Annotated in this window: 41 protein-coding genes, 2 tRNA genes and 1 pseudogene; 23 read left to right on the plus strand and 21 right to left on the minus strand. The window is 40.5% G+C overall.

Features of this window, described 5'->3' with window-relative positions:
- Window positions 1–988 precede the first annotated feature (988 nt).
- Window positions 989–1,561: a nuclear transport factor 2 family protein gene (locus tag AM629_RS13670; protein WP_054479846.1), complete on the plus strand. Its 573-nt coding sequence runs from the start codon at window positions 989–991 to the stop codon at window positions 1,559–1,561.
- Between the two features lie 297 nt (window positions 1,562–1,858).
- On the opposite strand, the gene ttcA is transcribed toward AM629_RS13670, so the two are convergent.
- The 3 genes from ttcA to AM629_RS13685 all read right to left on the minus strand — a co-directional run bounded on the left by ttcA (window position 1,859) and on the right by AM629_RS13685 (window position 6,198).
- Window positions 1,859–2,755 (minus strand): tRNA 2-thiocytidine(32) synthetase TtcA, encoded by an 897-nt coding sequence (ttcA, locus tag AM629_RS13675; RefSeq protein WP_054479847.1) that lies wholly within the window; start codon window positions 2,753–2,755, stop codon window positions 1,859–1,861.
- Window positions 2,756–3,576: 821 nt separating this feature from the next.
- The gene (gene zntB / locus AM629_RS13680; protein ID WP_054479848.1) at window positions 3,577–4,560 is read right to left on the minus strand and encodes a zinc transporter ZntB; all 984 of its coding nucleotides are present in this window, start codon (window positions 4,558–4,560) and stop codon (window positions 3,577–3,579) included.
- A gap of 15 nt (window positions 4,561–4,575) precedes the next feature.
- Window positions 4,576–6,198 (minus strand): peptide ABC transporter substrate-binding protein, encoded by a 1,623-nt coding sequence (locus AM629_RS13685; protein WP_054479849.1) that lies wholly within the window; start codon window positions 6,196–6,198, stop codon window positions 4,576–4,578.
- Between the two features lie 176 nt (window positions 6,199–6,374).
- Between AM629_RS13685 and tpx the strand changes: the two genes are divergently transcribed.
- Window positions 6,375–6,878, plus strand: a complete 504-nt coding sequence (tpx, locus tag AM629_RS13690; protein WP_054479850.1) for a thiol peroxidase — start codon at window positions 6,375–6,377, stop codon at window positions 6,876–6,878.
- Between the two features lie 41 nt (window positions 6,879–6,919).
- Here the strand turns inward: tpx and tyrR are convergent, their stop codons facing one another.
- The 6 genes from tyrR to pspA all read right to left on the minus strand — a co-directional run bounded on the left by tyrR (window position 6,920) and on the right by pspA (window position 12,711).
- Window positions 6,920–8,503, minus strand: a complete 1,584-nt coding sequence (gene tyrR / locus AM629_RS13695) for a transcriptional regulator TyrR (protein ID WP_054479851.1) — start codon at window positions 8,501–8,503, stop codon at window positions 6,920–6,922.
- Window positions 8,504–8,873: 370 nt separating this feature from the next.
- On the minus strand, window positions 8,874–9,938 hold the full coding sequence (locus AM629_RS13700) for a YcjF family protein (RefSeq protein WP_054479852.1): 1,065 nt from the start codon (window positions 9,936–9,938) through the stop codon (window positions 8,874–8,876).
- On the minus strand, window positions 9,935–11,332 hold the full coding sequence (locus AM629_RS13705; RefSeq protein ID WP_054479853.1) for a YcjX family GTP-binding protein: 1,398 nt from the start codon (window positions 11,330–11,332) through the stop codon (window positions 9,935–9,937). Before AM629_RS13705 ends, AM629_RS13700 begins: the two co-directional genes overlap by 4 nt.
- Window positions 11,333–11,436: 104 nt before the next feature.
- The gene (pspC, locus tag AM629_RS13710; RefSeq protein ID WP_054479854.1) at window positions 11,437–11,790 is read right to left on the minus strand and encodes an envelope stress response membrane protein PspC; all 354 of its coding nucleotides are present in this window, start codon (window positions 11,788–11,790) and stop codon (window positions 11,437–11,439) included.
- Window positions 11,777–12,004 (minus strand): envelope stress response membrane protein PspB, encoded by a 228-nt coding sequence (gene pspB / locus AM629_RS13715; RefSeq protein WP_054479855.1) that lies wholly within the window; start codon window positions 12,002–12,004, stop codon window positions 11,777–11,779. Before pspB ends, pspC begins: the two co-directional genes overlap by 14 nt.
- A gap of 35 nt (window positions 12,005–12,039) precedes the next feature.
- Entirely contained in the window at window positions 12,040–12,711 is a 672-nt protein-coding gene (gene pspA, locus AM629_RS13720) for a phage shock protein PspA (protein WP_054479856.1), read from the minus strand.
- A 184-nt stretch (window positions 12,712–12,895) separates the two neighbouring features.
- On the opposite strand from pspA, the gene pspF reads away from it, so the two are divergent.
- The 9 genes from pspF to gstA all read left to right on the plus strand — a co-directional run bounded on the left by pspF (window position 12,896) and on the right by gstA (window position 22,742).
- The gene (gene pspF / locus AM629_RS13725) at window positions 12,896–13,900 is read left to right on the plus strand and encodes a phage shock protein operon transcriptional activator (protein WP_054479857.1); all 1,005 of its coding nucleotides are present in this window, start codon (window positions 12,896–12,898) and stop codon (window positions 13,898–13,900) included.
- Between the two features lie 258 nt (window positions 13,901–14,158).
- Window positions 14,159–15,823 carry an ABC transporter substrate-binding protein SapA gene (gene sapA / locus AM629_RS13730; protein ID WP_054479858.1) on the plus strand — a complete coding sequence of 555 codons (1,665 nt, stop codon included), beginning with the start codon at window positions 14,159–14,161 and terminating at the stop codon, window positions 15,821–15,823.
- The gene (gene sapB / locus AM629_RS13735) at window positions 15,820–16,785 is read left to right on the plus strand and encodes a putrescine export ABC transporter permease SapB (RefSeq protein WP_054479859.1); all 966 of its coding nucleotides are present in this window, start codon (window positions 15,820–15,822) and stop codon (window positions 16,783–16,785) included. Before sapA ends, sapB begins: the two co-directional genes overlap by 4 nt.
- Window positions 16,772–17,662, plus strand: a complete 891-nt coding sequence (sapC, locus tag AM629_RS13740) for a putrescine export ABC transporter permease SapC (protein WP_054479860.1) — start codon at window positions 16,772–16,774, stop codon at window positions 17,660–17,662. The genes sapB and sapC overlap by 14 nt, the downstream gene beginning before the upstream one ends.
- On the plus strand, window positions 17,663–18,655 hold the full coding sequence (gene sapD, locus AM629_RS13745; protein ID WP_054479861.1) for a putrescine export ABC transporter ATP-binding protein SapD: 993 nt from the start codon (window positions 17,663–17,665) through the stop codon (window positions 18,653–18,655).
- A complete protein-coding gene (gene sapF, locus AM629_RS13750) occupies window positions 18,655–19,464 on the plus strand; it encodes a putrescine export ABC transporter ATP-binding protein SapF (RefSeq protein ID WP_054479862.1) in 810 nt (269 codons plus the stop codon). The genes sapD and sapF overlap by 1 nt, the downstream gene beginning before the upstream one ends.
- A gap of 188 nt (window positions 19,465–19,652) precedes the next feature.
- Entirely contained in the window at window positions 19,653–20,450 is a 798-nt protein-coding gene (gene fabI, locus AM629_RS13755) for an enoyl-ACP reductase FabI (RefSeq protein WP_054479863.1), read from the plus strand.
- 414 nt (window positions 20,451–20,864) lie between these two features.
- Window positions 20,865–21,623, plus strand: coding sequence for a hypothetical protein (locus AM629_RS13760; RefSeq protein WP_054479864.1), 759 nt, complete (start codon window positions 20,865–20,867; stop codon window positions 21,621–21,623).
- Between the two features lie 513 nt (window positions 21,624–22,136).
- Window positions 22,137–22,742, plus strand: a complete 606-nt coding sequence (gene gstA, locus AM629_RS13765) for a glutathione transferase GstA (protein WP_054479865.1) — start codon at window positions 22,137–22,139, stop codon at window positions 22,740–22,742.
- A gap of 55 nt (window positions 22,743–22,797) precedes the next feature.
- Here gstA and pdxY read toward each other — a convergent pair whose 3' ends face one another.
- The 4 genes from pdxY to anmK all read right to left on the minus strand — a co-directional run bounded on the left by pdxY (window position 22,798) and on the right by anmK (window position 27,222).
- Window positions 22,798–23,661, minus strand: coding sequence for a pyridoxal kinase PdxY (gene pdxY, locus AM629_RS13770; RefSeq protein ID WP_054479866.1), 864 nt, complete (start codon window positions 23,659–23,661; stop codon window positions 22,798–22,800).
- 105 nt (window positions 23,662–23,766) lie between these two features.
- The gene (gene tyrS, locus AM629_RS13775; protein ID WP_054479867.1) at window positions 23,767–25,041 is read right to left on the minus strand and encodes a tyrosine--tRNA ligase; all 1,275 of its coding nucleotides are present in this window, start codon (window positions 25,039–25,041) and stop codon (window positions 23,767–23,769) included.
- Between the two features lie 366 nt (window positions 25,042–25,407).
- Window positions 25,408–26,061: a pyridoxamine 5'-phosphate oxidase gene (gene pdxH / locus AM629_RS13780; protein ID WP_054479868.1), complete on the minus strand. Its 654-nt coding sequence runs from the start codon at window positions 26,059–26,061 to the stop codon at window positions 25,408–25,410.
- A gap of 48 nt (window positions 26,062–26,109) precedes the next feature.
- Window positions 26,110–27,222, minus strand: a complete 1,113-nt coding sequence (gene anmK, locus AM629_RS13785; protein WP_054479884.1) for an anhydro-N-acetylmuramic acid kinase — start codon at window positions 27,220–27,222, stop codon at window positions 26,110–26,112.
- A gap of 349 nt (window positions 27,223–27,571) precedes the next feature.
- Between anmK and AM629_RS13790 the strand changes: the two genes are divergently transcribed.
- Window positions 27,572–28,042, plus strand: a complete 471-nt coding sequence (locus tag AM629_RS13790) for an outer membrane lipoprotein (RefSeq protein WP_054479869.1) — start codon at window positions 27,572–27,574, stop codon at window positions 28,040–28,042.
- An 80-nt stretch (window positions 28,043–28,122) separates the two neighbouring features.
- Here AM629_RS13790 and slyA read toward each other — a convergent pair whose 3' ends face one another.
- Together slyA and AM629_RS13800 are read right to left on the minus strand one after the other, a co-directional pair.
- Window positions 28,123–28,554, minus strand: a complete 432-nt coding sequence (slyA, locus tag AM629_RS13795) for a transcriptional regulator SlyA (protein WP_054479870.1) — start codon at window positions 28,552–28,554, stop codon at window positions 28,123–28,125.
- Between the two features lie 558 nt (window positions 28,555–29,112).
- A complete protein-coding gene (locus AM629_RS13800) occupies window positions 29,113–29,352 on the minus strand; it encodes a DUF1289 domain-containing protein (RefSeq protein WP_054479871.1) in 240 nt (79 codons plus the stop codon).
- Between the two features lie 172 nt (window positions 29,353–29,524).
- Between AM629_RS13800 and gloA the strand changes: the two genes are divergently transcribed.
- Window positions 29,525–29,938 (plus strand): lactoylglutathione lyase, encoded by a 414-nt coding sequence (gene gloA, locus AM629_RS13805; RefSeq protein WP_054479872.1) that lies wholly within the window; start codon window positions 29,525–29,527, stop codon window positions 29,936–29,938.
- Entirely contained in the window at window positions 29,938–30,591 is a 654-nt protein-coding gene (rnt, locus tag AM629_RS13810; RefSeq protein WP_054479873.1) for a ribonuclease T, read from the plus strand. Before gloA ends, rnt begins: the two co-directional genes overlap by 1 nt.
- Window positions 30,592–30,799: 208 nt before the next feature.
- Here rnt and AM629_RS13815 read toward each other — a convergent pair whose 3' ends face one another.
- Window positions 30,800–31,147, minus strand: a complete 348-nt coding sequence (locus tag AM629_RS13815; protein WP_054479874.1) for a Grx4 family monothiol glutaredoxin — start codon at window positions 31,145–31,147, stop codon at window positions 30,800–30,802.
- 262 nt (window positions 31,148–31,409) lie between these two features.
- Here AM629_RS13815 and AM629_RS13820 point away from each other — a divergent pair.
- A pseudogene (locus AM629_RS13820) lies at window positions 31,410–31,847 on the plus strand (Fe-Mn family superoxide dismutase); the annotation flags it as partial.
- A 252-nt stretch (window positions 31,848–32,099) separates the two neighbouring features.
- Here the strand turns inward: AM629_RS13820 and cydH are convergent.
- A complete protein-coding gene (gene cydH / locus AM629_RS23485) occupies window positions 32,100–32,192 on the minus strand; it encodes a cytochrome bd-I oxidase subunit CydH (RefSeq protein WP_149616933.1) in 93 nt (30 codons plus the stop codon).
- A 263-nt stretch (window positions 32,193–32,455) separates the two neighbouring features.
- Here cydH and purR point away from each other — a divergent pair, with 263 nt between their 5' ends.
- Entirely contained in the window at window positions 32,456–33,481 is a 1,026-nt protein-coding gene (gene purR / locus AM629_RS13825) for an HTH-type transcriptional repressor PurR (RefSeq protein WP_054479875.1), read from the plus strand.
- A 6-nt stretch (window positions 33,482–33,487) separates the two neighbouring features.
- On the opposite strand, the gene punR is transcribed toward purR, so the two are convergent.
- Complete coding sequence (gene punR / locus AM629_RS13830; RefSeq protein ID WP_054479876.1) at window positions 33,488–34,396, minus strand: DNA-binding transcriptional activator PunR; 909 nt, start codon at window positions 34,394–34,396, stop codon at window positions 33,488–33,490.
- 147 nt (window positions 34,397–34,543) lie between these two features.
- Here punR and punC point away from each other — a divergent pair, with 147 nt between their 5' ends.
- Both punC and cfa read left to right on the plus strand, forming a co-directional pair.
- On the plus strand, window positions 34,544–35,755 hold the full coding sequence (gene punC, locus AM629_RS13835; protein ID WP_149616931.1) for a purine nucleoside transporter PunC: 1,212 nt from the start codon (window positions 34,544–34,546) through the stop codon (window positions 35,753–35,755).
- 295 nt (window positions 35,756–36,050) lie between these two features.
- Window positions 36,051–37,202, plus strand: coding sequence for a cyclopropane fatty acyl phospholipid synthase (cfa, locus tag AM629_RS13840; protein WP_054479878.1), 1,152 nt, complete (start codon window positions 36,051–36,053; stop codon window positions 37,200–37,202).
- 173 nt (window positions 37,203–37,375) lie between these two features.
- Here the strand turns inward: cfa and AM629_RS13845 are convergent, their stop codons facing one another.
- Together AM629_RS13845 and AM629_RS13855 are read right to left on the minus strand one after the other, a co-directional pair.
- Window positions 37,376–38,353, minus strand: coding sequence for a CgnE/CgnB domain-containing protein (locus AM629_RS13845; RefSeq protein WP_054479879.1), 978 nt, complete (start codon window positions 38,351–38,353; stop codon window positions 37,376–37,378).
- Window positions 38,354–38,893: 540 nt separating this feature from the next.
- Window positions 38,894–39,550 (minus strand): riboflavin synthase, encoded by a 657-nt coding sequence (locus AM629_RS13855; RefSeq protein ID WP_054479880.1) that lies wholly within the window; start codon window positions 39,548–39,550, stop codon window positions 38,894–38,896.
- A gap of 269 nt (window positions 39,551–39,819) precedes the next feature.
- Between AM629_RS13855 and AM629_RS13860 the strand changes: the two genes are divergently transcribed.
- The 5 genes from AM629_RS13860 to AM629_RS13880 all read left to right on the plus strand — a co-directional run bounded on the left by AM629_RS13860 (window position 39,820) and on the right by AM629_RS13880 (window position 45,492).
- Entirely contained in the window at window positions 39,820–41,193 is a 1,374-nt protein-coding gene (locus AM629_RS13860; RefSeq protein WP_054479881.1) for an MATE family efflux transporter, read from the plus strand.
- Window positions 41,194–41,372: 179 nt separating this feature from the next.
- A tRNA-Val gene (locus tag AM629_RS13865) sits at window positions 41,373–41,449 on the plus strand.
- Window positions 41,450–41,480: 31 nt separating this feature from the next.
- A tRNA-Val gene (locus AM629_RS13870) sits at window positions 41,481–41,557 on the plus strand.
- A 431-nt stretch (window positions 41,558–41,988) separates the two neighbouring features.
- Complete coding sequence (pykF, locus tag AM629_RS13875; protein ID WP_054479882.1) at window positions 41,989–43,398, plus strand: pyruvate kinase PykF; 1,410 nt, start codon at window positions 41,989–41,991, stop codon at window positions 43,396–43,398.
- Between the two features lie 252 nt (window positions 43,399–43,650).
- Entirely contained in the window at window positions 43,651–45,492 is a 1,842-nt protein-coding gene (locus AM629_RS13880) for a type III secretion system effector inositol phosphate phosphatase (protein ID WP_072161891.1), read from the plus strand.
- A 200-nt stretch (window positions 45,493–45,692) separates the two neighbouring features.
- Here AM629_RS13880 and AM629_RS13885 read toward each other — a convergent pair.
- Window positions 45,693–45,892 (minus strand): hypothetical protein (locus AM629_RS13885; protein WP_152912006.1); only part of this gene is annotated, 200 nt, incomplete at its 5' end.

Raw genomic sequence — 45,892 nt, forward strand, 5'->3', positions numbered from 1 at the left:
TTAAAATAAATTCGCAAATAAAAATAATATTAAAAAAATGATTTTTTGTGTTGTCATATTTTTCTTCTCACGCGATATGAGTTGACGTCCAGAGTGGCAAGGCAAAGTTCATTCCATACTCAGAATATTATGGATTTTATGAATATTGTCATTTTAAAAAATCATCATAAGCAAACCAAATATAATTTTTTTCTACATGTTGAAAAAAAATCTTTAGTAAATACCATAATTTTAATATTCGGATAACTTCAAAGGTATCACCAGAAACAATTCAAGTTCATATTTGTCAATTATTCTTTTTTGGTTTTCTTCAGTAATTTGCAAGAAAAAATTTTGATAAAATTCATCTCACCATTTACCTTCATCCTTTTTATTTTCTCTCCAAGTAAGATTATTAAAATGATCCTTCAGAATGTGGCAAACTTCTGACGATGCATGATTTAGTTTAGAAATGTAATTATCAAGTTTATTATTTAAGAGGCTCTTTTTAGAAAGCAAGTCAAAAAGTAAATCAAACGCGAACTCATCACCAAACAGATTACCAAAGTAAACACCCTTCATTGAATCAATTGTTTTACCTAGCTTTAGCAACATTCGTCACTATTTATCAATCACTAATCTCTTCTATCACAATAGATTCTAAACACTCCTTTTGGAACGAAAAAAATTTGATGTGAAAACGGCCAATCCGAGCGGTTGATTTTTTATGGTTATAATTACATTGAGTGACTATTTACAGGCTTTTCTATTAGGCGTAGTATCGGGGCCACCTGATAACTTTCTATACGATAGTTATCAGGTATGTGAGTCAGTTTAGTCACTTACTCTTTATTAAATTGTGTTGTTTTTGGTGGTTCTTCTCTATCTAGTCAAAGTCAAGTAAGCCGATGAACAATCATTTTTAATTTATCTCATGAAGGAGCCCAGCAATAAATACTTAAATCTTTACAAAACAATCCTTTAGTTCCTTTAACAAAGGGGAAAGACCATGAAAAGTCACAAGAGGTTATCGTTATTCACGCTTTTACTGTTTACTACCAGTCCAGTAGCATTTGCGGTACAGAACAATTGGCCCGGCACGAAAGTCGATCAACCAACACCTAAAATCCAAGGGATGCCCAAAGCTCTGGCAAGAAATTTGGCTAACTTTGACGATCTTGATTTCCGTGTCTATACACACCAAAGATGGTGGGATCTACATAAGAGCCATGCCATGGACATTATTGTTCACTACCCTGATGGTCATACTAGTCAGGGTATTCGAAAGCATATTGACGATCTGAAGTATATGTGGACATTTGCTCCTGATAACCGAATCACAGAACATCCGGTACGGTTTGGTACTGCTGATGCGGAATGGACCGCTGTAACAGGATTTACTGATGGAACATTTACGAAACCCATGGTTCTCCCGGATGGTAAGGTTATTCAACCTACAGGTAAGGCGTATCACCTCCCCATGGCGACACTCGGACACTGGAACAAAAAAGGGGTTATGGATGAAGAGTATCTGTTCTGGGACGATTCTGTGCTTATGAAGCAGATAGGTGTGAGTGAGTGATTCAACAATTTTGTACGGACTTGCTTAAGAGCAAGTCCGTATCCGTAAATGTTATATGTTTAGGTCTTTCCCAATGGCAGCTAAGAGCATGATAACTTGTATACTTGTTGTCTTTCAAATTGTCTCTTTGTTGGCTGCGCTCACTCACCCCGGTCACAGAGTTCGCTATGCTCCCGGGGATTCGCTCCCTTGCCGTCACGATGCATCTTGAAATCCATAGGGTATATACACAATTCCTTACAAAACCGGTTAGTCAGAAAAAAGAGGTGATCTGACAATCAGTAGATACATAAAAATTCACATATCAATACTAATATCAATAAACATTGATTCATCAATGTTAGTCGACGATATTACTGCTTCGTTAAATGCGTATTCTTCTCTTTCACCTTCACGATACAGCGGCAAATTGACAAAGTCGAAAAGCGCTTTATCTGCTAATTGACTTGGGCTAACATTTTGAATAGATTTGAAAATACTCTCCACCCTGCCTGGTGTTTTCTTATCCCAATCTACCAACATAGCTTTAATCGCCTGCCGCTGTAGGTTTTCTTGAGAACCACATAGATTACAAGGAATAATTGGAAACTCTTTATATTCCGCATAATTAACAAGGTCTTTCTCTCGACAATATGTTAGTGGCCTTATGACTACGTTACGTCCATCATCAGATCGTAACTTTGGCGGCATAGCTTTCATACGTGAGCCGTGGAACATATTAAGAAATAGAGTTTCAACAATGTCGTCTAAATGATGTCCAAGTGCAACTTTTGTTGCCCCAATTTTTTCAGCAAAAGAATAAAGTGTTCCACGGCGAAGCCTTGAACATAACCCACAGGTGGTTTTACCTTCCGGTATCTTCTCTTTAACAACTGAATATGTGTCTTTGTCTACGATATAATATGGAATATCCAGACTCTCAAAATATTGAGGTAAAATGTGTTCAGGAAAACCAGGTTGCTTCTGATCAAGGTTCACTGCAACTACTTTAAATTCTATTGGTGCAGCCTTTTGCAGATTCAATAGGATATCTAACATTGCAAATGAATCTTTACCACCACTGATACATGCCATCACAATATCATTTTCTTCAATCATATTGTAATCAATAATAGCATTGCCAACATTCCGCCTTAAGCGTTTCTGAAGCTTATTGAATTCCAGTGTCTCTTTTCTCGTATCTTTCTGATTCATCGCGACTTCTCACATTGTCGATTGTATCGACTATGGATTTCCTATATAGATTTTTGCAGGGAGTGGATTATACGGATTTTTCCTTTTGTTTGAAACATATCTGTAGGTGACGACTCCCCGCCCAATCGAGTACTTACGACTATTTTCACTAAAGGCGAACGACTACAGCCAGCTATTTATATGGCAAGTTAATCGTCACAAAAAAGTAACAGGTTATTTAACACGGAATAATTGGATTCACAGTTATCGTCTCTGATTGGGTACAGAGGAAATCTCTCGTAGCGAAACCCACGTGTCGTATGAGCGTACCAACAAGATCCGCCAACAGGGATTAGCTGATACGCCAGGGCATAGCAGTTATCAACGGTGCTTACTATCGACCTCCTCTTAATTGGTCCGACAAACTCGGTCTGTCATCGTTTCCGTACTAACTCTGCCTCAATCCGAATGAACAATGATTTTTTCCGTATAAGTACCACTTTAGACATATTTAAGAGCAGTAATTTATTTTTCACCTTAATTTTCATTTATTAGTTTCTTATTCTAATTAAGATAATAATGAAAAATAAAAAAAGCCGATATTAGAAAATAATATCGGCACAGGAATGGGCAATTATTCTATACCCGTTATCTTTCAAGTTGCCTCTTTGTTGGCTGCACTCACTCACCCCGGTCACAGAGTTATCTATACTCCCGGGGATTCGCTCCCTTGCCGTCGCGATGCATCTTGAAATCTATTGGGTATATATCTCAAATTAAAGGCCAGTTTTAGCAAAGCTTTAGTAATTATGTTTTATTTCTTTAATATAACCCTTTGACCGTCATAGCCATTTACTTCGCCTTAACCACCACGCAACAAATAAAATCAATCCCAATAGCAATAAACAAAACACACTGAAACCCAAATAATATTCATTACCAGGAATACCGCCAAGATTGACACCAAATAACCCAGTCAGGAATGTTGTTGGTAAAAAAATCATAGCAAGTAATGACATAGTATAGGTACGACGATTCATGGCATCTGCCATCATCGAGGTAATTTCATCAGAAATAACTGCCGTTCGGGCAATGCTACCGTCCAAATCATCCAGTTCTCTCCCCAAACGGTCAGAAATTTCTTGCATCCGGCGACGATCTTCATCACTCATCCAGGGAAATCTTTCACTAGCAAGACGTGAAAACACATCTCTTTGGGGCGCCATATAACGACGCAGAATAATCAGTTGCTTACGTAGCAACGCTAATTCTCCCCGCCCCGGCATCTGTTGATCCAAAATCGTATTCTCAAGCTCAATAAGATTGTCATGCAGATCTTCAATAAAGTTACCAACCTCATCGGTTATAGTATCAACCATTTCTACCAACCAGTGCCCGGTCGCTTTCGCACCTATACCATTTTGCAAATCACTTAACACCTGTCCAAGTGAATGAACTTCACGATGACAGCTGGAAACAATGATTTTATCATTGATATAAATACGGAACGTTACCAATTGCTCAGGACGTTCACTTTCATTGTTATTAATTGTTCGGAGAGTGATCATCGTACCGTCACCGGTACGGATCATTTTCGGCCTCAAACTTTCCCCTGCCAACCCCGTTTTGATAGGTTCTGGTAACAAATCCGTATCCATAATCCAACGATAACTCCTGAAATTATGGTAATCCAAATGTTGCCAGAAAGGTTGAGCTGGTGTGGCGGGTACATTGATATTAATCGGTGTAATACCACCATCTCCATCAAATTGGCAGGTATAGACGGCATCAGCATCTTTCAATGATGAACCGTAAATCGTTTCCACATCCAGCTCCTTACTTTAATGCTTAATAATGTACATAGTATGACTATATGCCACATCTTCCGGATTGGTGATTGGGTATCCTTTTAGCCAAGGCTTTATCAACCTGCCATTAGTGTACTGATAAATCGGCGCAATGGGTGCCTGTTCAGCAATCATCTGCTCCGCTTTGTTATAGTCATCGTTTCTCAGAATATCATCTGTTTGCACACTGGCTAATTGTAGAAGTTTGTCATAGTTAACCTGATGGAATTTAGCAATATTGCCACTATGTGTTGAAGTCAGCAAACTTAGAAATGTGGATGGTTCGTTGTAATCGCCAACCCAAGATGCTCGAATAACATCAAAATTACCAGTATTACGGCTATCAATATATGTTTTCCATTCCTGATTAACCAGACTTACCTGCACACCCAGTTTTTTCTTCCACATTGAGGCAACAGCAATAGCAATCTTTTGATGATTCTCCGAGCTATTATAGAGTAGAGAAAGTTTCAACGGATTATTAGGACCATAACCCGCAATCTGTAACAAAGCTCTTGCTTGCTGATCCAGTTCCGCTTGGGTGCGTTGTTCCATATCACTGATTGTAGGATGGAAACCGGCTGTCACATCTGGCGTAAAATGCCAAGCTGGTTTCTCTCCTGTCCCCAATACTTTTTCCGCAATGATCTTACGATCGATCGTCATAGAAAGCGCTTTACGCACTCTGACATCATTAGTTGGTGCGTGTTGTGTGTTAAAAGCGTAATAATAGGTCCCCAATTGATCAGGCGTATATACCTGCCCCGGTAATTCATGTTGCAGCTTTTTGTACATGTTTTTAGGGAAGGATTCGGTGATATCCAGATCATCAGCCAGATAACGCTTAGTCGCATGTGATTCTTGATTAATCGGCACAAATGTGACTTCGGTCAAAACCGTTTTTTTATGATCCCAATAATAAGGATTTGATATCAGAACGATTTTCTCATTAACAACTCGATCATGTAATTTGAAAGCGCCATTCCCTACCAAATTGCCAACTTTTATCCAATCTTTTCCATATTTTTCTACTGTGTTCTTATTTACTGGATAGAGACTAAAATTCGCCGTCAAATTAGGGAAATAAGGAACAGGTCGGTTCAGCGTAACCTGTAATATATGTTTATCAATGGCCTTAACACCCAGTTTTTCTGGTGGTAATTTACCATCAATAATCTCTTGTGCATTTTCAATACCTGCCAATGCCGTAAACCAGGCAAAAGAAGAAATGTTAGCCGGAGTGACCAACCTCTGCCAACTATAAACAAAATCTGTAGCAGTAACCGGCTCCCCATTTGACCAGCGGGCATCAGAACGCAATGTAAAAAACCAGATTTTGTTATCCGCTGTTTTCCATTTTGTCGCTACTCCGGGGATTGCGTTGCCATACGCATCTTGATTTACCAGCCCTTCAAACAAATCACGCAGAATTTGCGCTTCTGTCAGGCCCACAGCATTAATCGGATCTAAAGATGCTGGCTCGTCCTTAAGGTGACGCACAAGTTCTTGTCTATCATTTAACTGAGTGCCAGGAGGAACTTCCGCAGCAAAAGCAGAAACAGTGAGAAAAGAGCCACTAATAAGTAATGTATATGCAGTCAGACTAAAATAGCGCATAAGGTAATATACCTTGTATATATAGATAAAAAAATATTCCAGTGCTTAATTATAAACCATTGTCAAAATGGCACAATCAGACAATTTTACGTCACAGGAGCTATTTTGATGGGAAAAAGCCGAATATTCTTCTACACTGGGACGCTATGGTTTCTTTATCAGAGGAAGAAAAGACTATGACACAAACAGTAAAATTTCAGGGCAATGATATTTCCGTCAATGGCCAATTCCCAAAATCAGGGGAAAAAGCGAAAGATTTTACTCTAACAGCCAAAGATCTTTCCGATATTTCCCTCAGCCACTATGCCGGAAAACGTAAGGTACTGAATATCTTCCCAAGCATTGATACCGGTGTTTGTGCTGCATCAGTACGTAAATTTAATCAGGTAGCGAATGACCTGGAGAACACCGTTGTCCTATGCATTTCTGCCGACCTGCCTTTTGCACAGTCTCGTTTCTGCGGTGCGGAAGGGTTATCAAATGTTGTCACTCTTTCTACTCTGCGTGGCGATACTTTCAGTGAAGATTATGGAGTGGCTATCAGCGACAGCCCTCTGAAAGGTCTTACAGCTCGTGCGGTAATTGTACTTGATGAAAGCGATAAAGTGATTTATAGCCAATTAGTTGATGAGATCACTAATGAGCCAGATTACGACAGCGTGCTAGCTGCTCTGAAATAAATCCAACAATTGCATAATGCCCACTAAAGTGGGCATTATTTTCACTCCTCATCATCCGAATCATACCCGGAGGAGTGCTTCCTGCTACTCAAGCCGTATTCTCTCAATTTATTAGCAATCGCGGTATGCGATACACCAAGACGTTTAGCCAATTTACGGGTACTTGGATAGTGGCGATAAAGACGGGTCAACACTGAGCGTTCAAAACGTTTACTGATTTCATCCAAAGAGCCATCGAACACGTCCTCACTAAAAGAAATCTCAGTTTCAAATTCTGGCAGTAGTATATCCCGCGGCTTCAACTCCATACCTTCAAGCTGAGTCAACGCCCGATAAATGGCATTTTGTAACTGCCTTACGTTACCGGGCCAACTGTAGCCTGTCAGGAAGTGAGCAATCTCAGGAGATAGTTTAGGTTTCGGTATCCCTTGTTCTTCAGAAAAACGATCAATAAAATATTCAACCAGCGGCATAATATCCGCCTTACGCTCGCGTAGCGGCGGGAGCGTAATAGCCAGCACATTAAGGCGATAATAGAGGTCTTCACGAAATTCCCCCCGTTGTACTAATTCAACCAGATTTTTCTGTGTAGCACAGATAACCCTGACACTTACTTTGACTTCGTTTTCTTCCCCGACTCTACGGAAAGTACCATCGTTAAGAAAACGTAACAGCTTGATTTGCATCTGTGGTGACATTTCACCAATTTCATCCAATAAAACGGTTCCACCATTAGCCTGCTCGAAAAATCCCTTTTTCCCTTCAATGGCATTAGGGTAAGCACCCGCCGCATAGCCAAACAACTCACTTTCCACCACATCATCCGGCATAGATGCACAATTCAACCCTAAAAATGGTTGCTTTCCACGCAAACTGTGCAAGTGGCAAGCTTTTGCGAAAACATCTTTACCCGTTCCTGTCTCACCAATCAGCAACAGCGGCGCATCCAATATCGCCATTTTCCGAGCCTGCTCAACAACCTGAATCATTTTCGGGCTAACAGCGATAATTTCCTCAAATTCACTGCTATCATTGACTGTCAGTTTTTTCAGTTGATGACCTATTCTGGCGGCAGATTTGAGCATAATCACGGTGCCCACACTCTGCATTTGCTGCTTTTCATCAGTCAGTTGAATTGGAATAATATCCATCAGGTAGTCCTGACCTTTAAGAGTTATCCTTTCTACACGCTGCTGGGCATTTTTATTTTCAAACCAGCGTGAAAAGCTATAACCGCTGATAAACTGGCTAATAGGTTTCTGATAAGCTTGTTCCTCACTAACGCCAAATAAATTAAACGCCGCAGAGTTAGCTAGCTCAATATTTCCTTTCAGATCAACTGAAAAAACAGGTTCAGGCAAAGATTCCAACAGTGCACACATTGCTTTATGCTCTCTTTCTGAAGGCATAAAAGAGACTGTACGAACATCAATAACACCATTAATGCGGCGAATTTCTGCCATCAATCTACGGAATGTATTGAAATCAACTTGTGAAAAATTAAGATAAATCCGGCCAGTTTGAGATATTTCTATCCCTTTTAAATCAATGTCCTGTAATACCAGCAGATCGAGCAATTCACGAGTCAACCCGATTCGATCATGGCAAATAACTTCTAAGCGCATCTGTTTTGACCTTATTTACATTACTATCTATAATTTTTTTTAATATTACTCTACACTATTATTCATATGAAGCATTCTGTCAGTAAAAATTGACCAGCCCCCGGTTTTTTTAATGTAGTAAATTGAAACCTTCACTAAAATAAATAAATTCTAAGATTGACTATAAGACAGATGAATAAAATAACGTAAAATGTCGTCGTTATCTGGATATTTTGTGCTTTATTCAAAATTAAAGTATATATACCCAATAGATTTCAAGTTGCAGTGCGGCGGCAAGAGAACGCATCCCCAGGAGCATAGATAACTATGTGACTGGGGTAAGTGAACGCAGCCAACAAAGCAGCAGCTTGAAAGATGAAGGGTATATCACTTAATCAACTACATTCTTAGATTTATTTGGAATGATATTCTTAAGTTGAGTGATTAACTGACGACGAAAATCTCCTAATTTTGGTTTATCTCCTTCCATCCAAGGCAATGGCCGACATAACTCCATTGCTTTAATGCCAAGCCGAGCTGTCAGTAAACCTACACCAATACCTTGTGCTACTCTGGCAGAAAGACGCGCAGCGATATCCTGTGATAACCAATCCATACCAACTTCTCGCACCATTTCTGATACACCAGAAAAAACGATATTAATCAAAACAAGACGAAAAAGCCGGATACGACTGAAATATCCCAATTCAATACCATACAAGGCAGCAATACGGTTAATCAGCCGGATATTACGCCAAGCAATAAATGCCATATCAATAATTGCCAGCGGGCTGACTGCTATCATTAATGCTGACTCCGCAGCATAGCGACTAATCTCAGCTCTTGCCTGAGAATCCAGAACAGGCTGAACCAATTTACCGTACAACACCACCACTTCACGATCGTTATGTGTATCATGCAAAGCAGCCTGCCAGCGCTGTAATGCAGGATGATGCGGATCAATACCTGCCTGACTTGCCAATTTCTCACAAAATTCGCGGCCTTTACCTACGCCATGATTTTGCAATAGTTCTCTCGCTGTATCGCGTTCTTCAGCTCGCATCCTTAGCCGGTACAGGCGACGCCATTCACTGATAATAGAACCCATACCAGCAAATACGATCATTCCTCCTGCCGCTGTTGCACCTAATGCGATCCAATCCTGTTGCTGCCATGACTGATAGACCCACTGTACAGACTGTGCAACAACACTCACTGCCAGTAAAATCAGGGCGGTATGTACCATTTTACGCCAGAAACTGCGCTTGGGTTTCAGTGCTGTATTGACTATTCCTTCTACCTGACCTTCACGTTCCTCAGCCTCAAGCTCTGGTGAAACAGGAGAGAAGTTTTCTCTATTTTTTCCATCAAAGACCTGAGCTGGTTTTAAAACTGGCTCTGATGACACCTGCAAGGGATCTTCGAAATCAATTCTTGGCCGCAGAGAATCCGTCATTTCACTTTATCCCCCAATAAAAATTCCAGCACGGTATCCAACCGAACATGAGGTAATGGTGTATCAGCATTCACCTGACGAGGAAGAAATTCTTCGAAACAGAAACCCTGTTTTTGCCAGAAATCATCCCTTGGTAAACACCGGGGCACCTCACCCGGGAAAAATGTCAGCAGTTTACCATCTACTAGCCGGTGTCCTTTCAGAGCCGGCACTTTTTCACCATGATGTTCAATTATTCCATTCTCGGTCGCCTGCACCGATGCCAGACCAACACAATCCATACTAATGCCTTCAAAAGCAGCATTTTGTCTGGCTTCCTGAACCAACTGTTGTAGTAAGGAAACCAGATTGGCGTGCTGATCCGAGGTAATATGATCAGCTTTGCTGGCAGCAAACATTAACCTGTCAATACAAGGGGAAAACAGGCGACGGAAGAGTGTTCGTTTACCATAATGAAAACTTTGCATTAATTGTGTCAGCGCCAAACGCATATCATTAAAGGCTTGCGGCCCACCGTTTAGTGGCTGTAAACAATCTACCAACACAATCTGCCGATCAAAACGCAAAAAATGCTCTTTATAAAATCCTTTCACTACCGACTGACAATAATATTCAAAACGCTTACGCAACATACCAATATTCGTGTGTGGATCTGCCTGAGCAAACTGTGATTCAACAATAGAATCGATATCCGGCCACGGAAAAAATTGTAAAGCTGGAGCGCCCATCATTTCACCCGGTAAAACAAATCGCCCCGGCTGAATAAAATGCAAACCTTGCTCTTTGCATTTAATCAGATATTCCGTATATGCCTGAGCAATAGCAGCCAATAGATTCTCATCTACTGGTGCCAATGGATCACACTGTTTGCAAAGTGCCAACCAAGATTTTGCCCATTCAGCTCTTTGCCCCTGTAATAAGTTATTCATCTGGCGTGACCATGCCAGATAACTTTGAGCCAACATGGGTAAATCCAGTAGCCATTCACCAGGATAATCCACAATTTCCAGATATAACGTGGAAGTTTCTTTAAAATGACGCAGAAAAGCGTCGTTAGAACGATAGCGAAGTGCCAGACGGATTTCACTGACACCCCGTGTAGGTGTCGGCCAAGAGGGAGGTGTGCCGTAAAGCGCGGTCAATCCTTCATCATAAGTAAAACGAGTAACGCCTAAATCGCGCTGAGGAACCCGTTTCACCCCCTGCAAACGGCCATCACGCACAGCAGAAAACAGCGGCAACCGAGCACCGCTGCAAGCATGAAGTAATTGATTAACCAAAGATGTGATAAAAGCTGTTTTACCACTGCGGCTTAACCCTGTAACCGCTAACCGTAAATGACGATCCATTCCACGGTTAACAAGCGCCGTTAATTCATTATGCAACCGTTTCATGTCTCTCCTATGGTAAATATCACGATAATTTTATTGTACCAGCCTGACAGATAACGATTTTTCATTCTGATCTTCAATAGCCAGGCAACACACAATCCTTACTGTTAAAGCTGGCTGAAACGACTGCGAATGCTGAATGTTTCTGAGGTAACATAACGTTCCATTTGTTGTAGACGAAGTTCACCCGTTTTCAACTGATAATCCACTTCATTCAACAGCTTTTGTACTGAAGGACCAGCCTCTTCGATATAATCCATCGGGATTGGGTCCAATACAAAAGCGAGTATGATATAAGCAATAACGACTAAACCAAACAAGCCCAAAAACAACGACAATACAGCCATTACTCTAATTAAACCTACCGGTACGCCAAAATAATGGGCTAACCCAGCGCAAACACCTTTGATCCTGCCCTTTTCAGGTATTCTATACAATTTCCGGCGGTTATAATTTGCCATATTGCCTCCAGTCAGGGTGTTCCGCATCCAGAATATCTTCCAGTGTTTTGATTCGTGCCTGCATATGTTGTACACGTTCTGCCAGAAGCTGAATTTCATGTTGATCTAATCGACTTTGGTCTGAATTCCGGCTGCTGTAATGCAACCACAGCCAGATGGGTAAGACAAAAAGCACGAAGATCATCAATGGAATGCCAAGAAATATAAAACCCATTACTATTCCTTAATGGTTAGTTGAGTACACTATAATTAATGTTGTTCTTTAGCATTTATTTTAGCCTTCATTGCTGCCAATTGCGCATTGATTTCATCATCTGCTTTTAATTCAGCAAATTGCTGTTCTAAAGATTTTTGTTTCCCCATACCCACAGTTTCGGCTTCAGCTTCCATATGATCGATACGACGTTCAAATTGCTCGAAGCGAGCCATCGCCTCATCAATTTTACCACTGTCTAACTGACGGCGGACCTGCCGGGAAGATGCAGCTGCCTGATGGCGCAGAGCCAACGCCTGTTGTCTGGCACGAGTTTCACTGAGTTTGTTTTCAAGCTCGACAACTTCCCCTTTCATACGCTCAAGTGTTTCTTCCAGTATGGTCAGTTCATGTTTCAATGTGTCCAGTAAAGCAGAGACTTTCTGTTTTTCTATCAATGCTGCCCGTGCTAAATCTTCTCTATCTTTACTTAACGCTAACTCAGCTTTTTCTTGCCAATCACGTATCTGCTGTTCACCTGCCTCAATACGACGAGCCAACTGTTTTTTCTCGGCCAAGGTGCGGGCAGAGGTTGAGCGAATTTCAACTAAAGTGTCTTCCATTTCCTGAATCATCAAACGAATCATTTTCTGTGGATCTTCTGCTTTGTCCAGTAATGAAGAGATGTTGGCATTCACGATATCGGCAAAACGAGAGAAAATACCCATAATAAATTATCCTCTTTAACTAAGATTTTAAGATTTGTTGATATTGTGAATGTTATGTATCAAGAGTCATGCCAACTTTTTTATTCTCTTTATTTACATGAAATATAAAGCGATTTTTTCTCTTTGACTTTTTATCATAACAAAATATAGTAGTCATATTGACCAACTATTGGCTTAAACAACCATGGGTGAGACCACAGAAAATCTGTTAGGTGAAGCAAACAGTTTTATTGAAATTCTGGAGCAAGTATCTGCTCTAGCAAAATTAAGTAAACCGGTACTGGTTATTGGTGAACGCGGAACAGGTAAAGAGTTGATTGCCCGCCGTCTGCATTACCTCTCCCCTCGTTGGCAAGGACCCTTTATCTCCCTAAACTGTGCTGCTTTGAACGAGAATTTATTGGACTCAGAACTATTTGGTCATGAAGCTGGCGCATTTACCGGCGCACAAAAAAGGCATCAAGGAAGATTTGAGCGTGCTGATAGGGGAACCTTGTTTCTTGATGAGCTAGCAACCGCGCCGATGCAAGTTCAGGAAAAACTGCTGCGCGTCATTGAATATGGCTATCTTGAACGCGTTGGTGGCAGTCAATCATTACAAGTCGATACTCGATTAATATGCGCAACCAATGCTGATCTGCCAACAATGGCAACACAAGGTAGGTTTCGCGCTGATTTACTTGATAGGCTCGCTTTTGATGTAGTTCAGATCCCCCCATTGCGGCAAAGACAACAAGACATCATGTTGTTGGCACAACATTTCGCTATTCAAATGTGCCGCGAACTTAATTTACCCTTATTCACCGGTTTCACTGCACAAGCAAAACAGCAGCTACAGAATTACAACTGGCCTGGTAATATCCGTGAACTGAAAAATGTTGTGGAACGTTCTGTTTATCGTCACGGCGAAAATCCCGATCAGCTTGATAATATCATTATTAACCCATTCGTTTCTGCGCAACACCCTTCAGTTTACGCTGGTGATCATAACAATTCATCTTCACTGCCTCTGCCTTCCCTACCGGTTAATCTGAAACAATGGCAACATAACAGCGAACGACAATTGATAGAGTTATCCTTAAAAGAAAGCAAGTTTAATCAGAGAAAAGCATCAGAAAAACTGGGACTGACCTATTATCAGTTACGAGGCTTAATCAAGAAACACAATATCAACGCAAGTGATAAATAGCCCGAATAACAAATAAAAAAAAGCCAGCAATCGAGCTGGCTAAAAAACACTGGAAGCAATGTGAGCAATGTCGTGCCTTTCCTGGAATAACAAAAATTGTTACCCGGAAGTGCGACACAGATGATAATGGTTATCAATACGTTTTGTAAAGCACTTTATTGAGAATTTTTCTCATTAATCGTCATCGCAGCGTTTTTCTTGGCTCAATCGCTAATTGAGATACAATGTGTCAATTCTAATTAATAACAGATGCCTTATATGCGCAATTTGATTTATTGGATCATATTAGTCCTCTCAACTCCAGCTATTGCAACAACAATGGCTACGCCTGAAAAAAAGCCTCGCGTTCCGGCTGATATCCGGCAGCAAGGGTTTGTTTATTGCGTTAATGGCAACCTAAATACCTTTAACCCACAACTGACCAGTAGCGGTTTGACGGTCGATACCTTGGCCGCACAACTCTATGAGCGTCTACTGGACGTTGATCCTTATACTTACCGTCTACTCCCTGAATTAGCCGCCCGTTGGGAAATTCTTGATAATGGCGCTACCTACCGCTTTCATTTGCGCCATAATGTCTCTTTTCAGTCAACAGACTGGTTTACCCCAACCCGTAAAATGAATGCTGACGACGTTATCTTCAGCTTTAAGCGTCTGTTTGATAAACAACACTATTACCATTACGTCAATGGGGGAAATTACCCCTATTTTGATAGTCTCCAGCTTGCTGATTCCATTCAAAGTATCCGTAAGATTAATGAATATACGGTGGAGTTTCGCCTGAATGAACCAGATGCCTCTTTTCTTTGGCACTTGGCAACCCATTACGCCCCGGTACTTTCACAAGAATATGGGCAGCGATTACATGAAATGAACCACCATGAACAAATTGACTGGAAACCTGTCGGCACTGGTCCGTTTATGCTAGAAGACCACCAGACCAGACAATTTATTCGCTTAATTCGCCATGATAACTACTGGAAAGGCAAACCACAGATGCAGCAAATAGTGATTGATGTCGGTGCTGGCGGTACAGGTCGAATGTCTAAACTTTTGACTGGTGAATGTGACGTTTTAGCTTATCCCGCTGCCAGTCAACTCAAAGTCTTACGAGACGATCCCCGCCTGCGTCTGACTTTACGTCCAGGAATGAATATTGCCTATCTTGCCTTTAATACCAATAAGCCCCCTCTTGACCAATTACAAGTTCGACAAGCTATTGCCTACGCAATTAATAACCAACGGCTGATGCAATCGATTTATTATGGAACGGCAGAAACAGCGGCATCAATTTTACCTCGAGCGTCATGGGCTTATGATAATCAAGCTGAAATTACGGAATACAATCCGGAAAAATCTCGTAAAATGCTTAATGATCTTGGACTGAATGGAATGAAACTAAGCTTATGGGTGCCTACTGCTTCTCAGTCTTATAATCCAAGCCCACTAAAAATGGCAGAACTGATTCAAGCTGATTTAGCACAAGTTGGTATTACAATGAGCATCAAGCCCGTTGAGGGCCGCTTTCAGGAAACCAAACTGATGGATAAATCTCACGATATGACACTGTCAGGCTGGTCTACTGACAGTAATGACCCAGACAGTTTTTTCCGGCCATTGTTAAGCTGTGCTGCTATCGCCTCACAGACGAATTTCAGCCATTGGTGTAACCCAATATTTGATAAGATTTTGCAGCAAGCTTTGATTAACCAGCAATTATTATCCCGGATTAAGTATTATCATGATGCTCAAAAAATTCTTGAACAACAATTGCCTGTCTTACCATTAGCTTATTCCCTACGTTTACAGGCTTACCGCTATGATATTAAGGGGCTAATACTTAGCCCATTTGGTAATACCTCTTTCGCGGGTGTTTACCGGGAAAAACAAACCGATAATATTGCTCAAAAGGACGGCAAATGATTATTTACACTCTGCGCCGTTTGCTGTTACTGATTATTACACTATTTTTCCTATCGCTAATTAGCTTTAGCCTCAGTTATTTTACCCCCAATGCACCGCTCAGCGGAGCATCCCTGTTTGATGCTTATACATTCTATTTCCATAGCTTATTACTATGGGATTTTGGTGTATCCAGCATCAATGGTGAACTCATCAACGAACAACTATGGGAAGTCTTCCCTGCCACAATGGAACTCTGTGTTCTGGCTTTCTCTGCCGCTTTACTGGCTGGCATTCCACTAGGCATTATCGCTGGCGTATGGCGTAACAAAACAGCCGATACCGTCATCATCTCCATTGCCTTAATCGGATTTTCTATCCCAATTTTTTGGCTGGCGCTATTATTAACCCTGTTTTTTTCTCTTTATCTTGGCTGGCTACCGGTTTCCGGGCGCTTTGATTTGCTATATCAGATTAATCCTGCGACAGGTTTCTCATTAATTGATGCCTGGTTATCAAAATCACCCTATCGCAATGAGATAATTATTAATGCCATTCAACATCTAATCTTGCCAGTTATTACCCTCGCGGTCGCCCCAACAACTGAAGTTATCCGGCTAATGAGAAACAGCACCGAAGAGGTTTTTAGTGAAAACTATATTAAAGCTGCCACAATCCGTGGCTTATCAAGGCTAACTATTATCCGCCGTCATGTACTGCATAATGCATTACCTCCCATCATTCCGAAATTGGGATTACAATTTTCTACCATGCTGACATTGGCCATGATGACAGAACTGGTATTTAACTGGCCAGGACTTGGTCACTGGCTAGTCAGTGCAATTCGTCAACAAGATTATTCCGCCATTTCTGCGGGGGTCATGGTTGTTGGTACACTCGTTATTTCTGTCAATGTGTTGTCTGATATTATTGGCGCAATAATGACCCCTCTGAAACATAAGGAATGGTATGCCCTTAGATGATTTTTATCGTGAAAAGAAAATGCCGTCGCCGATAAAGGTCATCTGGCGTTTTTTCTATTCTGATACACTGGCAATGACGGGTTTTTATGGGGTACTTATTCTCATTGCCTTAAGTCTACTTGGTAGTTATCTAGCTCCCTATCAGCTTGATCAACAATTTCTTGGTCATCAGCTACTACCACCTTCATGGTCACATCACGGTAATATCGCATTCTTTTTAGGTACCGATGATCTTGGGCGCGACATTCTCAGCCGATTATTGATAGGTACTGCATCCACATTCGGTTCAGCACTGTTAGTAACTGTGGCAGCCGCTTTATGTGGCCTAATCATCGGTTGTTTAGCAGGTATGACACGAGGATTGAAATCCGCCGTACTCAATCATATCCTTGACACGTTACTTTCTATCCCATCGTTATTACTAGCAATTATTGTTGTCGCTTTTGTTGGTGCCAGCTTACAACATGCAATAATCGCTATTTGGCTGGCACTATTACCGCGTATAGTGCGCACTGTTTACAGTGCGGTGCATGATGAATTGGATAAAGAATATGTCATTGCAGCACGTCTGGATGGCGCATCTAATTACCATATTCTATGGTATGCCGTATTACCGAACATTACCGCAGTATTGGTTAACGAGCTAACACGTGCCCTTTCTATTGCCATACTTGATATCGCTTCACTCGGTTTTCTCGATCTTGGTGCTCAACTGCCTTCACCTGAATGGGGGGCTATGTTAGGAGATTCACTGGAGCTCATCTATGTTGCTCCCTGGACCGTTATGCTGCCCGGCGCTGCCATAATGATGAGTGTATTGTTAATAAACTTGCTAGGTGATGGATTACACCGTGCAATTAATTCGGGGGCGGAATAAATGCCATTACTTGATATTCGCAACCTCACGATTGAATTTATGACTGCCAAAGGGCCAGTTAAAGCCGTTGATCGCGTCAGTATTTCACTGATAGAAGGTGAAATACGTGGCTTGGTTGGCGAATCAGGCTCCGGCAAGAGCCTGATTGCCAAAGCGATAAGCGGGGTCACTAAAGACAATCTCAAAGTGACCGCTGACCGCTTCCGCTTCAATGATATTGATCTGCTTCGCCTGACTCCAAGACAACGTCGAAAAGTTATCGGTCACAATATTTCAATGATTTTTCAGGAACCACAATCTTGCCTTGACCCTTCTGAAAATATTGGTCAACAACTTATTCAGGCAATCCCTCGCTGGACTTATAAAGGCCGCTGGTGGCAATGTTTCAATTGGCGTAAACGTCGAGCGATTGAGCTACTCCATCGCGTGGGAATTAAAGATCATAAAGATATTATGAGTAGTTTCCCTTACGAATTAACCGAAGGGGAATGCCAGAAGGTAATGATTGCTATTGCATTAGCTAACCAACCACGTCTACTGATTGCAGATGAACCAACTAATGCGATGGAACCGACCACTCAGGCTCAGATCTTTCGTCTGTTAGCCAGACTGAACCAGAACAATAACACCACCATTCTATTAATAAGCCATGATTTGCAAATAATGAGTAAACTGGTGGATCGCATTAATGTTTTATATTGTGGTCAAACGGTCGAAAGCGCCGCTCCCGATGAATTATTGGTGACACCACACCATCCCTATACACAAGCGTTGAGCCGCGCTATTCCTGATTTTGGTCGCTCTCTACCTCATAAAAGTAGGCTAAATACCTTGCCTGGCGCTATTCCCTCCCTTGAGCATCTGCCAATCGGCTGCCGTTTAGGTCCACGTTGCCCTTACGCACAAAAAACCTGTATTGAAACCCCGCGATTACGAGTAATTAAAAACCATGCTTTTGCCTGCCACTTCCCATTAAATTTGGAGGAGCAATAATGGTGAATACTCTGTTGGAAGTCAGAAACTTGGCTAAAACTTTCCGCTATCGTACCGGTTTCTTTCATCGCCAGCATCTTGATGCAGTGAAACCTGTCAGTTTTACTTTAAAGACAAAACAGACACTGGCGATTATTGGTGAAAATGGCTCAGGGAAATCCACACTGGCAAAAATGCTTTCAGGTGTCATGGAACCCACCTCCGGCGAAATTATCATCGAAGGTCATAAACTTGCTTATGGCGATTACAGTTATCGCAGTCAACGTATTCGCATGATATTTCAGGACCCAAGTACATCGTTAAACCCGCGTCAACGTATTGGACAAATCCTTGATATCCCTCTTCTACTCAATACAGAACTAAATACTACGGAGCGAGAAAAACGAATTAACCAAACATTGCGGCAAGTTGGCTTGTTACCGGACCACGCTAATTATTATCCACATATGTTAGCCTCAGGCCAGAAACAGCGGGTAGCACTAGCACGTGCATTGATCTTACAACCTCAGATTATTATCGCTGATGAAGCACTTGCATCACTCGATATGTCTATGCGTTCCCAAATAATTAATCTAATGTTGGAACTACAGGAGAAACAAGGCATCTCTTATCTCTATGTTACCCAGCACCTTGGAATGATGAAACATATCAGCGACCAAGTACTGGTAATGCATCAGGGAGAAGTCGTTGAGCGGGGAAATACAGCAGAAGTGCTGGCTGCTCCTCTACATGATATAACTCGACGTCTGATCGCCAGCCATTTTGGTGAACCACTCACTGCTGATACCTGGCGACATGATATGCTTTAAGATATGCTTTAAGATATACAAAACCTTAATCACTGCTCGGAGCAGCCTGCAAAATACAGCATATTTCTCTCTAGCGTGATAGAATCACTAGGTTTGTTAACAATAAAACGTCATATTGATATTGTTTTTGTGAGCAATTCTAATCCATTAATATCAATTAATGACGTTATCACACTAAGGATACTGTTATGGGCTTTATGACCGGTAAGCGCATTCTGATCACTGGCGTAGCCAGTAAACTCTCCATCGCTTATGGTATTGCAAAAACAATGCATGACCAAGGCGCTGAGTTGGCTTTCACTTATCAAAATGACAAGTTGAAACTTCGTGTAGAAGAATTCGCTGAATCCCTCAATTCTACTATTACTTTGCCTTGCGATGTGACTGAAGATGAAAGCATTGAAGCCCTGTTCACTGAGTTAGGCAAAGTCTGGCCAAAATTCGATGGTTTTGTTCACTCCATTGGATTTGCACCTGCTGATCAACTGGATGGTAATTATGTGGATACAATTACCCGCGAAGGCTTTCAAATCGCGCACGATATCAGTTCTTACAGTTTTGTTGCTCTGGCAAAGGCTTGCCGTGAAATGCTGAACCCAAATTCTGCTTTGCTGACACTCTCCTATCTAGGAGCAGAACGTTCAATCCCTAACTATAACGTCATGGGTCTGGCAAAAGCCTCCCTGGAAGCTAATGTTCGTTATATGGCTAACGCTATGGGTGTTGAAGGTATTCGTGTCAACGGTATTTCTGCTGGCCCTATCCGTACTTTAGCCGCTTCCGGCATCAAAGATTTTCGGAAGATGCTGGCTCACTGTGAATCCGTCAACCCAATTCGCCGCACTGTAACAACTGAAGATGTTGGTAACGCTGCGGCATTTCTGTGCTCAGATCTGTCCGGTGGTATTACCGGCGAAATTCTGCATGTTGACGGCGGCTTCAGCATTACAACAATGAATGAACTGGAATTGCAACAATCTAATTAATGATCAATCCAATTAATGATCATTGACTTTTAGTTTATAATGCCCGAAAAAACCACTTTTCGGGCATTATATTATGGATAAAAAACAAATTAATCACTTAATTAAATTGTCACTAACAGGTAAAAATTAATTTTAAATTAAAATATCAGAACCATTTAAGAGATTAATTAAACCCTTTGTAATTAAAGAGTTAAATGATATAGCATTATAATTATTTTACTGAAATAAAAAATATCATTCTGTTTCCTTGCACTAATTATCAATCTGTCCTTTAATATAGTTAAAGACTTAACTTTTATAAAATTAATATTTAAAAAATAAAATATTTTATCTTTATAATATTTTCGGCTCAAATATTATATTGCATATTCTTTACCTTTTAATAGTTTTTATTATTTTAGCAAGGTACATAAAATGAAAAATGATTTTTTAATTATATCCAATATGTTTAAATCGATTACTAATATAAAATTACCAAAATGTCTGAAAAATCATGACCCATTACAAGAGATTGAAACTTGTTGGTATGAATTTAGCAAATCATTATCTGGCTGGCCCTCAGCACTGGAAAACTATGAGCATGCATATAATTTTGATGAACAAGATATTGATAGGATTACTCGTAATATACATAAAGCAACGACTTATTTAGGATCACTTAGCTGCGGGTATTTAGGTCATGGTTATGTTACCAAGGTAAGCGATGCATTGAAAGAAATTGAATTAGATTTTGTCAAGGTGAATGATTTTATCTCAAAATTACCACAACTCTTTGAAATAACTAAAATTGACTTTGAGAGAATGAAAAGTTTCGCAGGAAAAACTCACATAAAAATCCAACAATTATTAAAGAACATTCCCAATGGGGAAGATAAAAAACAAATATATAAAATTTCTTCATTGATAGAGGAAATTACTTTAAATATATCGGATATTTCATTTAGTTTTGAAAATATAAATAATTCAGTCAATAGACTTAACGAACAAATTAAAACAATTAATAACATTTACAATAAATTAATTGAGAGCTTTCACAAAGAAAACAAAAGAGAAATATTCACAAGAGATTATAAACAATGCATGGTAATTTTCAGCGATTTTACAAACAAATTTAATTTATTTTTCTATGATCACAAATCATTCAGCAAAAATAACATATTAATTATTTTATAGCCAATATAAAATAAATATCTGAAATTATCAATAATCCCTATTATTCATTCAGTTCAATATAATTAGTTGCAAAATATGCAATATGGTACTAAATATTGGGTGGTTTTGGATAAATAATTCCATCCAAAATTACCCCTAAATTTCGCCATTTACGCAGTTAATTTTGCTAGAAACATTATAAAAATCCAGATGAATTATCATATATACCCAATAGATTTCAAGATGGATCGCGACGGCAAGGGAGCGAATCCCCGGGAGCATAGAGAACTATGTGACCGGGGTGAGTGAGTGCAGCCAACAAAGAGGCAACTTGAAAGATGACGGATATATAAGAAAAGAGGTAACAAGAAGCTGATAATGATATAATCAGCTAATCTTATATCGGTTTAATTATCAGTTTGATATAACATATTTTCATGTGTCGTGGTAATATATATTAGGGCTATGATAAATGCCCTACTGAGTTCCTTTGTTCTATTGTATCTGTTACCGGAAATTTTTAAGGAGCGACATATGAAACTTTATTACCAACCAGGAGCTTGTTCCCTATCTCCTCACATCATACTCCGTGAAGCAGGACTTGATTTCAGCATTATTAAAGTTGATCTGAAAACCAAAAAAACAGAGAATGGCGACGATTTCCTCGCAGTTAACCCTAAAGGCCAGGTGCCAACCCTCCTACTAGACAACAATGATATCCTTACAGAAGGATCTGTTATCGTTCAATATATTGCAGACCAGAAACCGGACAAGCAATTGATTGCACCTGCCGGAACCATGGAACGATATCATCAACTTGAATGGCTTAGCTATGTTTCCAGTGAAATCCATAAAGGATTTTCACCACTGTTTTTACCAGGAACACCAGAAAATTATTTCCCAATTGTTATTAATAACTTGCTGAGGAAATTTACTTATGTGGATGAAGTATTAGCAAAACAACCATATATTACCGGAAATCATTTTACTGTTGCTGATGCCTATTTATTTACTGTTAGTAATTGGGCACCTTTGGTTAAAGTGGATTTATCCAATCTGTTACATCTTAAAGCCTATCAGATAAGGATTGCAGAACGTCCAAATGTTCGTGATGCATTAAAAGCTGAAGGGTTAATTTGATTAACAGATAATACAAACCGTTCCACATGCAATACCCGTGGAACGGTTAAATATATCAATCCAGTTGTGTCGCACAGAATTTATGGTCAGGCGCTACCATTCTATCTTGAGCAGCTACAATCTGTAATTCATATTCATCCATATCTTTGGTTGTTATCATAACTTCATAAACTGCGGCAGCAACATGCTCAAGAGCCGTCTGTAAAGATTTACCTTTTAATAGATTAACTAATAACAAACCGCTGGTTAAGTCACCAACCCCAACTGGCTGACGCTCGCCAAAATCCACCAAAGGCCGACTAACATGCCAGCTATGTTCCTGAGTCACTAATAACATTTCAAAACGATCAGTCCGGTAACCAGCACGGCTAAGGTGCTTAACCAGTACGATATCCGGCCCTTTTTCGCACAGAGTTCTGGCGGCTGTAACTGCCTGCTCTACATTAGTCACTTTCTGCATACTGAGCGTTTCAAGCTCCAGTAAATTCGGCGCAATGACATCACTCGCAGGAAGAGCCTTTTCACACAAAAATTCAGCAACTCCAGGAGCAACGATACAACCTTTTTCTGGATGTCCCATAACGGGATCACAAAAATACCAAGCATCAGAATTCGCAGCTTTTACCCGCTTCACGATATCAATGATATGGTTTCCCTGCTCCGGTGAGCCAATGTACCCACTCAACACCGCATTACAGGATTTTAGCTGTTCAATTTCTTCAATGCCCTGAACGACTTCTGTAAGATGACCCGCAGGCATAACACACCCCTTCCATTGTGCATATTGGGTGTGATTTGAAAACTGCACTGTATTCAACGGCCAGACGTTTACTCCCATCCGACGCATAGGAAATTCCGCAGCGCTGTTACCAGCGTGCCCAAAAACAACATGAGATTGAATTGAAAGGATATTTTTCACAATGGTGGCCTATGTTTTTTATTCTGGCTTCTATTTGTAAAATAAGAATCATAGTAAGAAAGGGCAACGTTAGTTACCGTTGCCCGTTATGCTATGCAATATCGGTTATTTCCAGCAAATTAAACAATCGTGTTTTTTACCACGACGCAATAATGTGTAACGACCGAACAGACAGTTGCTGTCAGTAAACACATACTCAGGTTCAGATTGTTTTTCACCATTAACGGCTACCGCATTGGAACTAATCATAGTACGAGCCTGCCCACGGGAAGGTACTAACCCAGCACTAACCAGAGCCTGTTGTAAATCTGCTCCTTTTTCCAACTCGATTACTGGCATACCATCCTGTGCCAATTGAGCAAAATCAGCTTCAGTCAAATCAGCAACAGCACCGGAGAACAGGCTTTCTGTAATACGTTTAGCCGCTGCCAATCCTTCTTCACCATGCACCATCCCGGTGACTTGTTCTGCCAATACATACTGGGCACGAGGGGCCTTACCGCTGTTTTTATCCTCTTCTTCCAAAGCATCAATATCTTCAAGACTCATAAAGGTAAAGAATTTAAGGAAACGATAAACATCAGCATCTGCGGTGTTGATCCAGAATTGATAGAATTTGTATGGACTGGTTTTCTTAGGGTCCAACCAAACAGCACCACCTTCGGTTTTACCAAATTTAGTGCCATCAGATTTAGTGATCAACGGGACAGTCATACCAAATACTTGTTTCTGGTTGATACGACGGGTTAAATCAATACCAGAAGTAATATTCCCCCACTGGTCAGAACCACCGATCTGCAATTCAACGTCATGTTCTTCATTCAGACGTACAAAATCATATGATTGCAGCAGGTTATAAGAAAACTCAGTAAAAGAAATACCAACATCATCACGGTTCAAACGTTGTTTAACCGCTTCTTTGTTAATCATCTGGTTAACTGAGAAATGCTTGCCGATATCACGCAGGAAAGTCAAAACATCCATGCCGCCAAACCAGTCATAATTATTGGCTGTTTTAGCGCTGTTTTCACCACAATCAAAATCTAAGAAAGGTGAAACCTGTCTGCGGATCTTTTCTACCCACTCTTTGACAGTATCCGCAGTATTTAATTTACGCTCAGTGGCTTTAAAACTTGGATCACCAATCAAACCCGTGGCCCCACCGACTAATGCCACAGGTTTATGCCCAGCCAGCTGGAATCGTTTTAAACACAGCAAGGGAACCAGATGCCCCAAATGCAAGCTGTCGGCTGTCGGATCGAAACCGCAATAGAGGGAGACAGGGCCTTGCGCCAGTCTCTCCGCTAACGCATTCTCATCCGTCACCTGGGCAATGAGGCCCCGCTCTTGCAGTTGTTTTATCAGGTTATTGCTAGACATTAATGACTCCATCAGTTTGTGTATTTATCTGTTGTATACCCGTTATCTTTCAAGTTGCCTCTTTGTTGGCTGCACTCACCCCGGTCACAGAGTTATCTATACTCCTCATCTTTCAAGCTGCTGCTTTGTTGGCTGCGTTCACTTACCCCAGTCACATAGTTATCTATGCTCCTGGGGATGCGTTCTCTTGCCGCCGCACTGCAACTTGAAATCTATTGGGTATAGGCTCCCGGGGATTCGCTCCCTTGCCGTCGCGATACATCTTGAAATCCATTGGGGATATAATAAGTCGCTGCTTAAAAAAGTATGGCATAGCATAAAACGCCACTATTATAAGTGCCAGTATTAAAAATGATAATCCACGATTTATGGTGCAAGCCTGTCAATATGCCAGCCATCACCTTCTCGTTGATAAATAAACCGATCATGCAACCGGTTTGCACCACCTTGCCAAAACTCAACAGAATCAAAGGTCACTCTAAACCCCCCCCAAAAACTAGGTAAAGGAACCTCACCATTCAGGAATTTCTGTTTCAGTTCGAGAAATTTTCCCTCCAAAATACCTCGCGTGGAAATACGGGAAGACTGTTGCGAGGCCCATGCTGCAATCTGACTATCTTTAGGGCGGCTATGGAAGTATTTCAGCGCTTCAATAGAAGAAAGACGTTCAGCTTTACCAAGGAAAGAGACTTGCCTTTCCAGAGGATACCAAGGGAAATGAAGGCTAATTTTGTTATTCTGAGCCAAATGTTTTGCTTTCCGGCTACCCAAATTTGTATAAAAAACCAGTCCATTTGCATCAAAATGCTTCAATAAAACAATACGTTGATACGGTTGACCATGCTCATCCACTGTAGCTATACACATTGCCGTTGGATCACTGAGTTTGGCTTCATATGCCTGCTTCAACCAACGCTCAAAAAGCTCAATAGGTTCTTTGGTCAAATCCTTACGTCTTAACCCACCACGAATATATTCACGACGTGATTCTGCAACATTGAATTCATTATGCTCTGACATTATGTAGCTCTGCTTATCACTCATCAAATACCAGACAGCTTATCATTGTTATTGATTAGTAACAGGATAAATTGCCCCTAAAATAGTTTCAGCGCTAGCACCAGTAACAGAAGGTAAATTCCCCGGAGCACCCGACATCGTACGGAATGCTAACCAGGCAAATGCCAATGCTTCCATATCATCACCAATAAGACCATATTTATCTGTCGGACACACTTCTGTTCCTGGCAATAATGCAGAAAGTCGGCTCATTATTAGTGGGTTATGGGCACCACCGCCACAAACCATCAGACGCTCACATCCACCACTCAACATGATTTGCTGTGACACAGACACCGCAGTCAGCTCAGCCAATGTTGCCTGAACATCCACAGGCAATATATCCGGATAGTTAGCTAATTGCGCCTCCAACCAACTCATATTGAAATACTCTCGGCCTGTACTTTTAGGAGCTGGTCGTGAGAAGTAATTATCAGAAAGCATTTGTCTGAGTAAACTATTATTAACCATCCCTTCTCGTGCCCATTGAGCATCTTTATCATAAGGTTTTTTCTGATGACGCCATACCCAGCTATCCATCAACATATTACCTGGACCTATGTCATACCCTTTGACTAACGACCCTGGCAATAAAGTCGTTATGTTAGCAATGCCACCAATATTGAGAATTATCCTTCGTTCTGTCGGATGGCCTAATACAGCGAAATGAAAAGCAGGAACTAATGGTGCTCCCTGCCCGCCATACGCCATATCCCGCCGACGAAAATCACCAATAGTAGTAATCCCGGTTAACACTGCTATACGGTTATTATCACCGAGTTGCATGGTAAACGGAGTTTGGCTATCTGGCTCATGCCAAACAGTCTGACCATGACATCCCACCGCTGTGATATCGCTTGCAGTTAACCCTGTTTTATCTAATAAACCTTGTACTGCTTCAGCAAATAAAGAACCAAGTTCATAATCTAATCGGCCTATTGCAGATAATGTTGTTTGCTGTCCCTGGCAAACCGCAAGAACTTTTTGTTTCAATTCATAAGGGAATAAATGTGAATAACTGGCTTGCTGAGCAACAACTTTATCATTGATTGCTGCAAGTACCACATCAACCCCATCCAGACTTGTACCCGACATTACACCAATATAGCGACCTGACTTCATAACCATTATTTTGCCTTCCTGCTTAGAATCTGCCTTGATAAAATCAGAAACCATGTTAGTTAATAACTATAAAGCGCGGTGGTTTTAGCTGTATATGGTTAATGGGAAAACAAAGGAATAAAACCTGAGTTTTGGAAACAACTTCACAAAAAATGCTGAATTTCTCATTAATAGCTATTTCTTTTAAAAATCTCTATTGACGTTTAATATGTGTTGAGTACTAGATTGTTAATGTACTGATATTCTACTCAAATAAATTTTTCACTACTTGTTGCCAATGCCGGTTGTTAGCCTGGTTGCTTATAAGCTATCAGATTTCCGCAGTCAGGCATCGAAATTAGGAGTTACTATGTTGAAGCATTTCTTAGTTAGCGCAGTTGCAGTCGCTTCATTATCAGGCTGTGTTAATACCGATTCCCTTTCTGGAGATACATATACTGCCGGACAAGCTAAACAGGTTCAAACTGTTTCTTACGGTACCGTTGTTTCCGTCCGTCCTGTCAATATTCAGGCGAGCAGTAATGAGAATGTATTAGGTGCGATTGGGGGTGCAGTTCTTGGTGGTTTGGTTGGTAATACTATTGGAGGGGGTAGTGGCAACACATTGGCAACAGCCGCTGGTGCGATTGCTGGTGGTGTTGCAGGTCAAAACGTTCAAGGTGCACTCAACACAACGAAAGGCGTAGAACTGGAAATTCGCCGGGACAGTGGTGAGAGCATCATTGTCGTTCAAAAGCAAGGAAAAACCGTCTTTAGTAAAGGTCAACGGGTAAGAATCGCAGGCCAGGGTAGTAATATTACTGTTTCTCCTAGACAATAAATCAATAAGAAAACCGTGACTTAGTTTTTTAAGTCGCGGTCTTCTTTCATTTGGTTAACACTTCATGAATACCATAATGACTATCTACTTTGTAACTGGATAATATTTTGCTCTAGTCTTTGAACTAAAGTGGAAAGAAAAGCAAGTTCCTCTTGTGTAATACCTTCCAGAATCTCATTTCTTGTGGACGCAATGACACCATCTAGCTCCCTAATAACAGATGCAGAGTCTTCAGTTAACTTGATTCTTTTTGCACGACGATCATTAGCACAAGTGTGCCTGGTGATAAGTCTTTTTTCCTCAAGCTGATCTAATGTCCTTACCAAAGATGGTTGCTCAATACCGATAGCTTTCGCCAACTGTATCTGAGATTGCTCCTGTGGTAACCGGCTAATATTGTATAACGTTACCCAATGAGTCTGAGTTAATTCCAATGGCTTTAAACGATAGTCAATTAAAGCACGCCAAATACGGACTAACCGTGCCAGATCTGATCCCAATGTCGATTCCAATTGCCCCTCCTTAAATAACTAGCCTATTAAACATAACAGCCAAATTTTTCTAAATCAGGCTAATTAGCCTTAAAAAGTATATATAACTTTTACACAATCACAGTAAATTCTTAATAACTAACTAATTCAGGTAACTATAACCAATAACAACAAAATTTAAATTAAACTCAAAGTAAAACAATCAACATACAATATCTTAACCATAAAAACCATCATAACTATGGATACAGACAAATAGAAACCAATAAATATCATTCAATACTTTATTCCAAACACTATAAGGATAGCTGTCATCTAAATGCTAATCTATCTATTTTTACATCAATATTGTCTTTATTTTACATTTGTCACACAATCAAACTAAAAATTCCATTTTAAACATAAGGTTATATGGACAACCAAAATAAGAGCAATGAATTTTTCCGATAAGCAATAAATAAGAAAATAACAAACAAAATACACTAAATTGTAGTAGAACATTTATAGCTTAGCCAAAATATAACCCTATATAAGTAAGTCATTGAATTGTTAATTCCAATAACTTCAAAGAATCGCTAATTAAAATAGTGATGGCTGTTCAGGTCTTTCTTCATCTGGCTGATGGAATGTTCTCAATGTACGTAAATATCTTTGCCGACAAAGTCTCAATACTTCGCGTTTTTGCTCATCCGTCATTTTCATCCAATTAAATCTTTCTTCCCGACTACGATAGCACCCCCGACAAAAGCCCCGCTCATTAGCCTGGCAAATTCCTCGACAAGGGCTGGGAATAGCAAAAAACTCTAGTTGCTCAGCCATCACATCCCCTTTCCTATACATTTCATATACTATGTTTAATTATAAACCTAAATAAGAATAAATTATAATTATGGATAAATTGAACTGTAACCGTAAGACACGTTATAGTTAGTGGTTTTTGTGCGGGCTACCGCACAAAAACACAAGAAAAACCATTAAATTAGAGGTAATTATGCGTTTACTCCATACCATGATCCGCGTTGGTGATTTACAACGCTCCGTTAATTTTTATACTGAAGTCTTAGGAATGCGCCTACTGCGCGTCAGTGAAAATACAGAATATAAATACTCACTCGCCTTCGTTGGCTATGCTGATGAAAGCGAGGGAGCCGTGATTGAATTAACTTATAACTGGGGAGTTGATAGTTATGAGATGGGAAATGCATTTGGTCACGTAGCATTAGGTGTCGATGATGTTGCAGCAACTTGCGAACGGATTCGCAAAGCTGGCGGGAATATCACCCGTGAAGCAGGCCCAGTAAAAGGGGGAACAACTATTATTGCTTTCGTTGAAGATCCCGATGGCTATAAAATTGAACTTATTGAAAACAAAAATGCCAGTAACGCTCTGGGTAACTCAATCTGATGTCTGATAAAAAAGAGCCAAACGTCCTTAGTGGACGTTTTCGAGGTTATTATCCTGTAGTCATTGATGTTGAAACTGGCGGCTTTAATGCCAAAACGGATGCATTACTTGAAATTGCCGCTATAACACTGAAGATGGATGATGACGGCTGGATAACACCCGACGAATCACTTCATTTCCATATTGAACCATTTGCAGAGGCTAATCTTGAACCCGCAGCGCTGGAATTTACCGGAATTGATCCGTCAAATCCGCTACGTGGAGCAGTGAGCGAATACGAAGCTTTACATGCCATTTTTAAGATGGTTCGTAAAGGCATAAAAAACAGTCACTGTAATCGGGCAATTATAGTGGCTCACAATGCTAATTTTGATCACAGTTTTGTTATGGCCGCTGCGGAACGCACCAAACTAAAACGAAACCCATTTCATCCATTTGCAACTTTTGATACAGCGGCTTTAGGTGGTTTGGTTTTAGGACAAACGATTCTGGCAAAAGCCTGCATCGCAGCTGGGGTTTCTTTCGACAATAATCAGGCTCACAGCGCCTTATACGATACTAACCGTACTGCCGAGTTATTCTGTGAAATAGTTAACCGCTGGAAACGACTTGGTGGCTGGCCATTAACCACAGAAATAGAGGAAAATGCCTAATCAAGTAGTGCCAATGAGCCGAACTTATTGACATTATGATTATGTGCAGCAGGAATATCATTGATGCTCTTACCACTATAACCTAATTATAAACCAACAGAATTACAATTAACTATATGATTAATATAATTAAATGTAATTTATAACGATAATTATCTCCCCATACATCAAAATATGGGGAGATAGCAGTCCGTGGGTAATTGAATAATTACTCTGCGGCGTTCTCGCCCTGAGAACGGTATTTATCAGCAGCTTCTTTAATTAATGTTTGTAACTCACCACGCTGAAACATTTCAATTATAATATCGCATCCACCAACCAACTCACCCTCAACCCAAAGCTGAGGAAAAGTTGGCCAGTTAGCATATTTTGGCAATTCTGCGCGAATCTCTGGATTTTGCAAAATATCTACGTAAGCAAAACGTTCACCACATGCAGATAAAGCCTGAACAGCCTGTGCAGAAAAGCCACAATTTGGTAATTTAGGAGAACCTTTCATATACAGCAGAATTGGATTCTCGTTAATTTGGCGCTCAATCTTCTCAATAGTCGTCATTTTTATTTCCTTTAAATCAACAGTATGCTGAAGTCAACATCGTCACAATATTGGCGGAGAATACCATTTTCTTTCACCAATATGCATCCTGATATTTTCTTATCCAAGAGCAAATGGCATCTTTTTCACTGTTATTTATCGTAGAAGTTATTAAGATAATTAAACAAAAATAGCCATACAATAATTAGCTTATATTTGCTCTTCACCATGCTTTATCCTACTTAATGCATGATTTAAAGAGCTATACCCTATGGACTTCAAGTTTGCTGGGAACTCTCTGGAAGAGATTATCAGAACTTCTGAAGGTGGCATTTTCAACAATGCTGCTCAAGTTTAGAATCATACTTTTTACTGGCACTGCTTGTCTCCAAATGGCGGTGGAGAACCAACAGGTAAAATCGCTGAAGTTATTAATAAATCATTCGGTTCTTTTACAGAATTCAAACAGCAGTTTACCGACGCAGCGGTGAAAAATTTTGGTTCCGGTTGGACTTGGCTGGTTAAGAAAACTGATAGCAGTCTGGCTATTGTGAATACGTCTAATGCAGCACCGCCCTTGACTTCTTCTGATAAACCAATATTGACTGTTGATGTTTGGGAACACGCATATTACATCGATTATCGTAATGCACGCCCTAAATATCTGGAAAGTTTCTGGGCATTGGTTAACTGGAAATTCGTTGAAGAAAACCTGGCTTAATAGCTATTTATTCAACTAATTACCACTCGCTCTAGCATTAAGGGCAGATGATCCATTCAAGCCATCTGCCCTATTTCCTGTTAACATAAAGCTCGATTTCTCTATACCCGTCATCTTTCAAGCTGCTGCTTTGTTGGCTGCGTTCACTTACCCCAGTCACATCGTTATCTATGCTCCTGGGGATGCGTTCTCTTGCCGCCGCACTGCAACTTGAAATCTATTGGGTATATACCACTTAATCAATTCAAAATATCAGGCAAAAATTAAGCAAAGAGCAGCAAAAATGACAATCATCACCAACGTGCTCACCGCAGTCAATAAACCAAGCTTTAAATCAGTATCCATAGCGTCTCCTCAAAATAAAAGTTTATAGCCCCCAAACCCTTTCATTGGTATGGCTAATTATCCTTACAGAAAGGAAAAAGCATAAAATAGCGATTACCGGCTATTTTATAACATTGATTATTGCTTTCACTTTTGAGCCAGATCAGACAAAATTCGAAGTTTATCGATAAAGAATTGCCACGCTCCCTATGTATCAAAGATACTGGCAAACAATTAACAAAGATTTATAAATTTAGACCAAAAGGTCAGGAGTCTTTTATCTCATGGCAACGATCAAAGATGTGGCTAAACACTCTGGCGTTTCAACCACTACCGTATCCCATGTTATTAATAAAACCCGTTTTGTCGCCGAAGATACTAAGGCTGCGGTTTGGGCTGCTATTAAAGAGCTGAATTATTCACCCAGCGCAGTTGCTCGCAGTCTGAAGGTTAACCACACCAAATCGATCGGTTTACTGGCAACGTCCAATGAAGCCCCCTATTTTGCTGAAATCATTGAAGCCGTTGAAAATAGTTGTTACAGCAAAGGCTATACGTTGATTTTATGTAACTCACACAACAATATTGATAAACAGAAAGCCTATTTAGCCATGCTGGCACAAAAGCGTGTGGATGGCTTACTGATTATGTGTTCAGAATATCCGGAACAGCTGTTAGGAATGCTGGAAGATTATCGCAATATCCCGATGGTCGTCATGGATTGGGGGCAAGCCAGAGGTGACTTCACTGATACTATTATTGACAACGCATTTCACGGCGGTTATCTCGTTGGTCGTTATCTTATTGAACGAGGCCATCGAGATATTGGTGCGATCCCTGGCCCCTTGGCACGAAATACTGGTGGTGGCCGCCATCAAGGATTCTTGAAAGCATTAAAAGAAGCCTGCATCCCAATCAGAGAAGAATGGATTGTTCAGGGAGATTTTGAGCCTGAATCGGGTTATAAAGCCATGCATCAAATTCTCAATCAAAAACAGCGTCCAACTGCGGTTTTCTGCGGTGGGGATGTTATGGCCATGGGCGCTATTTGTGCTGCGGATGAATTAGGATTACGAGTCCCACAGGATATTTCGGTGATCGGTTATGATAATGTACGCAATGCCCGTTATTTCTCGCCAGCATTAACAACCATTCATCAACCCAAAGAACGTTTGGGGCAAATGGCCTTTTCCATGTTACTGGACAGAATAGTCAATAAACGTGAAGATGCACAAATCATTGAAGTACATCCACGTTTGGTTGAACGCCGCTCCGTCGCGGATGGCCCATTTATCGACTATCGTCGTTAATTTGCCTTACTCCTCCTGAAGCCATTCAGCATTAAGCGTTTCACTATCGCCAAGATAGCCGAGAAGCCAACTTAATGCCGGAGAATGGCTATTTTGCGCCCATGTCAGACAGCACGGACTATCTGGCAAAGGCTGTACCAATTCCAATGCTTCCAGCTTTTTCTGCCGAATGAGCGGCATTGCCCTGTGCTTTGGCACCATTCCCACACATAACCCTTCATGCAAACAATCCAAGCCAGACTCCCAATCAGGGACGACTAATCTGCGCTGATTGTCCAAAGTCCAAGTGTCACGCTTCGGTAAATTTCGGGAGGTATCTTCAAGACACAAACTTGGATAAGGTCGCATCTGATTATCAGACAGCGGACCGGGCAATTGAGCCAAAGCATGACCCGCGCTTACTACACATAGCCAAGGCATAAATCCCATATCTTTAAAACTGAACCTTGCCCCTACTGGCGCAACCCGGGTTGCGCCGATTGCAACATCAACCCGACCATCCACCAATGCATCCCATACACCATTAAACACTTCCTGATGGATAAAAAGTTCCACATCAGGAAAATGATGATAAAAATCAAGAATAAGCTGCCGACTACGTTCTGGTTTAACCACCCGGTCAATAGCAATACTGAATTGCCCTCTCCAACCATTTGCAACCTGTTGGCATTGATGACGAGTGTCAATCATCTTTTTGATAACAGCACGGGCCTCTTTGATGAAAATACTACCAGCCTCGGTTAATTCTACATCCCGATGGCGGCGCTCAAATAGCGGAACTGCAAGCCATTCTTCTAGTTGCCTTATTGTATAACTGACAGCAGAAGGAACACGATGAAGTTCCGATGCCGCAGCACTAAAACTCCCCGTTCTGGCAACAGCATCCACAACTTCAAGTGAATATTCTGACCACATAATTTTACCTTTCAATTTTTTTCACAGCATTATGCAAATATTACCGTTTCACAAGTAAAAATCACGGCATATAGAATACGTACAAATATTCTTATCTACTTACCACAGCAAGCTATTTCAATCATGACATCCAAAGAGAGTAATCAAATGAAAAACTCAAGTCAGTTCATGTTCTACCTTGCAGGCTTGAGTATGCTAGGTTATCTGGCTATTGATATGTATCTGCCCGCTTTCGGCTCTATGCAACAAGAATTAGGTACGTCGGCAGGAGCAATCAGTGCCAGCCTGAGCATCTTTCTTGCAGGTTTTGCCTTTGCTCAGCTTCTATGGGGACCTCTTTCCGATCGCTTTGGAAGAAAGCCTATCATCATCATCGGGTTATCAATATTTTCTATTAGCTGTCTGGGCATGATTTGGATAACAGACGCCTCTCAACTTTTAGTGTTGCGTTTTATCCAAGCCGTAGGTGTTTGTTCAGCTGCTGTCTCATGGCAAGCACTCGTTATTGATCGTTATGATAGCAATCGTACCAAACGCGTTTTTGCAACGATTATGCCTCTGGTTGCCCTTTCCCCTGCTCTGGCGCCTTTGATGGGAGCCTGGCTGTTACAACATGGCGGTTGGCGCATAATCTTCCTGGTATTAATGGCAATGACACTCTTGCTACTGTTATCGACTCTATTCCTGCAAGAAAATCGTAGAAAGAGTCAGGCTCAAACTCAGACGAGTAATGTATCTTTCTTTACGTTACTTAGATCACCGATGTTCAGTGGCAATGTTCTAATATTTGCATCATGCAGCGCTGGCTTTTTTGCCTGGTTAACAGGCTCGCCTGTTATTCTTAGTGAGATGGGATATAACCCGAATGACATAGGTCTGAGTTACGTACCACAAACATTGGCCTTTATGATAGGTGGTTATGGGTGCCGCAGCATTTTAACTAAAATAAAAAGTGAGATTGTTTTCCCTTATCTATTGGCTGGTTATGCTGTCAGCATGATTGCACTGTATTTCATTGCAAAATTCAGCGAACCCACCCTGCTTATAATCCTGATACCTTTCTGTTTTATGGCAGCAATGAATGGTGCTTCATATCCGATAGCGGTAGCAAATGCTTTATCCGCTTATCCACAAGACAGTGGAAAAGCAGCAGCATTGCAAAATACTCTTCAATTAGGGCTTTGTTTTATTGCTAGTCTGATTGTTTCAGCATTTATCGACAATCCACTTATCGGTAATCCATTGGTATCAACAACAGCGGTTATGGCTTCAACCATTGTGTTAATGTCATTAGGATATTTTATACAGTGGAAAAAAAAACCTGACCGCCGCATGCAAGCTACTGAACAACATTCCTGACATTAATCAAAGTATTAATCAAATAAAGACTGTTAATATTCAATTAATTACAGTCTTTATTTATTAATTGATGAAACAATTCTACGCTTTTATACTCATACTAATTCCTTATTCTAAATTCTGATAATCTGGAATTTGAGGTTTTCAGGAGCAATGGCTGCTCTGATTAAACTTATGGATTAGTCACCTTTAGGGTTTTTCGCTTTAACGTTTTGCATCTTGCGTTCTCGCATTCTGCTTTAATTAGCTAAAACGAGCTCCTCAATAATTCCATCACCTTAACGTTGGAGAGTATATGAGTTCATCCTATATCGAAAACCAGCAAGTCGTCACTAACTCCTGGCAGAAGATTGCCAATGAAATGCTACAAGAAGCAGGTATACAGGTTAATGGTCACAATCCTTATGATATCCAAGTAAAAAATCCTGACTTCTATAAAAGAGTTTTACAGCAGGGATCAATGGGATTAGGTGAAAGCTATATGGATGGCTGGTGGGATTGTGAACGGTTAGATATTTTCTTTTATCGCGTTTTACTCGCTGGATTAGAAAATAAAATGCCTAATAGCCTCAAAGACATACTAAAAATCGCAATAACCCGTTTGCGTAATCTGCAAACCCCAAAACGGGCATGGATTGTAGGTCATAAACATTATAATTTAGGTAATGATCTTTTCACCCGTATGCTTGACTCTCATATGCAATATTCCTGTGGATACTGGAAGCAAGCTGAAACACTGGAACAAGCTCAACTTGCTAAGTTGAAACTCATTTGCGAGAAATTAGAACTCTCTCAAGGGATGACCCTGCTGGATATTGGTTGTGGTTGGGGAGGATTATCCGCTTATGCTGCAAAAAACTATGGTGTTTCCGTAACAGGTGTAACCATCTCTACGGAACAGCAGAAATATGCACAGGAACAATGTACTGATCTGGACGTAAACATTATTCTGACAGATTATCGGAAATTACATCAGCAGTTCGACAGGATTGTTTCTGTCGGTATGTTTGAACACGTCGGGCCTAAGAATTATTCAATTTACTTCAAGGTTGTTAAAAGAAACCTGAAACCTGATGGCTTATTCCTGTTGCATACCATTGGTTCCAGCAGAGATAAAATCAGTGCTGATCCGTGGGTTAGCAAATATATTTTCCCTAATGGCTGTATACCTTCTATTGAACAAATAGCACATACTAGTAAAAGCCGTTTTGTTATGGAAGATTGGCATAATTTTGGAGCGGATTATGACCGCACATTGATGGCCTGGTATGAAAGATTTATTGCCAGTTGGCCTGAAATACAAGATAGTTATAGTCCAAGATTTAAACGTATGTTCAGCTATTACCTAAATGCTAGCGCAGGTGCATTTCGTGCCCGCGATATTCAACTATGGCAGATAATGTTCAGTCAAAAAGGTATTGAAGGTGGATTACGAGTCTCCCGATAATTAATTAAAGGCTACAGTGGAATACCGCTGTAGCTTCTAATTAACTAAGTTTAAACAATATAAGAAATCGATTTCAGATCTTTAAATATAAAAAGGAGGGTTTTGATATAATTACACTATTTAAATATTTATTAAAAGAATTTATTTAACATTAAAAATATAAGTCCCCTTCGCTAGCTAAAATAACCGATATAACCATTATCAAAAACGGTTGTTTGATCAAACGCGATTTTTCCATTAGAAAAGATCAAATCTAAATGATGGCTTCCCTTTACTCCACCACCTAAACCAAGATGTAAACCAGGATGCCTTTCTTCAAAACCCGCATTTCTGCCGTAGAGTGATTTAACTCCCGTGTTGGTACCAATCCCAAACTCTTCAACAATTCTATTACCGTGATTATGATTTAGATATAAATTAAAATCCCGGCTGAATTCAGCATTGTCACAATCAAACCCAATAATTTCACCATTCTTTATATTTATAGTCATCATATCATTGACAACCCCATATTTTATGGCAAATGGTGCAGTACTCAAAAAGGTACCACTGAAACTAACGTTGCCATTAAGGTTCTTTATATGACTAGCTATTTCTCCAGGAACAACATCAGGATTTCCACTTCCATCAATAGAAGTCCATTTATGATCTTTATCTAAATAACCGGTAATTGAATTTCCTTTATTATCCGTATATTGGATTTTTTGCGATCGACTCAATAGCTCAATAAGTTTTTTATTTCTTTCTGCTATTGATTCTTGTAACTCGCTAAATGCTTCAATGAAATGAGAACCATAATCTTTAAATAGTACTGATTTTTTCCAGGATTCAGTAATAAAGCGTTTTATTTTAATTAAATATTTCGGACCTTGTGGAGATACATTTTTTAATGTTGATGATGCGTAAAGAAAAATAAATAAATCGCAATCGGATATCTTCTGTTTTACATCATCAACAGATGCTTCTTCTAAAAAAATAAAATCGGATTCTACTTTGAAATTCTTTTCGTACACATGCATTTTTTGCGCAATATCACCATGTTCAATATCAGATCCAATAAATAATTTTATGCATTCATCATTTCTTACTTTATCCGAAATTGCAGGATGATACGATAAACAGCGATACATATTTTCAAGACTTTTATCCATAAGAGCAATCCTGTTTATACCCGTTATCTTTCAAGTTGCCTTTTTGTTGGCTGCACTCACTCACCCCAGTCACAGAGTTATCTATGCTCCCTTGCCGTCGCGATCCATCTTGAAATCCATTGGGTATATTTTTAAGTAAGGGGAAACTCCCCTTACTTTATATTATTAATAACCATTAAGGCCAAAGGGCCGTACCGAAAGGTACGACAGCTTGTGCATTCATCATTTCAACAGCATCATCATGTGTAGGTTCTTCAAGCCACTCATCTAACTCAAGCGTGTTTTCCATATAATAGCCTCTAAAAATACAGTGATACGGTTAACTTGCACTTTGCAAGAAGAAAAATTAACAACATAGTAACAACAAGAAATTATATTAACTAACATAATACACAAGATACTGCAATAGAAATCACAAAGCTTCATCTCTTCATCATCGATAAGCTCAACAATTCTTTGATACTGACTTAATGACACATCCCTATCAGCTTAAAGTTTAAAGCTACAAGAACACCCTGTAGCTTTTCATTTATTTATCAACTATTCATCAAGAACAATCACTGGATGTTGAGCGATAATTTTTTCCTGCTCTTTCTGAGCAAGAACCCGTTCTACGGTATCAACGATCGCCTGAGTCTGAGGATCAATCTCGATATTCACTTTCTGACCAAGACGTTTTTTACCCAATGTTGTGCGTTCCAATGTTTCAGGAATAAGATGAACACAAAAACGATTATTGACCACATCACCAACCGTCAAGCTAATGCCATCAATGCCGATGAACCCTTTATGCAGGATATATTTCATCAATTGCTTATCGTGGATACGGAACCATATTTGATGATTATTTTCTGAAGTGAAAATTTTAGATATTTCAGCAACAGTGACGATATGACCGGACATCAAATGCCCACCAATTTCATCACCAAATTTAACCGCCCTCTCCAGGTTTACATAATCCCCTACCTGTAAATCACCCAGATTGGTCAGGCGCAGAGTTTCTTTCATTAAATCGAAACTGATCTTATCACCTTCTACTTTGGTCACTGTCAGACAACAACCGTTATTGGCAACTGACGCTCCCGTTTCAATGCTTGGCAATAACTCGGACGGGAATTTAACTACATGAGTCCGGAAATTATTTTTTTCATCAACAGCAACCAATAGTGCCTTTCCCTGAACGATACCAGTAAACATAAGAGAACCTCTTAATACCATGTAAAATTACTAATTAGTTTATATCAAGTTGCCATTTATAAATACTACACGAGCATTTTGAATGTAGACATCCTATTACTGGTGGGTAACGGTTACCTACCCTAAACGGAGTATCACCGCATGCCTTGCCAAATAGTATTAAACAGATACAATACTATGGTTAGTTAAACGATTGATTTTTCAAAAATCGTTTCTCATATACAAGAGTTTTCCTTAACATTTTCTACTTTATAAATAAGGTGTAATACGTGCAGAAGTATTTAAAAGAAGCGCGTAATCTGCTTGCTCTAGGTATCCCTGTCATCATTGCCCAATTCTCACAAACTGCAATGGGAGTTGTGGATACGGTTATGGCAGGTAGCGTCAGTGCAACAGATATGTCCGCAGTTGCTGTTGGTACCTCTATCTGGCTACCAGTTATCTTATTTGGTTATGGCCTGCTAGTGGCCTTGACACCAATTATTGCGCAAATGAATGGTTCTGGTCGTAGAAAAATGATTGCGAACCAAACACAACAAGGATTTTGGTTAGCGACTTTTCTCTCAATCATAATTATTGCTATTCTATACAACTGTAAATTTCTAATTGATAAACAACACGATATAGATCCGCTTTTAGCAGAAAAAGCCGTTGGATTTATCCACGCAATAATGTGGGGCGCGCCAGGTTACCTGTTTTATCAGGTACTTCGTAATCAATGCGAAGGTTTGTCGAAAACCAAACCAGGAATGATTATTAGTTTTTTAGGATTATTAATTAACATCCCGATTAACTACATATTCATTCACGGTAAATTCGGCGCTCCTGCTCTGGGTGGTGTTGGCTGTGGTGTTGCTACCGCCAGCGTTTACTGGGCCATGTTTCTTTTAATGCGTTTATATGTGAAACATTCATCATCACAAAAAGATATCCGCCCTGTGCGTCGTTTTGTAGCGCCAGAATGGCATACCCTGAAACGTATCTCAGCTCTCGGTTTGCCTATTGCTATGGCAATGTTTTTTGAAATTACTCTATTTGCGATAGTGGCACTATTGGTCGCCCCTTTAGGCGTTACCGCTGTTGCAGGGCATCAGATCGCCCTGAATTTCAGTTCATTGATGTTCATGTTTCCAATATCTTTAGGCATTGCAGCTACTATTCGAGTGGGATACAACCTGGGACAAAGATCTATTGAGAGCTCCCGTATATCAGCTTATACCGGTATTGCCGTAGGTTTGATGTTCTCCTGTTTTACCGCAATCTTTACTATCATTCTGCGAGAACCGATTGCCTTGATGTATAACGACGACCCCGAAGTCGTCGTCATGGCGTCACATCTAATGCTGTTTGCCGCTTTCTACCAATTATCAGATGCAATACAAGTTGTTGGTACCGGTGTCTTACGTGGATATAAAGATACACGATCTATCTTCTATATCACTTTCAGCTCTTATTGGATTCTGGGGCTACCAAGTGGTTATATTCTGGGATTAACCAACTACATTGTTCCTGCTATGGGGCCAACAGGATTTTGGATCGGCTTTATTCTTGGCCTGACCGCATCAGCAATAATGATATCCATCCGTATCTTATGGATACAAAAACAATCAGATGAGATAATCCTGCAACGCTCAGCCCGTTGATTTGTTTTCTATAGAGCCGGGGACGAATATTTTTACTATAGGAATATAGGAATAAACGACAAATTCACTGCAAAAGCTGTAAATACGAGCAGTTAAACAATAATTTGTATTATTCCTCTTGCAAGAAGGCTAACTGGCCGCTAATATTCGTCCCCGCTGTCACCAATGCAATTTAGATTGCGTCCGTAGCTCAGTTGGTTAGAGCACCACCTTGACATGGTGGGGGTCGGTGGTTCGAGTCCACTCGGACGCACCAAATTGGTTGGTTGATAGTATCTCTTCTTAGTGCGTCCGTAGCTCAGTTGGTTAGAGCACCACCTTGACATGGTGGGGGTCGGTGGTTCGAGTCCACTCGGACGCACCAAATCTTTAGAACTAATCCTTTATTTCAACGTCTTAATGACTGAAAAATCACTTATCTGCAATGAGATAACTCATTGATTTTTTATCTAGAAATTACACAATACGTTATAACTTCCTGCTGCAATTTTCGCCATTCTCCAGTTTTACTGTTATAATTAACCTACACAATCATTTTTTGATTCATTTCACAAAAATAACTCTTTATAATACGGCGCAATTTATAGTTGAAAGGTTTCAGCACATTAATTTACGCACACTGAAAAATCACAGATTGATAACATGTGTCTACCTCATACAAAAAGATACCGCATGTCTTCCCCGTCACCTGTCCTTAATGGTATTGCGCAACTTTCAACACAATATGATATCTGCGCAAACCATAAGTTGACGGCTCACTATTTTCATTCATTAAAAACCTGTAGATAAATTGTCATGAAAAAAACCAAAATTGTTTGCACTATCGGACCAAAAACAGAATCCGAGGAAAAACTGGCTGAATTGTTGAATGCTGGCATGAATGTTATGCGCCTCAATTTTTCACACGGAGACTATGAAGAACACGGCCAGCGTATTCAAAACATTCGCTCAGTTATAACTAAAACAGGTAAGCAAGCAGCTATTTTGCTGGATACTAAAGGCCCTGAAATCCGTACCATGAAGCTGGAAGGTAGTAATGATGTTTCCCTGACTGCGGGTCAAACTTTCACTTTTACCACCGATACTTCAGTTATCGGTAACAAAGACCGTGTTGCTGTAACTTACAGTGGCTTTCCTGCTGATTTGGCACCAGGTAATACAGTTCTGGTTGATGATGGCTTAATCGGCATGACAGTCAAAGAAGTCACTGAGTCAGAAGTCATTTGCCAAGTTCTGAACAATGGCGACTTGGGTGAAAACAAAGGTGTTAACCTGCCAGGTATTTCTATCAGCCTGCCTGCCTTAGCAGAGAAAGATAAACAAGATTTAATCTTCGGTTGCCAACAAGGTGTTGATTTCGTTGCCGCTTCTTTTATCCGTAAACGCTCTGATGTTCTGGAAATCCGTGAACATCTAAAAGCCCACGGCGGTGACAATATTCAAATCATCTCCAAGATTGAAAACCAAGAAGGTCTGAACAACTTTGATGAGATCCTGGAAGCTTCTGACGGGATTATGGTTGCCCGTGGTGACCTAGGTGTTGAAATCCCGGTAGAAGAAGTTATCTTCGCCCAGAAAATGATGATTGAAAAATGTAACATGGCTCGCAAAGTTGTGATTACTGCCACTCAAATGCTGGATTCCATGATCAAAAATCCACGCCCTACCCGCGCAGAAGCGGGAGACGTTGCTAACGCCATTCTGGATGGTACTGATGCTGTTATGCTTTCCGGTGAAAGCGCAAAAGGCAAATATCCCGTAGAAGCGGTGACTATCATGGCAACAATTTGTGAGCGTACAGACCGAGTCATGCCAAGCCGCATTGAAGCTGTCAATTGCCGTAAACTACGCGTAACCGAAGCGGTATGCCGTGGAGCGGTTGAAACCGCAGAAAAACTGGAAGCACCTTTGATTGTGGTTGCAACATATGGTGGTAAATCAGCCAAATCTGTCCGTAAATACTTCCCAGGTGCCCCTATTTTGGCATTAACCACGAATGAAGTGACTGCACGTCAATTGCTACTGGTTAAAGGTGTTTCTACGCAAATCGTCAAAGAAATCGCATCAACTGATGACTTCTACCGTATCGGTAAAGAAGCGGCACTGGCTAGCGGTTTGGCAAAGAAAGGCGAAATCGTGGTTATGGTATCTGGTGCTCTGGTTCCAAGCGGTACAACCAACACCTCTTCTGTTCACGTTCTTTAATTTGATATTTGGTTTTATTTCTGAAACATCGCATGTTTGCGGTGTTTCTGTTTCAGATCTGACTTTCTTTGCTTATTTGATATAACACCTGATTATTCCCCCTTCCAATCCTCACCGGTCGTCACAGCTTGCGTCGCCTTACCCGGAACAATCTCAAAGATATCTTGCGGCAATTTATATCCCGCCCTGAAGAACAAAGAATAGAGTTTTACGATGTACCGGATATATCCGGCATGTTTTTCCAATGTTCACATGAAAAACTTTTTTTATATCGAAAATTTACATTTTGTGGTTCAATATCTATTCAATACTTATTATTTCAATATGAAAGGAGAAATCATGCATATACAAGTCGCTAAATTTCCCACTCCCATTATCCAGAATATCAAGCATACACAAGTCGCTAAATTTCCTACTTTCCTTATCCAAAATATCAAGCGCATAGCCTCAAAAATATCGGCAAATAGCGCAACTTTGAGTCGTATATTGAAGGTTAGCACCTCATCACAGCAGCTAAAAACAACGCAATCTTCTTCTATAAAAATCCCTATAAAAATCAATTTGATATCATTACATAGAGGCGAAACGAAACTTCTATCCGAATTCAATCAACCATCATTACCTTCTACCCGTTCCATTCATACTGTTTTTAATCTACAACAAAATATGATCGATTCTGCTGCCTTAGCACTAAGTAACCTTGGTGGCGATCCCACAACACTAAAGCATTTATCTCGCCAGTTAGAAGCGGCTCATTTCAAAGCGGATAGACCAGCTACCCCAGATGAATTAAAAGCAACAAAATCTCTTAGCAAAAATCTTATTAATTTAATAGCCAACCAGCTAAGAAAAATAGGCATCTCACACAAAGAAGCTATGAAAGAAGCAAAATTTGCTTTCAGTGAAGCGAGTAAACAACATCTTAATCATAAGAAATGGGCTACACTGGAAACTCAATTTGAGCATGGTGGTAGAATGTATCATTGCACATCCATACCGGCAGCACAGATGAAATTAGGTACAGAGGATATTTTTCCAACTTCCTACCAGGATTACGGTGTGTGCAGTAAATCCACACAAGAAACCATCCACTCCGTTAATATGTGGGTGTCAGATATACGTGTAAAAAATGAAAATGGGCAAGAACAGACACTATTTAAAGGGTTACGTCACGGCGTCTTATCGCCTTTTACATTAGAAAAAGGAACAATAGAACGTTTAGACGGAGCAAAAGCACGAGCGAGTGAAGTTGTCACTGCCGCACTATTTACGAAAACAGATCTACTACAACAAGCATTAAAAGGAGAAACAGTTGAGTTACAGTTAGTCTCGACATCACTACTCACCGCATTCCAACAAGAAAGTGATATGTTGCACGATCAAATAGAGGCATGGAAAGCACTGTGTGCTGAGAAACCACTTACGTTATCTATACGCACCGAAGACGGCCATATGCAAAACGTCAAGGTAAAACTAAACGTCGCTGCATTTAATTTTGGTGTCAACGAACTCGCTCTGAAACTTCCTTTAGGCCACAATCAAGCTGATAAGTGTAATGTGACAGCATTACATCAACTCTTAGGAAATGACTTGCATCCTATGGCCGAACCCGGTGGTTGGGTAGGAGAATACTTGGCTAATAATCCCAAAAATGCTACACGTGTGCGCCTATTAAGCCAACAATTGAAAGAAATTTGGGCTGATAAAACACATCATTACGATGGTGGTGAACCATACAAAGCTCCACAGCGCGTAGCAATGCTAGCCTATGAGATAGGTGCCATCCCCTGTTGGAACTGCAAAAGTGGTAAGGACAGAACCGGAATGCTGGATGTCGAGTTGAAACGAGAAGCTGTGGCAATCCATCAAGGACAGGGCTTAAATGCGCCTGGCAGCCAACTGAAAAAAACAGATCAGAAGCTATTACAGCAATTACTTCTCCATAGTGGAAATCTGGAAATACAAGCCATCAATACGGGTGCTCCCGGCAATAAGGTGATGAAAAACGTTCCACTTATTGGTTTATCGTATAAACAACGTATAGGAGATTCTGAGACTTGGGAACAAGCTCAAGGATTATCATCTCTGTTGTAGTAGTTCAAACGAAATTTGATGAGATTGACGCTCCACACGGCGTCAATCGTACCAAAATGAACGGGATCATCCCCCTATCGGCACGTCCATACTAAGTGGGCATAACCACATTCCCCACTGTTCGGTCTGCTCACGGGCAAATGCCAGCACATCACGTCAACTCAGGCAGGCTATTATCAATCGTTGCAACATGCCCCTTCCTACCAATTATCGTCATCGACCGTTGGGAGTGTTGGGGAAACGCCCAGTGTGGAGTCAAAAATCTCCTTCGGTAACTTAAAACCCCGCAGTTTCAGCAATGCCAGCGGCCCCCGGCCCACTTCCGTGCGCAAAATCCACGTCAGCGGTAAACCATCCGGCGCCACAAACGTTAACCGATAGCGGCTCTCATCCAGCCTCT

Origin of the sequence: Photorhabdus heterorhabditis (genome assembly GCF_001280945.1) — a bacterium.
Lineage (GTDB): Bacteria > Pseudomonadota > Gammaproteobacteria > Enterobacterales > Enterobacteriaceae > Photorhabdus > Photorhabdus heterorhabditis.

Excerpts from the sequence above, each read along its gene's own strand:
- sapD (WP_054479861.1), top strand. The coding sequence starts at position 17,663 with ATGCCATTACTTGATATTCGCAACCTCACGATTGAATTTATGACTGCC.
- rnt (WP_054479873.1), top strand. The coding sequence starts at position 29,938 with ATGTCTGATAAAAAAGAGCCAAACGTCCTTAGTGGACGTTTTCGAGGT.
- purR (WP_054479875.1), top strand. The coding sequence starts at position 32,456 with ATGGCAACGATCAAAGATGTGGCTAAACACTCTGGCGTTTCAACCACT.
- AM629_RS13700 (WP_054479852.1), bottom strand. The coding sequence starts at position 9,938 with ATGACGGATTCTCTGCGGCCAAGAATTGATTTCGAAGATCCCTTGCAG.
- AM629_RS13800 (WP_054479871.1), bottom strand. The coding sequence starts at position 29,352 with ATGGCTGAGCAACTAGAGTTTTTTGCTATTCCCAGCCCTTGTCGAGGA.
- fabI (WP_054479863.1), top strand. The coding sequence starts at position 19,653 with ATGGGCTTTATGACCGGTAAGCGCATTCTGATCACTGGCGTAGCCAGT.
- AM629_RS13760 (WP_054479864.1), top strand. The coding sequence starts at position 20,865 with ATGAAAAATGATTTTTTAATTATATCCAATATGTTTAAATCGATTACT.
- sapA (WP_054479858.1), top strand. The coding sequence starts at position 14,159 with ATGCGCAATTTGATTTATTGGATCATATTAGTCCTCTCAACTCCAGCT.
- sapF (WP_054479862.1), top strand. The coding sequence starts at position 18,655 with ATGGTGAATACTCTGTTGGAAGTCAGAAACTTGGCTAAAACTTTCCGC.
- AM629_RS13685 (WP_054479849.1), bottom strand. The coding sequence starts at position 6,198 with ATGCGCTATTTTAGTCTGACTGCATATACATTACTTATTAGTGGCTCT.
- gstA (WP_054479865.1), top strand. The coding sequence starts at position 22,137 with ATGAAACTTTATTACCAACCAGGAGCTTGTTCCCTATCTCCTCACATC.
- pdxH (WP_054479868.1), bottom strand. The coding sequence starts at position 26,061 with ATGTCAGAGCATAATGAATTCAATGTTGCAGAATCACGTCGTGAATAT.
- pspB (WP_054479855.1), bottom strand. The coding sequence starts at position 12,004 with ATGGGTTTTATATTTCTTGGCATTCCATTGATGATCTTCGTGCTTTTT.
- tyrS (WP_054479867.1), bottom strand. The coding sequence starts at position 25,041 with ATGTCTAGCAATAACCTGATAAAACAACTGCAAGAGCGGGGCCTCATT.
- AM629_RS13880 (WP_072161891.1), top strand. The coding sequence starts at position 43,651 with ATGAAAAACTTTTTTTATATCGAAAATTTACATTTTGTGGTTCAATAT.
- AM629_RS13845 (WP_054479879.1), bottom strand. The coding sequence starts at position 38,353 with ATGGATAAAAGTCTTGAAAATATGTATCGCTGTTTATCGTATCATCCT.
- sapB (WP_054479859.1), top strand. The coding sequence starts at position 15,820 with ATGATTATTTACACTCTGCGCCGTTTGCTGTTACTGATTATTACACTA.
- punC (WP_149616931.1), top strand. The coding sequence starts at position 34,544 with ATGAAAAACTCAAGTCAGTTCATGTTCTACCTTGCAGGCTTGAGTATG.
- tpx (WP_054479850.1), top strand. The coding sequence starts at position 6,375 with ATGACACAAACAGTAAAATTTCAGGGCAATGATATTTCCGTCAATGGC.
- sapC (WP_054479860.1), top strand. The coding sequence starts at position 16,772 with ATGCCCTTAGATGATTTTTATCGTGAAAAGAAAATGCCGTCGCCGATA.
- ttcA (WP_054479847.1), bottom strand. The coding sequence starts at position 2,755 with ATGAATCAGAAAGATACGAGAAAAGAGACACTGGAATTCAATAAGCTT.
- pykF (WP_054479882.1), top strand. The coding sequence starts at position 41,989 with ATGAAAAAAACCAAAATTGTTTGCACTATCGGACCAAAAACAGAATCC.
- AM629_RS13815 (WP_054479874.1), bottom strand. The coding sequence starts at position 31,147 with ATGACGACTATTGAGAAGATTGAGCGCCAAATTAACGAGAATCCAATT.
- anmK (WP_054479884.1), bottom strand. The coding sequence starts at position 27,222 with ATGAAGTCAGGTCGCTATATTGGTGTAATGTCGGGTACAAGTCTGGAT.
- tyrR (WP_054479851.1), bottom strand. The coding sequence starts at position 8,503 with ATGCGCTTAGAAGTTATTTGCCATGATCGAATCGGGTTGACTCGTGAA.
- pspA (WP_054479856.1), bottom strand. The coding sequence starts at position 12,711 with ATGGGTATTTTCTCTCGTTTTGCCGATATCGTGAATGCCAACATCTCT.
- pspC (WP_054479854.1), bottom strand. The coding sequence starts at position 11,790 with ATGGCAAATTATAACCGCCGGAAATTGTATAGAATACCTGAAAAGGGC.
- cfa (WP_054479878.1), top strand. The coding sequence starts at position 36,051 with ATGAGTTCATCCTATATCGAAAACCAGCAAGTCGTCACTAACTCCTGG.
- AM629_RS13855 (WP_054479880.1), bottom strand. The coding sequence starts at position 39,550 with ATGTTTACTGGTATCGTTCAGGGAAAGGCACTATTGGTTGCTGTTGAT.
- AM629_RS13705 (WP_054479853.1), bottom strand. The coding sequence starts at position 11,332 with ATGAAACGGTTGCATAATGAATTAACGGCGCTTGTTAACCGTGGAATG.
- gloA (WP_054479872.1), top strand. The coding sequence starts at position 29,525 with ATGCGTTTACTCCATACCATGATCCGCGTTGGTGATTTACAACGCTCC.
- AM629_RS13670 (WP_054479846.1), top strand. The coding sequence starts at position 989 with ATGAAAAGTCACAAGAGGTTATCGTTATTCACGCTTTTACTGTTTACT.
- AM629_RS13790 (WP_054479869.1), top strand. The coding sequence starts at position 27,572 with ATGTTGAAGCATTTCTTAGTTAGCGCAGTTGCAGTCGCTTCATTATCA.
- pspF (WP_054479857.1), top strand. The coding sequence starts at position 12,896 with ATGGGTGAGACCACAGAAAATCTGTTAGGTGAAGCAAACAGTTTTATT.
- punR (WP_054479876.1), bottom strand. The coding sequence starts at position 34,396 with ATGTGGTCAGAATATTCACTTGAAGTTGTGGATGCTGTTGCCAGAACG.
- cydH (WP_149616933.1), bottom strand. The coding sequence starts at position 32,192 with ATGGATACTGATTTAAAGCTTGGTTTATTGACTGCGGTGAGCACGTTG.